At 57.8% G+C, this 57,671-nt stretch carries 43 protein-coding genes and 1 tRNA gene (2 of these 44 cut by a window edge); 16 read left to right on the forward strand and 28 right to left on the reverse strand.

Annotation, left to right across the window (positions count from 1 at the left end):
- The 17 genes from VGR81_02035 to VGR81_02115 all read right to left on the reverse strand — a co-directional run.
- Nucleotides 1-133, reverse strand: partial view of a hypothetical protein gene (locus VGR81_02035; protein ID HEV2287713.1) — the 5' portion only. It extends 353 nt beyond the left edge of the window; the window shows 133 of its 486 coding nt (coding positions 1-133); it begins with the start codon at nucleotides 131-133; the stop codon falls past the left edge of the window.
- Between the two features lie 26 nt (nucleotides 134-159).
- Nucleotides 160-1,290: an AmmeMemoRadiSam system radical SAM enzyme gene (amrS, locus tag VGR81_02040; GenBank protein HEV2287714.1), complete on the reverse strand. Its 1,131-nt coding sequence runs from the start codon at nucleotides 1,288-1,290 to the stop codon at nucleotides 160-162.
- Between the two features lie 619 nt (nucleotides 1,291-1,909).
- On the reverse strand, nucleotides 1,910-2,608 hold the full coding sequence (locus VGR81_02045; GenBank protein ID HEV2287715.1) for a DUF642 domain-containing protein: 699 nt from the start codon (nucleotides 2,606-2,608) through the stop codon (nucleotides 1,910-1,912).
- Between the two features lie 523 nt (nucleotides 2,609-3,131).
- Nucleotides 3,132-3,629 carry a PEP-CTERM sorting domain-containing protein gene (locus VGR81_02050; protein HEV2287716.1) on the reverse strand — a complete coding sequence of 166 codons (498 nt, stop codon included), beginning with the start codon at nucleotides 3,627-3,629 and terminating at the stop codon, nucleotides 3,132-3,134.
- Nucleotides 3,630-3,735: 106 nt separating this feature from the next.
- Nucleotides 3,736-4,374 carry a PEP-CTERM sorting domain-containing protein gene (locus tag VGR81_02055; GenBank protein ID HEV2287717.1) on the reverse strand — a complete coding sequence of 213 codons (639 nt, stop codon included), beginning with the start codon at nucleotides 4,372-4,374 and terminating at the stop codon, nucleotides 3,736-3,738.
- A 702-nt stretch (nucleotides 4,375-5,076) separates the two neighbouring features.
- Nucleotides 5,077-6,351, reverse strand: a complete 1,275-nt coding sequence (ahcY, locus tag VGR81_02060; protein ID HEV2287718.1) for an adenosylhomocysteinase — start codon at nucleotides 6,349-6,351, stop codon at nucleotides 5,077-5,079.
- 332 nt (nucleotides 6,352-6,683) lie between these two features.
- Nucleotides 6,684-7,862 (reverse strand): methionine adenosyltransferase, encoded by a 1,179-nt coding sequence (gene metK, locus VGR81_02065; protein HEV2287719.1) that lies wholly within the window; start codon nucleotides 7,860-7,862, stop codon nucleotides 6,684-6,686.
- Nucleotides 7,863-8,091: 229 nt separating this feature from the next.
- Nucleotides 8,092-9,174, reverse strand: a complete 1,083-nt coding sequence (gene prfB, locus VGR81_02070; protein HEV2287720.1) for a peptide chain release factor 2 — start codon at nucleotides 9,172-9,174, stop codon at nucleotides 8,092-8,094.
- A 130-nt stretch (nucleotides 9,175-9,304) separates the two neighbouring features.
- Nucleotides 9,305-10,831 carry an apolipoprotein N-acyltransferase gene (gene lnt / locus VGR81_02075; protein HEV2287721.1) on the reverse strand — a complete coding sequence of 509 codons (1,527 nt, stop codon included), beginning with the start codon at nucleotides 10,829-10,831 and terminating at the stop codon, nucleotides 9,305-9,307.
- On the reverse strand, nucleotides 10,832-11,491 hold the full coding sequence (locus VGR81_02080) for an SPOR domain-containing protein (GenBank protein HEV2287722.1): 660 nt from the start codon (nucleotides 11,489-11,491) through the stop codon (nucleotides 10,832-10,834). It lies immediately after the preceding gene.
- Nucleotides 11,492-11,512: 21 nt separating this feature from the next.
- A complete protein-coding gene (locus VGR81_02085; GenBank protein ID HEV2287723.1) occupies nucleotides 11,513-12,277 on the reverse strand; it encodes a slipin family protein in 765 nt (254 codons plus the stop codon).
- Between the two features lie 42 nt (nucleotides 12,278-12,319).
- A complete protein-coding gene (locus tag VGR81_02090; protein HEV2287724.1) occupies nucleotides 12,320-13,660 on the reverse strand; it encodes a nodulation protein NfeD in 1,341 nt (446 codons plus the stop codon).
- Nucleotides 13,661-13,842: 182 nt separating this feature from the next.
- Entirely contained in the window at nucleotides 13,843-14,655 is an 813-nt protein-coding gene (locus VGR81_02095; protein ID HEV2287725.1) for a tetratricopeptide repeat protein, read from the reverse strand.
- A gap of 22 nt (nucleotides 14,656-14,677) precedes the next feature.
- Nucleotides 14,678-17,254, reverse strand: a complete 2,577-nt coding sequence (locus tag VGR81_02100) for a PBP1A family penicillin-binding protein (protein HEV2287726.1) — start codon at nucleotides 17,252-17,254, stop codon at nucleotides 14,678-14,680.
- A gap of 120 nt (nucleotides 17,255-17,374) precedes the next feature.
- Complete coding sequence (locus tag VGR81_02105; protein HEV2287727.1) at nucleotides 17,375-17,749, reverse strand: hypothetical protein; 375 nt, start codon at nucleotides 17,747-17,749, stop codon at nucleotides 17,375-17,377.
- Between the two features lie 132 nt (nucleotides 17,750-17,881).
- Entirely contained in the window at nucleotides 17,882-19,324 is a 1,443-nt protein-coding gene (gene proS / locus VGR81_02110; GenBank protein HEV2287728.1) for a proline--tRNA ligase, read from the reverse strand.
- Between the two features lie 182 nt (nucleotides 19,325-19,506).
- Nucleotides 19,507-19,878 (reverse strand): DUF4870 domain-containing protein, encoded by a 372-nt coding sequence (locus VGR81_02115; protein ID HEV2287729.1) that lies wholly within the window; start codon nucleotides 19,876-19,878, stop codon nucleotides 19,507-19,509.
- A 205-nt stretch (nucleotides 19,879-20,083) separates the two neighbouring features.
- On the opposite strand from VGR81_02115, the gene VGR81_02120 reads away from it, so the two are divergent.
- The 10 genes from VGR81_02120 to rho all read left to right on the forward strand — a co-directional run bounded on the left by VGR81_02120 (nucleotide 20,084) and on the right by rho (nucleotide 34,773).
- On the forward strand, nucleotides 20,084-21,427 hold the full coding sequence (locus VGR81_02120; GenBank protein ID HEV2287730.1) for an MFS transporter: 1,344 nt from the start codon (nucleotides 20,084-20,086) through the stop codon (nucleotides 21,425-21,427).
- A 59-nt stretch (nucleotides 21,428-21,486) separates the two neighbouring features.
- Nucleotides 21,487-22,461 carry a class I SAM-dependent methyltransferase gene (locus VGR81_02125; protein ID HEV2287731.1) on the forward strand — a complete coding sequence of 325 codons (975 nt, stop codon included), beginning with the start codon at nucleotides 21,487-21,489 and terminating at the stop codon, nucleotides 22,459-22,461.
- Nucleotides 22,462-22,547: 86 nt separating this feature from the next.
- Nucleotides 22,548-22,631: transfer RNA gene (locus tag VGR81_02130), tRNA-Leu, on the forward strand.
- 269 nt (nucleotides 22,632-22,900) lie between these two features.
- The gene (locus VGR81_02135; protein HEV2287732.1) at nucleotides 22,901-24,460 is read left to right on the forward strand and encodes a hypothetical protein; all 1,560 of its coding nucleotides are present in this window, start codon (nucleotides 22,901-22,903) and stop codon (nucleotides 24,458-24,460) included.
- Between the two features lie 256 nt (nucleotides 24,461-24,716).
- Nucleotides 24,717-27,308: a beta-galactosidase GalA gene (galA, locus tag VGR81_02140; GenBank protein HEV2287733.1), complete on the forward strand. Its 2,592-nt coding sequence runs from the start codon at nucleotides 24,717-24,719 to the stop codon at nucleotides 27,306-27,308.
- A gap of 190 nt (nucleotides 27,309-27,498) precedes the next feature.
- Nucleotides 27,499-28,788 (forward strand): trigger factor, encoded by a 1,290-nt coding sequence (gene tig / locus VGR81_02145; GenBank protein ID HEV2287734.1) that lies wholly within the window; start codon nucleotides 27,499-27,501, stop codon nucleotides 28,786-28,788.
- Nucleotides 28,789-28,827: 39 nt separating this feature from the next.
- The gene (gene clpP / locus VGR81_02150) at nucleotides 28,828-29,448 is read left to right on the forward strand and encodes an ATP-dependent Clp endopeptidase proteolytic subunit ClpP (protein HEV2287735.1); all 621 of its coding nucleotides are present in this window, start codon (nucleotides 28,828-28,830) and stop codon (nucleotides 29,446-29,448) included.
- 117 nt (nucleotides 29,449-29,565) lie between these two features.
- Entirely contained in the window at nucleotides 29,566-30,816 is a 1,251-nt protein-coding gene (gene clpX, locus VGR81_02155; protein HEV2287736.1) for an ATP-dependent Clp protease ATP-binding subunit ClpX, read from the forward strand.
- Nucleotides 30,817-30,819: 3 nt separating this feature from the next.
- Nucleotides 30,820-33,252, forward strand: a complete 2,433-nt coding sequence (lon, locus tag VGR81_02160; GenBank protein ID HEV2287737.1) for an endopeptidase La — start codon at nucleotides 30,820-30,822, stop codon at nucleotides 33,250-33,252.
- Between the two features lie 267 nt (nucleotides 33,253-33,519).
- Nucleotides 33,520-34,773 carry a transcription termination factor Rho gene (gene rho, locus VGR81_02165; GenBank protein HEV2287738.1) on the forward strand — a complete coding sequence of 418 codons (1,254 nt, stop codon included), beginning with the start codon at nucleotides 33,520-33,522 and terminating at the stop codon, nucleotides 34,771-34,773.
- A 113-nt stretch (nucleotides 34,774-34,886) separates the two neighbouring features.
- Here rho and cmk read toward each other — a convergent pair whose 3' ends face one another.
- The 6 genes from cmk to VGR81_02195 all read right to left on the reverse strand — a co-directional run bounded on the left by cmk (nucleotide 34,887) and on the right by VGR81_02195 (nucleotide 42,890).
- Entirely contained in the window at nucleotides 34,887-35,564 is a 678-nt protein-coding gene (gene cmk, locus VGR81_02170) for a (d)CMP kinase (protein ID HEV2287739.1), read from the reverse strand.
- A complete protein-coding gene (mutL, locus tag VGR81_02175) occupies nucleotides 35,564-37,621 on the reverse strand; it encodes a DNA mismatch repair endonuclease MutL (protein HEV2287740.1) in 2,058 nt (685 codons plus the stop codon). Before mutL ends, cmk begins: the two co-directional genes overlap by 1 nt.
- 253 nt (nucleotides 37,622-37,874) lie before the next feature.
- Complete coding sequence (gene aspS / locus VGR81_02180; GenBank protein HEV2287741.1) at nucleotides 37,875-39,677, reverse strand: aspartate--tRNA ligase; 1,803 nt, start codon at nucleotides 39,675-39,677, stop codon at nucleotides 37,875-37,877.
- A gap of 63 nt (nucleotides 39,678-39,740) precedes the next feature.
- Nucleotides 39,741-41,144, reverse strand: coding sequence for a histidine--tRNA ligase (gene hisS / locus VGR81_02185; protein ID HEV2287742.1), 1,404 nt, complete (start codon nucleotides 41,142-41,144; stop codon nucleotides 39,741-39,743).
- On the reverse strand, nucleotides 41,141-41,659 hold the full coding sequence (locus VGR81_02190) for a gamma carbonic anhydrase family protein (GenBank protein HEV2287743.1): 519 nt from the start codon (nucleotides 41,657-41,659) through the stop codon (nucleotides 41,141-41,143). The genes hisS and VGR81_02190 overlap by 4 nt, the downstream gene beginning before the upstream one ends.
- Before the next feature lie 145 nt (nucleotides 41,660-41,804).
- Nucleotides 41,805-42,890, reverse strand: a complete 1,086-nt coding sequence (locus VGR81_02195) for an Mrp/NBP35 family ATP-binding protein (GenBank protein ID HEV2287744.1) — start codon at nucleotides 42,888-42,890, stop codon at nucleotides 41,805-41,807.
- Between the two features lie 256 nt (nucleotides 42,891-43,146).
- Here VGR81_02195 and secA point away from each other — a divergent pair, with 256 nt between their 5' ends.
- Nucleotides 43,147-46,065: a preprotein translocase subunit SecA gene (gene secA, locus VGR81_02200; GenBank protein ID HEV2287745.1), complete on the forward strand. Its 2,919-nt coding sequence runs from the start codon at nucleotides 43,147-43,149 to the stop codon at nucleotides 46,063-46,065.
- 21 nt (nucleotides 46,066-46,086) lie between these two features.
- Here secA and VGR81_02205 read toward each other — a convergent pair whose 3' ends face one another.
- The 3 genes from VGR81_02205 to VGR81_02215 all read right to left on the reverse strand — a co-directional run bounded on the left by VGR81_02205 (nucleotide 46,087) and on the right by VGR81_02215 (nucleotide 50,425).
- Nucleotides 46,087-47,916 (reverse strand): VWA domain-containing protein, encoded by a 1,830-nt coding sequence (locus VGR81_02205; protein HEV2287746.1) that lies wholly within the window; start codon nucleotides 47,914-47,916, stop codon nucleotides 46,087-46,089.
- A 432-nt stretch (nucleotides 47,917-48,348) separates the two neighbouring features.
- Nucleotides 48,349-49,365 carry an IS110 family transposase gene (locus tag VGR81_02210; protein HEV2287747.1) on the reverse strand — a complete coding sequence of 339 codons (1,017 nt, stop codon included), beginning with the start codon at nucleotides 49,363-49,365 and terminating at the stop codon, nucleotides 48,349-48,351.
- Nucleotides 49,366-50,143: 778 nt separating this feature from the next.
- Nucleotides 50,144-50,425 (reverse strand): hypothetical protein, encoded by a 282-nt coding sequence (locus tag VGR81_02215; GenBank protein HEV2287748.1) that lies wholly within the window; start codon nucleotides 50,423-50,425, stop codon nucleotides 50,144-50,146.
- An 86-nt stretch (nucleotides 50,426-50,511) separates the two neighbouring features.
- Between VGR81_02215 and VGR81_02220 the strand changes: the two genes are divergently transcribed.
- The 3 genes from VGR81_02220 (at nucleotide 50,512) to VGR81_02230 (ending at nucleotide 52,871) form a co-directional block, all read left to right on the forward strand.
- A complete protein-coding gene (locus tag VGR81_02220) occupies nucleotides 50,512-51,507 on the forward strand; it encodes a DUF4097 family beta strand repeat-containing protein (GenBank protein ID HEV2287749.1) in 996 nt (331 codons plus the stop codon).
- A 192-nt stretch (nucleotides 51,508-51,699) separates the two neighbouring features.
- On the forward strand, nucleotides 51,700-52,026 hold the full coding sequence (locus tag VGR81_02225) for a hypothetical protein (GenBank protein ID HEV2287750.1): 327 nt from the start codon (nucleotides 51,700-51,702) through the stop codon (nucleotides 52,024-52,026).
- 368 nt (nucleotides 52,027-52,394) lie between these two features.
- Nucleotides 52,395-52,871, forward strand: a complete 477-nt coding sequence (locus tag VGR81_02230) for a hypothetical protein (protein ID HEV2287751.1) — start codon at nucleotides 52,395-52,397, stop codon at nucleotides 52,869-52,871.
- A gap of 262 nt (nucleotides 52,872-53,133) precedes the next feature.
- Here VGR81_02230 and VGR81_02235 read toward each other — a convergent pair whose 3' ends face one another.
- Entirely contained in the window at nucleotides 53,134-54,537 is a 1,404-nt protein-coding gene (locus VGR81_02235) for a DUF4382 domain-containing protein (protein ID HEV2287752.1), read from the reverse strand.
- A gap of 247 nt (nucleotides 54,538-54,784) precedes the next feature.
- Between VGR81_02235 and VGR81_02240 the strand changes: the two genes are divergently transcribed.
- Nucleotides 54,785-55,864, forward strand: coding sequence for a BON domain-containing protein (locus VGR81_02240; protein HEV2287753.1), 1,080 nt, complete (start codon nucleotides 54,785-54,787; stop codon nucleotides 55,862-55,864).
- A gap of 60 nt (nucleotides 55,865-55,924) precedes the next feature.
- On the opposite strand, the gene VGR81_02245 is transcribed toward VGR81_02240, so the two are convergent.
- Nucleotides 55,925-56,866 (reverse strand): alpha/beta fold hydrolase, encoded by a 942-nt coding sequence (locus VGR81_02245; GenBank protein HEV2287754.1) that lies wholly within the window; start codon nucleotides 56,864-56,866, stop codon nucleotides 55,925-55,927.
- Between the two features lie 334 nt (nucleotides 56,867-57,200).
- Between VGR81_02245 and guaB the strand changes: the two genes are divergently transcribed.
- A protein-coding gene (gene guaB / locus VGR81_02250; GenBank protein ID HEV2287755.1) for an IMP dehydrogenase crosses the window boundary here: on the forward strand, nucleotides 57,201-57,671 show its 5' end (the start). 993 nt of this gene lie beyond the right edge of the window; only the first 471 of its 1,464 coding nucleotides appear in the window; the start codon lies at nucleotides 57,201-57,203; its stop codon lies beyond the right edge, outside the window.

Raw genomic sequence — 57,671 nt, forward strand, 5'->3', positions numbered from 1 at the left:
TGTCGCGCGTGCGCTCGACGGCCATGGTGGGTTGGGTCTGAGTGCGCTGCCGACTTTGAGCCAGCGCAAAGGCTGCACAGGCGAGCGCGGCCGCGGCGAGAACAGCGATCGAAAAAACGCGAATGCGATTCATGGTTTTCTCCTCAGAAGATATGCGATTCATAAATTCCAGGAATCCAATTCGTCCGTTGACAGAACCCGGCCACTGCGATGCGCAGGACCGGCTGTCGCGTTGTGCATGCTCGACCAGCGGCCGGGGATGACGCAGCCGCACTTGGGACAGGCGCCATTTTTCAAAAGGTTGCGGCGAACGTCGTGCCAGGACCGTTCGATGAGAAGCGCGCGGCACTGCGGGCAATAGGTGTTTGCAGCATCCGTGAAAATATTGCCTTCGTAGACGTAATGCAGGCCGACGTCGAGGGCGATGTGGCGCGCGCGATGCAAAGTTTCCGGAGGCGTGCGCGGCTTGTCGCGGAGCTTGAAATCGGGATGAAACGCCGTGAAATGCAGCGGAACATCCGGGCCAAGATGCTCGAGGACCCATTCCGAGAGCTTGCGCGTTTCGTTCTCGTCGTCGTTGAGCGTGGGAATCATCAGATTAGTCAGCTCGAACCAGACGCTGGTTTCGTTTTTGAGGCGAAGGAGAGTTTCGAGCACGGGCGCGAGATGCGTCAGCGTAATTTTGCCGTAGAAATTTTCGGTAAAGGCTTTCAGGTCGACGTTGGCGGCGTCGATGAGGCCGTGGCCGTAGACGTCGGCGAACGCTTCGCGCGTGATGTAGCCGTTGGTCACCATGACGGTTTTCAAGCCGCGCGCGTGGGCGACGTTGCAGATGTCGATGACATATTCGGCCCAAATAGTGGGCTCGTTGTAGGTGAAAGCAATCGAAGGACAGCCATGGTGGACGGCGAGTTCGACGATTTGGTCGGGTTCGAGATGCGTCGAGTGAACCTGATCGCTGCGGGATTTCGAGATGTCCCAGTTCTGGCAAAAAAAGCAGCCCATGTTGCAGCCGGCAGTGCCCATAGAGAAAATTTTCGTGCCGGGAAGAAAATGATTGAGCGGCTTTTTCTCGATGGGATCGATCTGAAGGGCGGCGGGAGAAGCATAGCCGAGGCTGTAGAGCTTTCCGCCTTGATTGACACGGATGAAACAGAAGCCAGCCTGGCCATCACCGATATGGCAATGGCGAGGACAAAGATAACAATGGAGCTTGCCGTTTGGGGCAACGTCCCACCAGCGGGCTTCGTGGAGCGATCCAGGCGGTTGAAGAATTTCAAGTGCTGGCACGATTTATGCTCGCCTTTCCGGCCATTATAACTCCGGCGTCCGAAATCGAACACTTCTCTGAAAAAAAACGCGAAAAACTCGATTAGAAAAGAACTCGACCCTTTGTTTTGTGCAAGTTGTCTCAATTTCTAATTTCCCATAGAAACTCGATTAGAATTTTCAGTCGGCCCATAAAAGCAAAAAGCCGCGTTTCCGCGGCTTGCCTCCTGCTAAGTCGTTCACAGCCAACACGCTGCGTCTGCAATTGCTTATATATCAGATAATTATAGGATTGTCAATGGAAATCGAGAAGTCATGATGACTGGTGATGAGTTGCGAGTCCACTGGTCAGGGAAAAGGGGCCTACCTGTGGCAGGCAAGCCCGGGCGGTAGCGTAAGGGCCGACCCACGAAGGGGCAGCGCCGAGACGAGGACACGCCGGGTTCTCGCGCTGCGCGCGACGGCCCGATGAATCCAATCGGGCCCTACAAAAGCGCAATGCGCCGACCTAGGAGATAGTCCCGGAGAAAAAGTGATAGGCGCGGGCGGGTCTCCCACCCCAAAAGCTCGAAATCAGCTTTTGGGGACCCCGTCAAGACCCGCCCCTACGAAGAACGCGGCTTGATCGCCTGAGCGCGACCTAGGAATGCCCGAAGCGGCGGATGAACGGGCCGAGGCCGAGCAAGCCAGTGCCGAGAAGGAGCAACGAGGATGGCTCGGGAGTTGCGGATGTAGACGTCCCGGTTACACTAACGTTATCCAATCCCAAGTCAAGCCCGCCAGGGAACTGCGCAGCCAAGTCCTCGAACTGCAAGGTCACATTGCTGTTGGTGGCCAGGAAGGTCATGCTTTCCCCTTGCCACGCCGTCCAATAACTACCGGAGGCCAGAGCTGTAAAATTCTGTGCCGAAGTCGACGAGCCGCTCAGAAAGGAAACCTGACCGACTGCACAGCAACCAACCTCCGAGGCAATATCAAAAGTGAGCATGTAAGAGTCGCCGACAACAAGTCCTGTCATGGTTTGCTGTATCGTGTAATCAGTGCCGGTACCGACTTCTCCAAGCACAAAAAACTGGTTACCAAAAGGGGTCGATGCGCCGAATGCGCCATTTGTGAGCCCCCAAGGGTAGGTACCATCGCTCGCCGGGATGAACCAGCCCGGTACGTCGTTGCCCACGAGACCCAATGTGTAGCTGCCGGGAGAGCCAAACGAACTCGCTTCGAAGCTGCCGTTAACGATAAATTGGTTTGCATGAGCTGGGGAGGCCAAAGCGCAGAAAAACAAAAACGCTACACCAGTTAGACGCGTTATGACGCGCAACAGAGAGTCTGTGGACATGACTTCCTCCGTATATTCCTAGATTCAAGAACTCAGGGCCGAAGGTCAAGCGTTTGATATGTTCGGAGGAGAGGCACGCAAGGGGCCAAACTGTTCTGTTCTGTTCTGTTCTGTTCTGAAAGGACTTAGCGCTAGCAGCAGAGCGGGCTTCTTAACGAGTTATGCAATTGCTTGCGGCCAAAATGCAGTAGATTGCGACGACGAACAATTAGCTTGCAATGCGATGACACACAGTGCGGGTAAACCGGCCGCTACAAAAGCACACAGACTGAGAGCCTGCCTGCGGCAGGCAGGCCTGTGCCACCCAAAGCGGCGGCGGGCCACGGCACTCCAAAAGGGCAGCAGCAGGTTCCTCGTCGTCCCGACAAACTGCGTCGGGGCTCGCTCGGAATGACAGACCAAGAGCCGAGGTGCCGTCGGACTAAGGCTGCTGGTCGCTTTCGCCGATACCCCGATAAATGCGATCGAGTCACACGGAGAAGCAGCCGCAGAGTCTCAAAAAACGAGACTCTGCGCTATACCCTCAGTAGCGCGCGAAGCGGCGGATGAATGGGCCGAGGCCGAGCAAGCCGGTGCCGAGCAGCAGCAAGGAAGAGGGCTCAGGCGTGGGAATGTTGGCCCCAGGGTCGGCGATGATCACATTGGCAGAGGCCGTCTGAAAGACGGGCGCGCTGCAGTTCGGGCAAGTGTATCCAATACTCAAACCAACTGTGTTGATGCCATAGTCCCCGTCGGTTTCGCCTACGTCCGAAGTAGAAAAATTCCAGTCGAAGCCGCAAGAGGCGCCCGAAGCAAGGCTAGACACAGCCAAGCAGGATCCTCCGAGCGAGTCGAAGGTGAGGGCCGTCGCGTCCGTAGGGTCTCCTGAGCCGGGCGACAAAGTCGCGTTACTCAAGAAGGCCTGACTATTGCCCGAAAAAGCAAAAATGGTGTTGTTGGTGTTGTTGGTTACGGTCCAATTGAGGGTAATCAAATTTCCTTCAGTGACGGTGAGCGGTCCTGGGTTGAGGGTTATGGTCACGCTACCTGCCGCGGCTGGACGAGGAGAGATAAAGAAAAAGAAAACTGCAACTCCGAACAGGTATGACGCCAGCCGAAGCAATCGTGTCCTGAGCATAGGTTTCTCCTTAGCTTGTGCGTGCCAAAAGACGAATGAGCGGCTCGAGACCCTTCGCGGCGAGCAGGCCGAGGAGGCCGGTACCGAGGAGGAGCAATGAGGAGGGCTCCGGTGTTGCGCTTGGGTCTGACGACCTGACGAAAGCCGAGGAGTTGACGGGCCTGAAATATCCGCCAGGAGTGTAGAAAGGGTCGGTATCGCCAAGACAATTTGGGCAATCGTACTCGAAGATTGCGATGACCTGGTCAATGGCGAAGTCCGAGTTTTCCTTTTCCCCGGTAGTTGAGCCCGCGGTAAAGGTGAACGAGAGAGTGCAGTTGGCACCGTTGCTCAGGCTCGACTCTGACGAACACGTTCCTGAGAAAATGCCGGTTGCGAAGTCAAGATCGTCAGACGAGTCGCCGGAAATTGAGACGCCCTGATAGCCGACGATGAACTGTGGCAGGCCGTCGCCGAAAATCGTTGAACCCGTGTTGTTGGTAACGGTGTAGTTGAGCGTAATGTTGTTGCCCTCAGTGACGGTGAGGGGGCCAGGGTTCAGTGTTATGGTGACATTGCCCGCGGAGGCGCGTCGCGGAGCCACGAAGGCACAGAGAACGACAAGGCTCAAAAATCCGACGACGAAGCGAATCGGCCCAAAGTTAGTCATGAAACTTCTCCGTTGGTGGATGCGCACAAAACACCTGTACGCGGACAGAACGCGAGCACGCTAGGAACCATATCCTATTCTGCTGTACGGAAACGGTTTAGCGAACGGATTAGGCCACGCAACTGCATCGTTCTGCGGTCATGATGCACTAGCTTGCATAGTCAGGGATGAAAAGACGGCACAATGCAAATATCAAGACAGGTACCCCACCCTTCGCGCCTTCTTCATGTTGGGCCGCATGCCGCATCCCGGGCGCGAAGGATGGGGCATTCGCCGCTTCCTCGCCTGCCTAGGCGGGCAAGTTCGGAATGACAATGAAAGTGCGCGGGGTAAAACTGCTGCGCGACTCGGGGAGTCGCGACGGGCGCAGCAAGCAGCGCCCCTACGAAGACGTTCCAGAAACTAGGTGACTTCCGGCGGGATGCGCGTATTGCTTGCGTCCCAAAGAATAAAGTAGAGAGCAGAGAGTCTCGCAGGACGCGATACGGCGCATCGTCCGCCCAGGCGGATAGACGCGGGCAGGGCCCTTCTTTTGTCAGGATAAACAAGCCCTGCCCTTACGAAAGTGAAAAGCAGATCCCTGCCTACGGCAGGCAAGACTCACCGGTCGGATAAGTCGGGACAAAAACCAACTGCAGATTCCTCGTCGTCGCACGCCGCTTCGCGGCGGGCAAAACACTCCTCGGAATGACAAAACAGGGCCTACGTGCCTTCGTTCCAGGAGGCGAGGTAGTGCTCCTGCTCAGGGGTGAGCTTGTCGATTTGCGTGCCGAGAGATTCGAGCTTGAGGCGCGCGATTTGCGTGTCGATTTCCTCGGGCACGGCGTAGACCTGCTTCTTCATTTTGCTGGCATTCTTGATGAGGTGCTCGACGGAGAGCGCTTGATTGGCGAAGCTCATGTCCATGACGACGGCGGGATGGCCTTCGGCGGCGGCAAGGTTGATGAGGCGGCCTTCGCCGAGAAGATAGAGCTTGCGGCCGTCGCGCATGACGTATTCCTCGACGAACGGGCGAACTTCACGGTGCGAAGTGGCCATTTTTTCAAGCGCGGGAATGTCGATTTCGACGTTGAAGTGGCCGGAATTGCACATGACCGCGCCATCGTTCATGCGTTCGAAGTGATCCGCGGCGAGAACGGATTTGTTTCCGGTGAGCGTGACGAAGACCTGGCCGATTTTCGCTGCTTCGTGCATGGGCATGACGCGGAAGCCGTCCATGATGGCTTCGATGCCCTTGGTTGGATTGATTTCCGTGACGATGACATTGGCGCCGAGGCCCTTGGCGCGCATGGCGACGCCGCGTCCGCACCAGCCGTAGCCGGCGACGACGACGTTCATACCGGCGAGAAGAAGATTCGTGGCGCGGAGAATGCCATCGAGAGTGGACTGGCCGGTACCGTAGCGATTATCGAAGAGATGCTTGGTGAGCGCGTCGTTGACGGCGATGATGGGATAGGCGAGCGTGCCGTCCTTGGCCATGGCGCGGAGGCGAATGACGCCGGTGGTGGTTTCCTCGGTGCCGCCGATGACGTTGGGAACGAGATTTTTGTGCTTGGTGAGAAGCTGGGTGACCAAATCGGCGCCGTCGTCGAGAGTGACTTGCGGGTGATGGTCAATGGCGGCGTTGATGTGCGCGTAGTAGGTGGGATTGTCTTCGCCTTTGATGGCAAACGTGGGGATGTTGTAGTCCTTGGCCAAGCAGGCGGCGACTTCGTCTTGCGTCGAGAGAGGATTCGAAGCGCAAAGCACGACGTCGGCGCCGCCATCACGAAGCGTGATGGCGAGATTGGCAGTTTCGCTCGTCACGTGGAGGCAGGCCGACATGCGGATGCCCTTGAGCGGCTTTTCCTTGATGAAGCGCTTGCGGATGAGCTGCAGGACGGGCATCTGCTGATTGGCCCACTCGATTTTGCGCTTGCCGCGGTCGGCGAGAGCGAAGTCCTTTACGTCGCCAGATAGCTTGGTTACAGTTTCCACGATTGCGTTCTCCTCGAAAATAGACTATGAGAAACGAACTGCAGATTCCCTGCCTGCGGCAGGCAGGCTCGTCCGATGCTAGTCGCATCCTTCTCGGAATGACAACGAAAAGAGCGACGGCCCGATAACCGCAATCGGGCCCTACAAAGGCAAAGCAAAAAAGACTTCCTGCCTAGCCGCCACGGCAGCTACCCCACCGTTCGCAAAAAGCGCGAAGGATGGGCCACTCGCGAAAAGCTGGGCAGGGCTGAAGCCCGTTCCTACAAAGGCGAATCAGAAGCAGATTCTTCGTCGGATGCTAGTCGCATCCTTCTCAGAATGACAAACGCGTACTAGCGCGAGGCGACGACGGCCGCGGGAAGGCCGGCTTCCTTGCGAATGGCGTCGGCGCGATCCGTCTTTTCCCACGTGAAGCCCGGCCCCGTGCGGCCAAAATGACCGTAGCTGGCGGTGGCGCGATAAATCGGCCGGCGAAGGTTCAGCGTCTCGATAATTCCCTTCGGATTGAGCGCGAACGTGCTGCGAATCAGCTCCGTGATTTGAGGATCGGGAATCGTGCCAGTGCCGAACGTGTCGGCCATGACGGAAACAGGCTCGGCGACGCCGATGGCATAAGCCAATTGAACTTCGACCTTACGCGCGACGCCCGCGGCGACGAGATTCTTGGCGATGTAACGCGCCATGTAGCAGGCAGAGCGATCCACCTTGGTCGGATCCTTGCCGGAGAGAGCGCCGCCGCCATGACGGCCGTAACCGCCGTAAGTATCCACGATGATTTTTCGGCCCGTAAGACCCGCGTCGCCCATGGGACCACCGATGACGAAGCGGCCAGTGGGATTGATGTGAAACTTGGTGTGCTTATCGATCATCGAAGCGGGAACGACGGGGCGAATGACTTCGTTGATGATGGCCTGATGCAAATCCTGATTGGAAACGGAGTCGCTGTGCTGCGTGGAGATGACCACACAATCGACGCGCGCAGGACGGCCGTTGATGTATTCAATGGTGACCTGGGATTTGCCGTCGGGACGAAGGAAGTCAGCGATTCCCTGCTTGCGAACGTGAGCGAGGCGATGAGTGAGCTGATGCGCGAGCTGAATGGGCATGGGCATCAGCTCTTCGGTCTCGTCGCAGGCGAAGCCGAACATCAGGCCCTGGTCGCCCGCGCCGCCGGTGTCAACACCCATGGCGATGTCGCCGGACTGCTTCTTGATCGCGGAGATGACGCCGCAAGTGTCGGCGTCGAAGCCATATTTTGCGCGTGTGTAGCCGACGTCGCGAATGACCTGGCGGGCGAGGTCGGAGAAATCAACGTAGGTCTTGGTGGTGATTTCGCCAGCGACGACGACGAGGCCGGTGGTGACGAGCGTTTCGCAAGCGACGCGGCCCATGGGGTCGTCCTGCATGACGGCGTCGAGGACGGCGTCGGAGATCTGGTCGGCAATTTTATCGGGATGACCTTCAGTAACGGATTCGGAAGTGAATAAAAACTTTTCTTCTGGACGTGTCAACACAGTCTCCTTCGTCGCATTGGAAGGCAAATTAATGGCCTATACGCACGAAATTGCGGGAACCACAATAAAAAAGGCTAACATCGCGGAAAGGGAGTGTCAACGCCTTGCAGCGAAAGGGCTTAATTCATGGCTTAACGGCGAAATTCAGGCGCTGAAAAGTACACACCGCTTAAGACGAATTCTAAGCAGAGCAAGAAAACCGAAAGAAATTGCACTTTGTTGAGACTTAGCTTTCGAGGTCTTCCGCTGCTGGCGGCGGGGCGCCGGTGCGGCGCCAGAGCAAGTAGCCGCGGATGAATTCGTCAATGTCGCCATCGAGAACACGGCTCACGTTGCCCTCTTCGATTTTTGTGCGGTGATCCTTGATGAGCTGATAGGGCTGAAGAACGTAGGAACGAATCTGGCTGCCGAAGCTGATTTCGGGTTTGGATTCGTCGAGCTTGCGTGTTTCCTCGCGGCGCTTTTCGATTTCGCGCTCGTAGAGCTGCGAACGAAGAATTTTCATGGCCAGCTCGCGATTTTTATGCTGGCTGCGCTCGTTCTGGCACTGGACGACGATGCCCGTCGGGAAATGCGTGATGCGGACGGCGGTCTCTACCTTATTGACGTTCTGGCCGCCGTGGCCCCCGGCGCGAAACGTGTCGATGCGAATTTCATCGGGCTTGACGACGATTTCGATGGTGTCGTCGATTTCAGGAATCGCGAAAACAGAAGCGAATGACGTGTGGCGGCGCGCGGCTTGATCAAACGGCGAAATGCGCACGAGGCGATGGACGCCGCTTTCGCCGGAGAGCAAACCGTAAGCGTTTTCGCCTTCCATACGCACCGTGGCAGATTTGATGCCGGCTTCTTCACCGGGAGTCGAATCGATGACGGAGGCGCGTATTCCCTTCCCTTCCGCCCAGCGAAGATACATGCGCAGGAGCATCTCGGCCCAATCCTGCGACTCCGTGCCGCCAGCACCGGGCTTGATGGTCAAGATGGCGTTGCGCGCGTCGTTGGGGCCGGAGAGCAGCGTTTGCGTTTCGAGTTCGGCGATGAATTTATCGGCGGCGGCGAGCTCGGCGCTGATGTCTTTCAAGACGGATTCGCGCTGCGAAGCGTCGGACTCCTCGTGCGCCATGTGGAAATAGGTTTCGATGTCGCTGACGATGCGATTGAGTTTGTCTTCCGAGGCGATGACCGTTTCGGCGCGCTTGCGCTGCTGGAGAATGGCCTGAGCCTTCTCCTGATCGTTCCAGAACGCGGGATCGTTGACTTTGACGTCGAGAGATTTCAGGAGTTCGCGGCTGGCGGGGACGTCAAAGATAGCTCCGCACGAGGTCGATACGCTTCCGGAGTTCTTCGAAGCGGGTTTGCAGGTCTTCGATGTGAAGGGCTATGGGCATGGTCTGATTTTACATGCGAAACGGGAAAATCGAAACTGGGTCATATTGCGGTCAGTTTAGGGAGTGATGACGCTTCAAACCCCATGCGAGCAACACGAGCGAAGCGAGCACGCAGAGCCAGGCGAACCAGTTGCCGAAGCGGACATACAACGTGCGATCGGACCGAAAGGCGTAGGGCGCGTCGAGTTCGCCGCGGATATAGGGCTTAAGACGCGCGACGATGCGGCCATAGGGATCGACATCGACCGTGAAGCCCGTGTTCGTGTCGCGCAACAGCCACCGGCGACTTTCCACAGCGCGAACGCGAGCCATCATCAGATGTTGCGCCGGCGCGGAGGAGCGGCCGAACCAGCCGTCATTGGAGATATTGATGAGCAATTGCGCGCCTCGGCCGGCGAAATTGCGAATCTCGCCGGGGAAAATTGCTTCGTAACAGATGAAAACGCTGAAACGGCCGCCGGGGAGCGCGCCGACGGAATATTCGCGGCCGGGCGTGAAATCGCCGATGCTGTCGATGAGGCTGTGCGCGAAGAAAAGATATTTGCGGAGCGGAACGTATTCGCCGAAAGGAACGAGATGAATTTTGTCGTAGGTGAAAAGGCGCTGACCCGCGGGACCAAGCAAGACGGCGCTATTGGACGCGAGCCATTGACGATTCGGGCCGAGTTTCCAATCGACAACGCCAACGAGAAAATCATTGTTCGAGTTACTGGCGATGCCGCTAGCGATGGCGGCAAATTTGCGATCCTGGAAACTGAATGGAGCGGGCACTTCGGGCCAGATGATAACGCCGGGCGTCTGCCGAGCCGCCTGTATGCTGATGGATTCGAGTTGTGCCATGTCCGCGGCGTGCAATTGCATCCAGTTGGGTGGATAGATTTCCTCCTGCGCGAAATTGGTTTGCACGAGATGAGCAATGTGATCCGCTTTCGCTTGCGGAACGAAATGCGGGCCAACTGCGGCAACGGCGATGAGAGCTATTGTTGTGCCGATGACGATGCGACGGCTTTTCGATGACGGCGAAGCGACAGTCCACGCGAGCAACGCGTTGAATGCGACGACGACGGCCGAGAGACCATAAATCCCCGTGAGGCTGCAAATCTGGACGAGCGCCAGATTTCCGGAAACGGCGTAGCCAATCAAATTCCACGGAAAACCGATGATGGGCAAATGCGCGCGCGCGAACTCAAGCGTGACCCAAAGGAAAGGAGCCATCGCACATGCCACGAAAACGCTCGATTTACCGAGGCGCGTGATGCACAGCGCGAAAATGATTGGAAAAACTGTGCCGGCAAGAGTCATGAGTCCCAGGATTCCGACGGCGGCGAGCCAACTGATGTTGCTGCCATACTGCTTCATTACCGTGGCGATCCAGGGCACAGCGAGGGGATAAAAAAGAGCGCCATTGATGAAGCCACAGAGCGCTGCGACACGCGGGCGCGCGCCGAGCGTGGCGAGAATCAGAAACGTTACAGCGACCCACGCGAGCAGCGACAGATTGTAATTTGGAAACGACAGAGGGAGCGCGATGCCGGAAGCTACGGCAAGTCCCAAGCGAACCGGCGAAGAGAAATTCATTCAGCGCCGGAAAATGGCTTTGAATCCCTCGCGCTGGAGCGATTGCTTAGCCTTGTCGCCAACAGCCTGATTGGGAAACGGGCCGACCTGGACGCGATAGAAATTGTCCGAGGTGGGAGCGAGGACGAACGCAGGAAATCCCTTTTGCTGTAGGGCATCGGCCAAAGCCAAAGCGTCCCCTTCGCTGCGCAGAGCACCGACCTGGAGAACGATGGCGTTGCGCGACATGCGCGGCGGACGAAAACGAGCCGGCGGCTGAACGACAGACGCAGGACGCGAAGCCGGAGCAACCGATGACGGCGATGCATTCACGCGGGCCGGCACGGAAGCGGATGCGGTTGCGTGGCTCGATGCAGCCGAAGAAGGCTTCAAAGGAATGTCGGCGCTTTTCTTATTCGAATAGAAATCCCATTCGGGCGAAGATGGCGGCTGCGCGGCGGGAGCTGTGGCGCTGCGAGATGCGGCGGCTTCAGAGGGCGCGACGGATTTATCGAGAGTAGCGGCCTCGACAGGCGTATTGCCGTACTGCGTCTTGCCCATGACGTAGCCGAGCGTGAAAAAGACGCAGCAGAGCAACACCACGCCCAAAAACAAACCGATCAGATGACGACCTTCCAGAACCCGGTCGCCGCCGCCTCGCTTGGAATGACCACTCGCCATATTCAACCGCGCTCCCCAAATTTATTTGTTCAGACCCGGCTTGAGCCACTGACCGATCAAGTCGATGGGTACAGGGAAAATCACCGTGGTGTTTTTCTCTGTGCCGATTTCCTGCAGCGTCTGCAAGTACCGAAGCTGCACAGAAACCGGCTGCCGCTGCAGCGCCTCGGCCGCTTCCGCGAGCTTCGCGGAAGCCTGCAATTCGCCATCAGCATTGATAATTTTGGCGCGGCGTTCGCGCTCCGCTTCGGCCTGCCGCGCGATGGCGCGCTGCATGTTGTCCGGAATATCGACTTGTTTGACCTCAACCTTCGTTACCTTAATACCCCAAGGCTCGGTATCCAGGTCAAGGATTGTTTGCAATTTCGAGTTTACCTTTTCGCGCTCGGAGAGAACGTCGTCCAACTCGAACTGGCCGACGACGCTGCGGAGGTTGGTCTGCGCGAGCTGCGAAGTGGCGTAGAGATAATTCTGGACCTGAGAGATGGCGAGGTTGGCGTCCACGACGCGGAAATAGCAGACAGCGTTCACTTTTGCCGAGACGTTGTCTTTGGTGATGACATCCTGCGGCGGGACATCGAGCGTTTCGACGCGCAGAGAAACGCGAATGAGCTTGTCGATGGGCGAAAAAATGAGGACGAGGCCGGGACCCTTCGGCGCAGGCATCATGCGGCCCAGGCGAAGGACGACGCCGCGTTCCCATTCCTTGATGACGTTGATGCAATTGAAAAGCCAGATCAGAAAAATAAAGATGGCGATACCGGCAGCGGTCATCACGAGATTCATCGTATCCTCCGAACTTCTCTCTATTCTCCGAGCAGCAACGAATTAATGTCCTGCACGCACAGGCTCGACAAGAAGCGTCAGGCCCTGGACTTTATTGACGCGCACTTGCGTTCCTTTCGCAATGGCCTCGCTCGAGGCGGCGCGCCACAGCTCGCCGTGGATCATAACCATGCCACTGACGCCAGCCGATTCGACAGGTTCCGTGATTTCTCCGACTGCTCCGACCAGTTGCTCGGCGCCCGAGGCCTGCTTCCAGCGCAAAGAGCGCAGGACGAGGCGCATCAGGAAAATGATGATGAGCGCGACGGGAATGGTGACGGCCAAGGCAATGGCCGGACGCACGCCGCCTCCCGTGATGGGAGAGTGGACCAGCATCAGCGCGCCGAGCAGCATGGAAATCGCGCCGCCGACGCCGAGAATCCCATGCGTGGGATATTTCGCTTCGAGGACGAAGAGGACGATAGCGAGAATGATGAGCAAGAGACCGGCGAAGTTCACGGGCAGCATGTGCATGGCAAAGAGCGCGAGGACGAGCGCGATTCCACCAATCACGCCGGGAGCAAACAGACCGGGGTGAGTGAACTCAACGTAGAGACCGAGAAAGCCGAGGATGAGGAGGATGAAAAATGTGTCGGGAGCAGCGACGAAATCGAGGAACTTTTCGCGGCTGCTCATTTCGTGAAGTTCGACGACAGGATTCGAGAGGTTGAGAGTTTGCTTTGTGCCGTCGAGGCGCGTGATCGTGCGGCCATTGAGATCGGCGAGAAGCTCCTGGACATTGGGGGCGACGAGATCAATCAATTTCCCGTTGAGAGCTTCTTCTTCGCTGAAGGCTTTTGCGTCAGTCACGGCAGTAGCAGCGAGCGTCACGTTGCGTCCGCGAAGCGCGGCGTAACTGCGCAGATATGCGGTCGCTTCGTTCATGATTTTGCGCTCGAGGGTATCGTTGACGTTGACCGGACTTCCGGCGATTTCCAAGAGCGGCGAAGCGGCGCCTGTGTCGGTGCCCGGCGACATCGCGGCGACATCTGCGGAGATGAGGATGAAAAATCCGGCGGAAGCAGCGCGCGAGCCGGAAGGCGAAACATACGTGACGACAGGCACGGAAGAATGGAGGATGGCGGCGATGATCTCGCGCATGGAGGTATCGAGGCCCCCGGGCGTGTTGATGGTGATGAGAATCAGGCTGGCGTGGGCGCGATTGGCGGCGTTGATGCCTCCGACGATATATTCGGAAAGAATGGGTTCGATTTCGCCATTGATCTGCAATTCGCAGACGTTTGCGGGCGACGCTGGCGAAGCGGCTCTTGCGGAGAACGAGGCAAATGAGCCGCAGGGCGCGGCCAGAAAGAGAAGCGCAGCAACGGCCGTCAGGACGGACAATCGAAAAGCACGCGGCGACGAAACGCAGCTCTCCTCGCAAGGAATGCGATTGCGAGAGGGTGGAATTGCGCGCGTCATCCCGCTGGCATTATAGCAGGGACGGGACAGGCCGAGGGATTAAGATACGGGCCGCGGCGGGACTCGCCAGATTGAAAACGACTGGCAATTCCGCTCGAAAACTCCTAGTGCTTCGGCAACAGCCCGGGCACGGGCTGGAAAACGGCCTGCACGCGCGGATCCTTGACGACCAAGGCGAATGACGGATCCGTCCTGGCAGAATCGAATTTCTTATATCCATCGTCGCGGGACATCGTGAGATAGTGCGCGGCGCGCTCGGCGTTTCCCAACTGCGCGTACATGCGCGCGAGGAGGAAATAGAAGGAACCCATATCCGTGGTACCGCGCGGTTGAACGATGGATCCGCTGCGGCCATGCGAATTCATGACGCCGGGATCAATCTGAATGGCGCGACGGAAAGAATCCATGGCCTGGGAATATTTCTTGGAATCGAAATACGCGCAGCCGAGATTGTAATAGACAGGGGCAACATCCGTGCGCAGGGAGAGGGATTTCTGGTACCAGTCGATGGCGTGGCTGTATTTGTGGCGATCGTATTCGACAGTGCCAATGTTGTTATAGGCGTCGGCATACTTCTTATCCGCCTTGATCGCCAGCTTGAAAGCGCGCTCGGCACTGCCATCGTTGTGGTTGCCTTCGTAGGCGATGCCGAGCTTATTGAGAAGCTCGGCGTTGTGCGGGTCCCCTTTGACGAGACTCTTGTAGGTGGAAATCGCCTGAGGATACATTTTCTGGGCCATGAAAATATCGCCGTGGAGTTCAGTGGCCTGCGACTGAGACTGGTCCGAGCGCATGGTAGAATCCTTGCCCGTCGAAACCTGCTGGAGAGAGGCAACAGCAGACCGCTGCGCGACGGCGACAAAAGGCAGGACACAAAAGCAACCGAGAACTAATACAGGCAGGGCCAGACGCTTCATATTCACCCCTCCTCCAGCAACCCTACTGATCCGGCTTCGGTTTGGCTGGCGGTTTTTTATTACTTCCAAAGATACCAAAAATCTTGTCCAGCAGACTCTTTTTATTTTGAGGAGGTGCAGCAGCCGCTGGCGAGCCCGGCGGAGGAGCGGGCACAGCGGGCGGCGCGGCTTTCGCAGCCGATGCGCCGGTTTTGCCTGGCTCTGTTGCCGATTGCGAGCCGGGGGGAGGCGGAGTGGATGATTTGCCAAAAAGATGAGAAAGCCACGAAACAGGAGGAGCGTTTGAAAGGCCTCCGGCACCATTATCCGGACAAAATGCTGTTGGCTCCGTCCCGGCGATATAGACCTCGTTGACCGTATCGGGGCAGTTCACCGTGGCCAGATCGCCGGATTGCGGGTCCACGGTGACATTTACAAGGCCCTGCGGCTCAGGAAACTCCTGCATGTCCTGATAGGCAGGCAAGGCCTCGGCACGCTTCATGAATTCGGCCCATACAGGAGCGGCAGAGTTCGCACCGGAAAGGCCGAGGTCGCGGTCGTCGTCGTATCCCACCCAAACGATGCAGAGGAGGTTTGTCGTGTAGCCGGCGAACCAGCCATCCTTCGAAGTTCCCGTCTTGCCTGCGGCGGGGGCGTCAAAACCAAGAGTGCGGACGCGATTGCCGGTGCCGTGGTTGATGACGTCTTCAAGAATATTCGTGACCAGATAGGCGACGCGAGGATCGAGGAGGGCCTTGGTTTGCGGGATGGATCTTTGAAGAATGGAGCCATCCGCGCTGACGACTTTATTCAGGAACCGCGGTTCGGCGCGTACGCCGTTATCGGCGAAAATCGTGTACCCCGCGGCGACCTCGAGAGGCGTCATGACATAAGAGCCCAGAGCCATGGCGGGAGTCGCCTGAATGCCAGGGTCAAGCCCGAGCTGCTGCGTGAAATCCTTCACGCGGTCATAGCCGACCATCTGCGCGAATTTCACGGTGGCGACATTGAGAGAATGCGTGAGCGCTTCGCGAGCGGTGACGGTACCGTAAAACTGGCCTTCGTCGTTATTCGGCGTGTAGTCATTGCCGTCGAAAGTGAAGGTTGTCGGTTCGTCAACGACGGTGGTCTCCGGCGTGACGACGGGCTGGAGACCGGCGACAGCATTATCAAAAGCAGCGGCATAGACGAAAGGCTTGAAGGAAGAGCCGGGCTGGCGGCGAGCGAGCGCGTGATTGAGCTGGCTCTCACCATAATCGCGGCCACCGACGAGCGCGAGGATGGCCCCACTCCGGGGATCCATGGCAATGAGCGCGACTTGCGGTTTGGTTGCAGGAAGGCCCTTGCGTTTTTCGAGAGCGTAGCGGCGGGCCAAGGCGTCATCCACGTCCTTCATGCCGACTTGAACAGCTTGCTCCGCGGCGGCCTGGAGATTGGGATCGAGCGTGGTGTAAATGCGGTAGCTCTGCGTGGTCAAGTCGGACTGCGAATACTGGTCGAGGAGAGAATCGCGGACCATGTCAACGAAAAAGGGAGCGGTGCGGCTGGAACCACCGCCGCCGACGAATTTGAGAGCCTCGGCGCGAGCGGCATTTTCCTGCGCGGGCGTGATGTAACCGTCCTCCAGCATCTGGCGCAGGACACGATCGCGCGCATCAGCAACGCGACCGGGATGACGCTCGGCGGAGGTGTAGCGATTCGGCGAGCGAATGATGCCGGCGAGGAAGGCGCACTGGGCCAGATCGAGATCGCGGACATCCACACCGAAATAGGCTTCGGCGCCCTCGCCGAATCCGCGAATGGCGAAGCTGCCGCGATTGCCGAGATAGATTTCGTTGGCGTAAAGCTCAAGAATTCGCTCCTTGGAGAAGCGATGATCGAGCTCCAAGGCGACCATGGTTTCGGCGAATTTGCGGCGCCAGGTGCGCTCGGTGGAAAAGAAGAAGCTGCGCGCGACTTGCATGTCAATCGTGCTGGCGCCCTGCGCGCGAGCGTCGTGACGCAGGTCGGCGATGGCGGCGCCAGCGATACGAATGGGGTCGAAGCCGCCATGCTCGAAGAAGCGCTTGTCCTCAGCCGCAAGAACGGCGTGGATGAGCGTCGACGGCAAGTCTTCATAACGCACGACGCGGCGCTTTTCACGAGAATCGTCAAAGAGATTGGTGAGAAGTTCGGGCTCGATCTGCGCGGAACTGACCGATGCGTTAAAGGAGAGCAGGCGAATCGCGGTGATCTTTCCAGCAGCAAAGGTCACGCGCAGAGGGTTTTCGCCGTTGAAATAAGAATCCTCAGACGGATAGACGGTTACGGAGGATTTTCCGACTTGAAAGCCGCCGGTGGCGCCGCCGCCCTTGGCCCCTGAATAGCCGTTGTTGACGAGATAGCCGGCGAAGTCCTGCGGCGTCATGCTCTGGCCGACAAAAATCTTCTGTGGCGCGGAGTAAATGTGGGACGCATGGCCGAAGACCTGGCCCGTGAGGCGTTCGTCAATGAGATGGCTATCGCGAACCCAATAGAACGTGAAAATCCCGGCGCCGATGAGCAAGACGCAGAGAGCCGCTCCCAGCAGCGCCAGGCCGAAACGCGAGGTCCAGAATCCGCGGGCCATCCGGATACGCAAACGTTCCTCCGAAGTCTGACTTCCGGGATCAACTGTCGGAGGCCGGGCGCGATGCGCGTTGGGCCAGGCGCAACGTTGGCCGAGAGCTCTCCCGGAACTGCTACATACTAAGTTGCTATTCTAAATGGAAGTGTTGTTTGCCTGGGGATGAAAATGCAACTGGAACTGATAAACCTTCAAATCTATGGGGACGGTGTAGTCCACGGAAATGGTGACCTGGCCAGAGACGTTGGTGACTTGAATGGCCTTCGGGGACGCCTGGATGCCCAGAGAATCCAACTTCTTCTGAACGTCCTCGATAACCTGGTCTTGCGTCTTGCGATTTACGGCCGCGAACGTGGCCTCTTCCTGAATGGAATCCTGCAACTCGTAGTTGTTCACCAGCGCCGGGACGATTTTCACGGCCGAGAAGATAAAGGCAATCAGGATGACCAAGGCCAGAAAGGCCTTAAACCTGGCTCCCCCTCTTTCGGTATTTCGCGGTTCGCGCAACATAGGCTAATCCCCTGCCCGGCAACAAACTAACAAAGCTCCCCAGAGAAATCCTAGCACCCCAAAAGGGAGGAGCGACATTCCCGTGGGGAGAAGTTTCGGAGGAGTTACCTGTCCGAAGGGGAAATTCTGCGATTAGTAGGCTTTGGCGAAAATGGCCTGTTCGGCGGCTGACTGGCCGCAATAGACACACTTCCCCGAGCCAGCGGTCTGTTCGAGAGGAATGCAACGCATGGTGGCCTTGGTCTCTTCTTTGATTTTGGCTTCGCAATCCGCGCTGCCGCACCAGTGGGAAAGCGCAAAACCCTTTTCGACCGCGGATTTGAACTCGTTGTAATCCTTTGGCTCAACCGTATTGGCCTTGCGGAAAGCGAGGGCGCGATCGAAGAGCGATTGCTGAATTTCATCGAGCATCTTCGCCACGGTGGGCGCGATTCCCTGCTGCGAGACAGAGGTTTTGCCTTCGCGGCCAGGGCGGTCGCGGCGAGCGAGAACGACGTTGCCCGCGGCGACGTCCTTGGGACCAAGCTCGATGCGGAGAGGCACGCCGCGCATCTCCCAGTCGTTGAACTTGAAGCCGGGGCTCATGCCGTCGCGCTCGTCCATCTTGACGCGAATGCCGACAGCGATGAGTTCCGCGCGAACTTTGCGAGCGGCTTCGAGAACAACGTTTTTCTCATCGTCCGATTTAAAGATGGGAACGATGACGACCTGATACGGAGCCAGGCGCGGAGGCAGAATCAACCCCTGGTCATCACCATGAACCATGACGATGGCGCCGACGAAACGCGTCGAAAGGCCCCAGGAAGTGGTCCAGCAGAATTGGTGCACGCCATTTTTGTCGAGATACTTGATCTCGAATGCCTTGGCGAAATTCTGGCCGAGATTGTGAGACGTGCCGGATTGCAGCGCTTTGCCGTCACCCATCATGGCTTCGATCGAATAGGTGATATCGGCGCCGGCGAATTTTTCGGAGTCCGATTTGCGGCCCGGAATTACGGGAATGGCGGCATCGCGAACGGCAAAATCGCTGTAAATGTCGAGCATCTGGCGCGTTTCGGCTTCGGCTTCTTCGAGTGTCGCATGAGCCGTGTGGCCCTCCTGCCAGAAAAATTCGAGAGTGCGGAGGAAAAGCTTCGTGCGTAGCTCCCAGCGGACGACGCTGTTCCACTGATTGATGAGCACGGGCAGGTCGCGATAGGACTGAATCCATTTCGCGTAGGCGTGGCCGATGATGGTTTCGGAGGTCGGGCGAATCACGAGAGGCTCTTCGAGCTCTTCTCCGCCGCCAACGGTGACCACAGCAAGCTCCGGCGAGAAGCCGGCAACATGGTGCTGCTCCTTGTCGATGAAACTGCGCGGAATCAGCAGCGGAAAGGCGGCGTTCATGTGGCCGCTGGCTTTGAAGCGGCGATCCAAGCCGGCAGTGATGTTCTCCCAAAGCGCCCAACCATAGGGACGAACAATCATGCAGCCGCGCACAGGCGCGTAATCGGCCATCTCCGCGCGAAGAACGACCTGGTTATACCATTCGGCGAAATCCTCAGCGCGAGTTGGGAGTTTGCGATCTGCCGCCATACTCAGCTCTCTGCCGCCTCTCTAAATTCTATTCCTTCCATTCTATTGCTTCGTCTCCGCGCATATTCGAATTCTTCCACGAACCGGCAATGACATTGCACAGAATGAGCGCAGGAGAGCAAATGAGCGTAACGGAGGCTTAATGAGTTGTCAACGGAAGCGGAGGCGCTCCGGGAAAAAGCTCACTTGCCGATGAATTCGTCGACGATTTCGGCGGCGATGGGAAGGCGGAAAAGTTCGCGCTGGTATGCCTTAATCATGCACACGATCCAGAGAATGAATGTGAGGAGACCAATCAGGCTGTGAACGCCTCCCCAGGCACCAAAGTCGTCCCATCGAAAAGATGGGCCCCAGAAAATGCGCGAGCCGAAGAAAATGCTCACGGCAGTGCTGAGGATGTTCAGGATGCCGAAAGTCACTAAAGATTGCGCTGCATGGAAGCGCACGAACGGCCGCTTGTCGATCAGGAGAAAAATCAGGCCGGTGACCCATCCCAAGGCGTAACAGAGCAAGCCCGCCACATTTTCGGAGAGGCCGGAGTCAGCGATTGGCATGGCGGCTCCTTGCGGCGCACCCGCGGGAGCAGCGACTGGCGCGTGTTGCGGCGCGCCACAATTCGAGCAGAATGCGGCGACATCGGCTACAACGGATCCACACTTTGAACAATGTGGCATGGGCTCTCCCTAGCAAGAATGAAGCTGGCAGGAGCGTAACAAAGCCCCCGGCAGGCGGCAAGTAAATTGGAAGAATGAAGCGCGATTGAGTAGAATCGCGCGGCAAAATGAATCAATTGCCGAGGCTTCTGATCTCGCGGAGAGTGCTTCCCTGCCGACTCCATTCGTGAATGCTGAGCCGCGACCCACGCGGCGAATTCTGGGGCTCGAGTGGCCAAGGCGAATCAGCCCGGCGGAGCGCAATTCTCTGCTTGCGGGCGGCTTCGGCTGGATGCTGGACTCCTTCGACGTGACGCTGTACGCGATGGTGCTCGCGTCCCTGATGCGGGACTTGGGAATCGGAAAAAGCACCGGCGGACTGCTGGGATCGCTGACGCTGCTGGCATCGGCGGCGGGAGGAGTGATTTTCGGATTTGTCGCTGACCGCATCGGGCGGTCGCGTTCGCTTTCGGTTTCCATCGTAATTTATTCCGTGGCGACGGCGGCTTGCGGCTTTGCGAGCAGCGTAGCCATCCTTGCGATTTTCCGCGTGATTCTTGGGCTCGGCATGGGCGGCGAATGGTCGGCCGGTGCGGCGCTTGTGGCGGAGACTTGGCCGGCGGAGCACCGCGGCAAGGCGCTGGGGCTGATGCAATCCACATGGGCCATCGGCGGAATGCTGGCCGCGGGCGTTGCATGGGCGATTTTGCCGCGATGGGGATGGCGCGACGTATTTTTCGTCGGTGTGGCTCCGGCATTGATGGCACTGTGGATTCAGCGGCGCGTCCCCGAACCGGAGATCTGGAAGATTCATCAGCAGGCCGCTGGGAAAACGGCGCGCGTGCCGCTGCGTGTTTTTTGGCGCGAGGACATTCGCTGGAACGGATTGCTGGCAACGGCGATGAATACGTTCAGCATGATTGGATATTGGGGACTCTTCACCTGGATCCCGGCGTATTTTTCGCTGCCTGTGTCGCAGGGAGGCCGCGGGCTGAGCGTTGCAGAAACGTATTCGTGGCTTTTGATCATTGGCGCCGGGCAATGGCTCGGATATGTGCTGTTTGGGTTCGCGGCGGACGCATTTGGCCGGCGACAAACATATTTCGCGTATCTCGCCGTGGCGGCAATTCTTGCGCCGGTGTACGGATTTGTTGATCGGCCGACGCTGCTGCTTGTGCTTGGGCCGCTTGTGGCGTTTTTTGGCACGGGATTTTTTTCGGGGTTCGGCGCGATTGCTTCGGAACTTTTCCCGACGGAGATTCGCGGGACGGCGATGGGACTCAGTTACAACGTTGGGCGAGGAATTTCGGCGATTGCGCCGTTCATGATCGGCAAACTGGCGAATCGGTTTGGACTCGGACATTCGTTTTTTTTCCTGGGAGCTTCCTTTTTCGTCGCGGCCCTTCTGACTTTGGCGCTGCCGGAAACACGAGGCAAACAGCTCGAATAAACGCTGCGAGAGACGCGGGATACGCGATGGTTCGCATAAGCTGCGGGCGGTCAAGCGCGATGGCAATCATCAAGGACGGCTTGCTTCGTAATCTGGGATGCCCGGCGGACCATGGGCCGCTGCGCATCGAAGGAGACGGCCTCGTTTGCGAACGCGGGCATCACTACGTTTTCGAGAATGGCGTGGCGGTGTTTACAAACACACCACGGCGCGAGCCTGTGCCGCTGAATATGGGCCCGTGCCCAACGTTTGCGAAAAATGAGAAGCAAGGCGCTGCGATCGATCCCTTTGTGAACGACTGGATCGTGAACACGAACGGCAATCTTTACCGGCGCGCCAGAGGAAGGCTCTCGCGCTACCCGATCGCCAAATGGCCGTTCGATGAAGGACGCGGCAGAACACTTGTTGAAATCGGCTGCAGCTGGGGACGATGGAGCATTGCCGCGGCGCGCGCGGGCTTTCAGGCGATTGGCGTGGATGTGCACATCGATGCGCTCGAAGCAGCCGGACGCGTGGCCCGGCAGTTGGGGAGCAGCGCCGACTTTATCTGCGGGGACGCGGAACGGCTGGCGTTGCAAGATCAGAGCGTCGATTGCGTTTTTTCCTATAGCGTGCTGCAACATCTCGACCGCGCGAAAGTGCTTTCGGTTTTTCGCGAGATCGCGCGCGTGCTGAAGCCGGGCGGTGTTTGCTGGATTCAACTGCCGAACCAATTCGGAGTGCTGAGTTTTTTTCAACGGCTCAAGCGCGGATTCCGTGAAGCGAGACCGGGAACTTTTGAAATGCGCTATTGGTCGCGGAAATCCATCCGGGAGGGTTTTCACGCAGCCGGATTGAAGCGTGTGACCATTCGCACGGATGGATTCTTCACGCAGAATCCGCAATTGCCGGACATGGACTTGCTTTCTCCGGCGGGAAAATTGATTGTTCTGGCTTCTTGTGCGGGACGCGCGATGGCGGATGCTCTGCCTATTTTTACGCGCGTTGCGGACAGCCTGTGGATCGAAGCGTGCGCGCCGGGCCGAGCGCCGTGAAGCGGGACGCGAAAGCCGCAACAGGAAAGGCCGCGACGCTTAACTCCGGCGGCGCGAAATGCTAACCTAAGGCATAGCATTTCCGCGCGGAAGTGGCGGAACTGGCAGACGCGCCAGCCTTAGGAGCTGGTGGCCGAAAGGCCGTAGGGGTTCAAATCCCTTCTTCCGCAGAATTTTTCCGGCCAGTCCTGAACGCAAGACTAGCTATTTGACGACGCTTGAGCTTTCTCCCAACGGAGATAGCTTTGAATTCGCTGACTAACTCGCGAGTTAACTAGGCACAGTAGTTTCTTCGCGGCACTTGCGGCCGGAATCCGCCGATTTTATTTTTGGCGTGAAACTCCTGCGCCGACCTGCACGTCTCAGAGCTTGATTCCGTACGACATTCTGCCGAAGCAGATATATGGCAAGACATTCTTGCGTTTGTGGAGGGGATACGATGGAAATGAACCGCCTGATTGTCGGAGCGATTGTCGTTTTGTTCGCTTCAACCACGGCCGTCGCACAGCAACCGCAGCGCCGCCGCGCCGGCTACCTCGGACAACAACAAATGGAGCAAATGCAACGGAGGGGAGAGCAGCAGGGTGATCAGCAGCCGGGACACCCGATGCCGCCGCCTCCCGTCGAAAAAAGCTCCGTAACGCATCACAGCGCGCGCGTGGGCGGTGAGGAGATCAACTACACGGCCACGGCAGCGACCTACGTTATTAAAGATGACGCAGGAAACCCCAAGGCTACTTTTTTCTTCGTCGCTTACACGAAGGACGGTGTATCTGATATTTCCAAGCGGCCAGTCGCATTCGTGTATAACGGCGGGCCGGGCTCGGCGTCGCTCTTCACGCACATGGGAATGGGACCGAAGAAGGTTGTGCTGACGGCTGACGGCCACGGCATGCCCGCGCCCTATTCGGTCAAAGACAATGACGATTCGTTTCTGGATGCGACCGATCTTGTTTTCATTGACGCGGTTTCGACGGGCTACAGCCGCCCTGTGCCGGGGCAGAATCCGGCGCAGTTCTACGGCGTGGTGCAGGACGCGGAGATTTTCTCCGATTTCATCTATCAATACATCACGCGCAATGAGCGGTGGGATTCGCCGAAATACCTGATCGGCGAAAGCTACGGCACGACGCGCTCGGCGGAACTGGCCGGCGTCCTCGAACACCGTCATTCGATGTACTTGAACGGAGTTGTCCTGCTTTCCACGATGGCTTTTGCATCGTGGGGCGCCGATGACCGTTCGGAGTTCTTTCTGCCGACCTACGTCACTTCAGCGTGGTATCACCATCTTCTTGCCGCAGATTTGCAAAGCCTGAGCGCCGACCAGATCGCGCAGAAGGCACGCGAATTCGCTCACGGCGAATACGCAGAGGCTCTGGAAAAAGGCGACGAGATTTCGCCGGCGGAATACAACAAAGTCGTGGCGGATATGGCGCGGCTAACTGCTCTTTCGCCGGAATACATCAAGGAATGCGATTTGCGCGTCAGCCCGTTCCGCTGGTTCGCGGAGTTGATGCGCAATAAGCGATTGATCGTTGGACGCCTCGATTCGCGCTTCACGGGCATGAATCGCGACGCGGCCTCGGAGTCTCCAGAATACGATCCGAGCGAAGCGTCGTACCTCGGCGCGTTCGTGGCCACGTTCCAGGATTACGTGCGCCGGGATCTTGGATGGGACGACAATCAATATTACGCGGTGAGCGGAAATGTCCGGCCATGGGACAGTCAGGCTTTGCCGCAAGTCGGCGAGGTGCTGCGCTCAGCGATGACGGAGGAAGGGTCATTGAAGTTGCTCGTCCTCTGCGGCTATTACGATCTGGCGACGCCTTTCAACGGCATCGAGGAGACCGTATCGCATATGCAGCTTGAGCCAGCGATTCGCAAAAACGTCAGCTTCGAATATTACGAATCGGGGCATATGGTCTATATCGACCAGAAAGCCCACGACAAGATGCATCGCGACGTGGATAGCTTCATCAACTCCAGCTACGCGCACTGAGCGGCGTCTGAAATTTGGAAATGTCGCGCAAGTGGCGCAACGGAACGGTTAGACAAACCGCGGAGGAATGGCTTCTCCGCGGTTTTCGTTTTTGGAGCAAGGTTCGCGAAAGGGCGGCTGAGTCTGCGTGAAACCCTACTACTTCATTGAATTTTTCGCGCAGCGGCCAAAATCGAGCTCAAATCCTGTAAGATGAGCGCCGCTTCCCGCCGCGATCGCGGGAACCCAACTCACGAGCGCATCCTGCAAACTGACAATGACGAGCTGGACGAGACGCGAACTATTGCAAATCGGCGCGATGGCCCCTGCCGCCGGGGGATTGATGGCTCAAGATCTAACGCGAAGCCCTCTGCAGAACACAGAACAATCAGCAGATCGAGAAGCGCCGGGTTCTGACAAGGTTCGCGAGCGGCTTCTGCTCGATTTCAACTGGCGCTTTCATTTTGGAAATGCGGACGATCCGGAGCAGGATTTCCATTTTGGAGATTGGAGCGCGTTTGCAAAAACCGGCGAATTCTTCCTGCCGTCGCGCACGGATTTTGACGACAGCGGCTGGCAAGCGATCCGGCTCCCGCATGACTTTGCCGCCGGCTTGCCTTTTGTAAACGATCCTGATCTGGCGGATTACGGCTTCAAACCGATCGGCAGAAAGTATCCGGCAACAAGCATCGGCTGGTATCGGCGCGTTTTCGAGATTCCGCAGAGCGATCACGGGCGACGGCTGGCAATTGCCTTCGACGGCGTGTTCCGAGATTGCATGGTGGGGCTGAATGGGAATTATCTTGGCCGGAACCTGAGCGGCTATGCCCCATTTCGCTACGACATCACGGACTTCGCGCGCTACGGCGACAAAAATGTGCTCGTGGTGCACGTCAACGCCACGGAGCACGAAGGATGGTTCTACGAAGGCGCGGGAATCTACCGCCATGTCTGGCTGGAGAAAATGAATGCGGTGCACGTCGCGAATGGCGGCACGCATGTGACGAGCGAAGTTCACGGCAGCGGGGCAACGATTGAGATTGCGACCGAAGTCGCGAATGACAGCGATGCCGCCGCGCAAATTCGTGCGACGCATGAGATTTTTGACGCTTCGGGCGACAAAGTAGCGACCATACAAGCTGCATCCGACACGTGCGCGCCGTGGGGAAGCAGCAAAATGGCGCAGGGCGCTGAAATAAATGCCGCGAAGCTTTGGTCGCTTGAAAATCCGCATCTGTATCGCGCGGTTACGACAATCGAAAGCGCCGGCACGATTGTGGACCGGTACGAAACGATTTTTGGTATTCGCACGGCGCATTTCGATCCCGATAAGGGATTTTTCCTCAATGGCGAGCGCGTGGAAATCAAGGGAATGTGCAACCATCAGGATCATGCGGGCGTCGGCTCGGCGCTGCCCGATGGGCTGCAATATTTTCGCGTCGCCAAGCTGAAAGAAATGGGCGCGAACGCGTACCGTACTTCGCACAATCCGCCGACACCGGAGCTGCTCGATGCGTGCGACCGTCTGGGCATGCTGGTGATGGATGAGACGCGAATGATGTCGTCGAGCACGGAAGGACTGAGCCAGCTCGAACGAATGATCCGGCGCGACCGCAACCATCCGTCAATTATTTTGTGGTCGCTCGGGAATGAAGAGCCGCTGCAAGGCACGCCCACGGGCGCGCGCATCTGCGCGACCATGAAACAAGCCGTGCGCGAGGTCGACGCCAGCCGCCCGGTCACACTGGCGATGAATAATCACTGGGGCCAGGGCGCGTCCACAGTCCTGGATGTGCAGGGTTGCAATTATGTCCACAACGGGGATATGGACAAATTTCATTCGCATTTTCCGCGACAGCCGATCGTTGGAAGCGAAGAAGCCAGCGCGCTGAGCACGCGCGGTATCTATTCGAACGATGCGGTGCGCGGTTACATGTCCTCTTACGATGTGAACACGCCCGGGCACTACGCTGCGACAGCGGAAGAGTGGTGGAATTATTACTCGACGCGCCCATTCGCCGCGGGAGCTTTTGTCTGGACGGGCTTCGATTATCGCGGGGAGCCTTCGCCATACAAATGGCCGTGCATCAATTCTCATTTTGGCGTCATGGATACGTGCGGCTTCCCGAAGGACACATATTTTTATTATCAGGCGTGGTGGAGCGGCAGGCCCGTGCTGCACTTATTCCCCCACTGGAATTGGCAGGGGCAGGAAGGCCAGCCGATTCAAGTTTGGGTGCACTCGAATTGCGATGAAGTTGAATTGTTTCTGAATGACGCGAGCCTGGGCCGAAAGCCGATGCCACGGCTGTCGCATCTCGCGTGGAAAGTGAACTACGTTCCCGGTGTTCTGATGGCTCGCGGCTGGAAAAACGGCAAGGTGGTTTCGGAAGACAAGCGCGAGACGACAGACGCAGCCGCGCAAATCAAACTGATTCCCGACCGCGCGGGCATTCGCGCTGATGCGGAAGATGTCGCCGTCGTTTCTGTCTCCGTTCTTGACGCGCAGAATCGCGTCATACCGATTGCTGACGACGAGATTACTTTCGAAACTTACGGCCCGGGAAAAATTATTGGCGTGGGCAATGGCGACCCCTCCAGCCACGAGGCCGACAAGCCCCCGGCTGAACTTTACGATTCCCATGGAGCTTTTATTTTCGGCTCGGCCACGGAACAGAGTGCGAAGGTTTCTGTCAACGCGGCGCAGATTCTCACGAGCCGCAGAGTATTTAACGGTTTTGCCCAAGTTATAGTTCAGGGGCAGAAGCAGCCGGGCGATATCGTGCTGACGGCAGCCTCGCCGGGGCTGCAATCTGCGTCGATTACGATTCATGCGAACACCGCGCGACTGCGCCCCGCCGTGGCGTGACGGCGAAATTGCGGAACTGGGCGGCCTTCCATTTTGATCGCCGGGTTGACGCGCGAATGCGCTTCGCCTATACTTTTTGACGTGGGTGATTGGTTGCTGTTTCCTTCCCTTGCTGCGAGAAATCCCGAAAAAGCACAAGAGAGCGAAAGGGGCCGCGACCTGCAGTTGTGATTCCCCCTGGGATACGTGAATGACTGAAGCGACCTGCCGGCGCGAACTCGAACTCGAGATTCCCGCGGAAAATGTTCAGAAAACCAGCGAAAAGATCGCGCGCGATCTGGCGCGCGTGGCGCGCATTCCCGGCTTTCGGCCCGGCAAAGCTCCGGTGACGCTGATTCGGCGGCGATTTGCGGAAGAAATCAAAGGCGAAGTGCTCGAATCGCTTGTGCCGGAGCACATCGAACGGGCGCTGAATGAAAAGAAACTGACGCCCGTCACACGGCCGCAAGTCGACAAAGTGGAATTCACGGATGCGGGTCCGCTGAAATTCCGCGCGGTGTTCGAAGTGCTGCCGGAATTCGAGCTGGGCGATTACAAAAACCTCGAGATCGAAGTTGAGGCCACCGAAGTTGGCGACGCGGAGGTGAATAAAACGCTCGAAGAGATGCGCGAGCGTGCCGCAACGTACGCTCCCGTGGAAGGCCGGACTGCGCAGGACAATGATTACGTCCAAGTGAAACTAATGGGTACGCCGGCGGGCGGCGGAGATCCCATTCGCGCGGAGAATGTGGTCTGCCACATTGGCGCGGAAGAAACACTTGATTCGTTCAACCAGAACTTGCGCGGAGCGTCCGTCGGTGAGACGAAGAGGTTTGAGACAAAATATCCCGACGACTATCCGGACGCGAAACTTGCAGGCAAGACTTACCATTACGCTCTGGATATTCGCGCCATCCGCGAGAAGAAATTGCCGGAGCTCAACGATGAATTCGTGAAAGAACTGGGAGAAGGCGCGGCAGGAGCAAAAACGCTCGAAGAGCTGCGCGGAAAGATACGCGAGAGGCTCAACGAAGCCCGGGACGACCAGGAAAAAGCGCAGGTGCGCGAGAAGATTTTGGATGAAATCGTCAAGCGGCATGACTTCCCGGTGCCGGAAGCTTTGATCGAGCATCAAATGGACGTGCGGCTGGAGCGCGTGGTGCGGTCGCTGGCGCAGCAGGGTGTGGATCCGCGAGCGGTCAACGTTGACTGGGTGGCGATGAGGCAGCGGCAGCATGACCGCGCGGAGCGCGACGTCAAGGCGGAGATTTTACTGGACCGCATCGCGGACGCGGAGAAGATTGAAGTGAGCGACGAAGAGCTCGATAAAGAGATTACATCCTTTGCGCAGCGTAGTGGCGAATCCGCAGCAGCAGTTCGCGCTCGCTTGACAAAGGAAGGGACGCTCGATAGGATGAAATCGAAGTTACGCAGTGATAAAGCAATCGATTGGCTTCACCACTCGGCTCGAATTCAAACCATCGCCAAACGTGAAAAATAATTTTTGGTTCGTACTCCCCAGCGCGACGGACAACCCCCGATGAGAGACAGGGAATTCCCTTCTTCGCAAGCAACCACACTCGTTCCCATGGTCGTCGAGCAGACGAACCGCGGCGAACGCGCCTATGACATTTACTCGCGACTGCTGAAAGACCACATCATTTTCATCGGCACGCCGATTGACGACCACGTAGCGAACCTGGTGACCGCGCAATTGCTTTTCCTGGCCGCTGAGGATCCCGAAAAAGACATTTCGATTTACATCAATTCGCCCGGCGGCGTGATCACGGCGGGGATGGCCATTTACGACACGATGCAATTTGTGCGGCCCGACGTTGTGACGTATTGCATAGGGCAGGCCGCATCGATTGCGGCGGTGCTGCTGATGGCCGGAGCACCCAAGAAGCGATATTCGCTGCCGAATGCGCGGATCCTGATTCATCAGCCGTGGCTGAGCGGCCTGTCGGGCCAGGCGACGGATATTGATATCCACGCAAAAGAGATTCTGCGGACGCGCGACTCCCTGAACAAACTCGTCGCCCATCATACGGGCCAGTCCGTGGAAAAGATCGAGCGAGACGTCGAACGCGATTTCATCATGTCCGCGGAACAGGCGAAGGAATACGGGATCGTCGACGAGATCATCTCCAAAGCTCGATAGCCGTTCCAAAAGGTTAGTAGCTAACCCGAAGAAAAATCGCACGACGGCGTCTCCGCGCCGTAGAATAGCGATTAAGATTTCTGGCATATGCAGATTTGAGTGGAGGCAGAAAACCCAGTGAAGCGATTCAGCTCAGACGAAGCCCTGCACTGTTCCTTCTGCCATAAAACGCAGGAGCAGGTGGAGAAGCTCATCAGCTCCCCTTCGGAATTTCCGCGATCCTATATTTGCAACGAATGTATCAGCGTCTGCCAGCAGATTCTTGAAGAAGAAAAGCGCGAGCAAGCCGGTCCGGTAAACAAACGTCTGCCACGCCCGCCGGAAATCAAGACATTTCTCGACGGATACGTCATCGGCCAGGAAAAAACGAAAAAGAAACTCGCTGTTGCCGTCTACAACCATTACAAGCGCATCTTCCTCAATCGCCAGCCAAGCGACGTCGAACTGACCAAGTCCAATATTCTTCTCATCGGTCCGACGGGCACGGGCAAGACGCTTCTCGCGCAGACATTGTCGCGCATGCTGGATGTTCCGTTTGCGATTGTGGATGCGACGACGCTGACGGAAGCGGGCTACGTCGGCGAAGACGTGGAAAACATTATTCTGAAACTCCTCCAAGCCGCCGACGGCGACGTGCAAAAGGCGCAGCAAGGCATCATATACATCGACGAGATCGACAAGATTTCCAAGAAGGACGAGAACCCTTCCATCACGCGCGATGTTTCCGGAGAAGGCGTACAGCAGGCGCTGCTGAAGATTTTGGAAGGCACTACGGCGAACGTCCCTCCGCAGGGCGGACGCAAGCACCCGCATCAGGAATTCACGGCCGTGGATACGACGAACATTCTTTTCATCTGCGGCGGCGCGTTTGTGGGGATGGAAAAAATCATCGAGCGCCGCATCGGACAAAAATCGCTTGGGTTCCATGCCGACGTGCAGCCCTCGACTCCTTCGCGGCGCAATATCGAGGTCCTCGAACAGGCGCAGCCGACCGATTTGATTCGGTATGGGCTGATTCCCGAATTTGTGGGGCGCCTGCCGGTCGTCGGCGTGCTGGGGGATTTGGACAAATCCGCGCTGATTCGCATTTTGCAGGAACCGAAGAACGCGCTGCTTCGTCAATATCAGAAGCTCTTTGAGTTTGAAAACGTCCGGCTGAAGTTCACGGACGATGCGCTGGAAACCGTTGCGGAACTGGCGCTGCAGCGCAAGGTGGGCGCGCGCGGCCTGCGAATGATATTAGAAGATCTCATGCTCGACCTGATGTACCACTTGCCCTCTCAGCGGAAACTGCGCGACTTCATTGTGACGGCGGAAATGGTGAAGAGCCGCGAGATCAATTGGAGTTTGCTGGAGAAAGCGGGTTAGGTCTTGGCGAAAGACATCGAAGGTTCCATGTTCAACCGGGAAAAACTCGAAGTAAAACGCGTGCCCATGATGCCCGTGCGGGAGCTGGTGATTTTCCCGCAGATGATGAACCCGTTCATCGTGGGACGCGAAGCCTCTGTGCGCGCTCTAGAAGAGGCGCTGGCGGGCGAAAAGAAGATTTTCCTGGCCACGCAGCACGATGCATCAGTGGATGATCCGCGGCCGGACGAAATCTATCAGGTCGGAACGCTCGCGAATATCGTACAGAGCGTCAAGCTCCCCGATGGCAATATCAAAGTGCTGGTCGAAGGGGCGGAACGCGCGAAAGTCGTGCAGATTACGAATGACGAAGGCTTTTTCCGCGCCTCGATTCGCATTATTCCGTCGAAAGCGGAGCCCAGCCCGCAACTGGAGCAGACGGCCAGCCGCGTGACCGGCCTTTTCGAGCAGTACGTGAAACTTTCGCAGTCGCTGAACTACGACACGATGATCGCCGCTGTTCGCGTAGACGATCCGGCCAAGCTCGCCGACGCCATCGCCGCCAATTTGCAGATCCCCATCGAAGAGAAGCAGGAACTGCTCGAGATTTTTGACCCGCTGGAGCGCCTGAATCGCATCGCGGAAATCCTCGACGCGGAGACCGAAAAACTGAACGTCGACCGCAGCATCAATACGCGCGTCAAGCGGCAGATGGAACGCGCGCAAAAAGAGTATTACCTCAATGAAAAACTCAAGGCCATTCAGAAGGAACTGGGGCGCGGCGAAGCGGGCGAACTCGAACAGCTCAAGAAAAAGATCGAAACCTCCGGCATGCCCAAGGAAGTGCAGGAAAAGGCCATGCAGGAGATGAAGCGTCTCGAAATGATGCCGCCGATGTCTGCAGAATCGACGGTTTCGCGAAACTACCTCGATTGGATGCTGGCCGTACCGTGGAAAAAACGCTCGAAGGAAATTCGCGACATCCAGCGCGCCGAGCAAATCCTGAACGAAGATCATTTCGGGCTGGAGAAAATCAAGGAACGCATCCTGGAATTCCTCGCGGTACGGCAACTGGTGAAGAATCCGAAAGGATCGATCCTGTGCTTTGTTGGCCCTCCGGGAGTCGGCAAGACTTCACTGGCAATGTCGATCGGCAAAGCGACGGGGCGAAAATTCGTGCGCGTGTCGCTTGGCGGCGTGCGCGACGAAGCAGAGATTCGCGGGCATCGCCGCACCTATATCGGCGCTCTTCCCGGACAGATTATCCAGATGATGCGCAAAGCGGGGACCGTCAATCCCGTGTTTGTTCTCGACGAAGTGGACAAGATGTCCATGGATTTTCGCGGCGATCCATCCGCAGCGCTGATGGAAGTGCTGGACCCGGAATTGAATCACGCATTCACGGACCATTACCTGGACGTCGAATATGATCTCTCGAAGGTGATGTTCGTGTGCACCGCAAACGTGCTGCACACGATTCCGCAGCCGCTGCAAGACCGCATGGAAGTCCTGCGCTTGCCGGGATACACGGAACAGGAAAAACTGCAGATCGCCAAGCGATTCCTGGTTCCCAAGCAGCGAGAGGCCAACGGCATTGCCGAGGAAAATCTCAGCTTTACCGACGAGGGCTTGCTGCACATCATCCGCCATTACACGCATGAAGCGGGCGTGCGCAACCTGGAGCGCGAAATCGCCAATATTTGCCGCAAAGTGGCGCGCAAACTCGTTGCTGAAGGAAAATCAGCGCGCGCGGACATCACGCCTGCGAACCTCTCCGATTATCTGGGCATTCTGAAATACCGCGACATCTGGGCGGAGAAGAAAAACGAAATCGGCCTGGCCGTTGGCCTGGCTTGGACGGAAGTCGGCGGGCAGGTGCTGAGCACGGAAGCGACACTGATGCAAGGCAAAGGACGGCTGACGCTTACGGGAAAGCTTGGAGACGTGATGCAAGAGTCGGCGCAGGCGGCGATGAGCTATGTCCGGTCGCGCGGCCATTTCTTCGGCCTGCCGAAAGATTTTTACCGCCATCTCGATATTCACGTGCATATCCCCGAAGGAGCGATCCCGAAGGACGGCCCGTCGGCAGGCATCACACTGTGCACTTCCATCGTCAGCGCGCTGACGCGCATTCCCGTGCGCTGCGACGTGGCCATGACCGGCGAAATCACACTGCGCGGCAAGGTGCTGCCCATCGGCGGCGTGAAAGAAAAACTGATGGCCGCTCACCGGCTGGGATTGCGGACGGTGATTCTGCCTCGCGACAATGAAAAAGATCTCGCGGATGTTCCCGCGGAAATTCAGGCGCAGCTCTCCGTGAAACTGGTGGAGACGATGGACGAAGTTTTGCGCCTGGCACTCGAACGGCCTCTGCCGACGATCGCTCCTGCGCCGGTTCCCGAGGTGGCGGCGGAATTCGACGCCGGTGCATCGCAAGACAGCGAGTTCGCGAATTAAGAAAGTGGCAAATTGCAGGACAGAGAGTCGCTTCGTACCTCTGCCGCGAAAATGAACGCAGTCCGTTGAAGCAGTTTTGGGCATTCAGTTTCCCGCGAAACTGGAACAAAAGTTCCGACCGGAGGGGGAAGTCACCGGCCAGTTGCAACAATCACCTGCCCGAGGAATATCCCGAATGCATCCGCATCGGAGGGACCTCAGGTCGAAAACTAGGAATGAGAAGTCGGAAATCCAATAAATCACATTGAAGGAAAGAATTTTATGAGCATCAGTCTTGCAGAACTGAAAGACCGCAACATCACAGACCTGGCGAAGATCGCCAAGGAGCTGAATATTCCCGGCGCCGGCGGCATGCGCAAGCAGGAGCTGATCTTTCAGATCCTCCGCGCGCAGACCGAAAAGAACGGGCTGATTTTTTCCGAGGGCGTCCTCGAATGCCTGCCCGACGGCTTCGGTTTCCTGCGCGCGCCGGAATACAACTACCTGCCGGGGCCGGACGACATCTACGTCTCGCCATCGCAAATCCGCAAGTTCGATCTGCGCACGGGCGATACGGTCTCCGGACAGGTGCGCCCGCCGAAGGACGGCGAGCGCTACTTCGCGCTGATTAAAGTCGAGGCCGTGAATTTCGAAGATCCGGAAGTGGCGCGCAACAAGATTTTCTTCGACAACCTGACGCCGCTTTATCCGCAGGAACGCATTCGCCTGGAAACGACAAAGGAAAACTTGACCGGACGCGTGCTGGATATGCTCTGCCCCATCGGCAAGGGGCAGCGCGGACTGATTGTCGCGCCGCCGCGCACCGGCAAAACCATGATGCTGCAGTCGCTTGCCAATTCGATCACCACGAACCATCCGGAGATTGCGCTGATTGTGCTGCTCATTGATGAGCGGCCGGAGGAAGTGACGGATATGCAGCGCACGGTGAAGGGCGAAGTCATCAGTTCGACGTTCGACGAGCCGCCGCAGCGCCATATTCAAGTCGCCGAAATGGTCCTGGAGAAGGCCAAGCGTTTGGTCGAGCACAAGCGCGATGTCGTGGTGCTTCTGGACTCGCTCACGCGCCTCGGACGCGCCTATAACGCCGTGACGCCTCCCTCCGGCAAAGTTCTTTCCGGCGGTATTGACGCCAACGCTTTGCAGCGCCCGCGCCGGTTTTTTGCCGCTGCGCGAAATATCGAAGAGGGTGGATCGCTAACCATCATCGCTACCGCGTTGATTGACACCGGCAGCCGCATGGACGACGTCATCTTTGAAGAATTCAAAGGCACAGGCAACATGGAAATCAATCTCGACCGACGGCTGGTGGACAAGCGCGTGTTCCCGACGATCGACATCAACCGCTCTGGTACGCGCAAGGATGAATTGCTGCTGCCTGCGGATGAGTTGAACCGCGTGTGGGTGCTGCGCAAAGTGCTGAGCCCGCTTTCGACCGTGGAAGCGATGGAACTGCTGCTGGGCCGGCTCGTCAAAAATAAGAGCAACGCGGAGTTTCTCGCTTCGATGTCCAGCCCAAATTGAAGTTGAACGATTGATCTGCAGTTATTCGAGCAGACGCAATCTCACTTCCTTGCGAATTTGCGCGAACGATTTTGCCTGAAGCTCGGCACCGGGCTGTCACGGACATTTCTCCGTCATTTATCGCGCGCCAACATGGCGATCAGGCGGGCGACTTCTTCCGGCTCCATTGCCGTGCTGTCCACGAACACGGCGCCTTCCGCGCAGACAAGCGGCGAATGCTCGCGTTCGGCGTCGCGACGGTCGCGCTCGCGAATTTCTTCGAGTGTGCGCGCCAGGTCAATTTTGTCGCCCTTTTGCTGATGCTCCAGCCAGCGGCGCCGAGCGCGAACCGCGTCGGAAGCCGTGAGGAAGATTTTCAAATCCGCATCGGGGAATACGACGCTGGCGATGTCACGCCCTTCCATCACCACGCCGCCATTCGCGCCTGCGCGTCGCTGCTCGGCGACGAGCACGTGCCGGACACCTTCAATCACAGCGACCTTCGATGCCGCTTGCGAAACTTCCGGCGTTCGGATGGCTGCGGTCACATCTTCCCCGTCGAGGAAGACGCGCTGCGCGCCATCATTTTCAAGTGAGCCCGCGCGCAAATCGATGCGCGTCTCGCGCGCCAGAGCGACCATCGCGTCTTTCACATCCATCGCCATCTTTGCGCGCAGCGCCTTCAAAGCCACGGCGCGATACATCGCGCCTGAATCGATGTACGCATAGTTAAGCAGCTGCGCGACGCGCCGCGCGGCCGTGCTCTTCCCCGAACCGACCGGGCCATCGATCGCGATCACCGATTTGCGCATCAGATTCGCTTGAACGCACGCTCGATTTCGCGCACGGAGTATCGCAGCACAACGGGCCGGCCGTGCGGGCAGCTCATGGGATACTCGGTTTTCGCGAGCTCTGCGAGGAGCCACTCCATCTTTGTTTGGTCGAGCGGCATGTTCACTTTGATTGCCGCCTGGCACGCCGTCGATGCCGCGATGCGCGCCTGCAACGATTCGAGCGAGATCGATTGCGCTTCGCGCGCGACGCCATCCAAAATCTCCGCCAGCAATTTTTCCGCATTGCCGCTGGCAATCCCCGCCGGAGCCGCCGAAATCGCCACGGCGCGCGGCCCCATTAGCTCGGCTTCAAATCCATTGGCGCGCAACTCGTCTGCGATTTGCTCGAAGATCACCATTTGATGCGGCGCGAGCTCCACCACAATGGGCATCAGCAACCGCTGGCCGCCAACGGCGCCCGCGCGTCGCGCAGCGAGATGCTTTTCGAAGAGCACGCGCTCATGTGCGACGTGCTGATCAACAATCCACAAACCCTCGCCGTTCACCGCAACGATGTAGCTCGCGCTGATTTGGCCGAGCGGCTTCAGATCGTTGATATTTTGCGGCCCCGGCAGAGCGGCACCCGATTGCGATTCGTATGCGACAGGCTGCTGGCAGGCATCGCCATCGGAAGGCGCGCCCGCCGGCAAAGGGATTGTGCCGATTGCATCGAAATCGAGTTTCTGCGGCAGCGGAGGAACCGGCGCGCCAGTCAATTCGAAATCTTCGGACGCGGCGCCCCCGGAAATAACTTCCGTCGGAATGATGGCGCGCGGCGGCCCGGGGAAAGCTCCAGTTTGCGATGCCGCAGCGGCACGAGCGCCTGGCGTAACGCTCGGCGAAAAATCCGGGGCGCTGCTCGCTGGCGCCGATGCTCCCGCCGCAGCCGCCATGGATGCCGCCTCGACCGCGCCGGTCGGAAACTTCGGCACCGGCCGCGCGTTCGCAAGCGCTAGACGAATTGAATCACGCACGAAATCGTGCACCACCTGCGAATGCCGAAAGCGCACTTCAACTTTCGCCGGATGCACGTTGACGTCGACTTCCTGGCAAGGCAAATCGATGAAAAGCAGCACGGCGGCGAATGCGCTTGAGGGAAGAATGTTGCGATATGCTTCGCCGATCGCGTGCAGCACCAGACGGTCACGAATCAACCGGCGATTCACAAAAATATAAATGCCGTTGCGATTCGTGCGCTGAACTTCCGGCCGCGACACGAAACCCGAAACGCGAATGCGCGAGGCTTCTTCGCCCGGCTCCATCTCCGGCTCGGTGATCGCCGCGCGAATTGGCGTCTCCGACGGCTGCATTTCGACAAGCTCGGCCGCAGCCTGGCGTCCGAAGACTTGATAGACACGCTCGGCCATCGTCGCGACGGGCGTAGCGTTGAGAATCTCTTGCGTCGGCGTCTTCAGCAGAAAATGTTTATCCGCATGCGCGAGAGCGTAGTGCGTGACGAGCGATGCGATGTGGCCGAGCTCCGTGGTTTCAGATTTCAGAAATTTTCGCCGCGCGGGGACGCAATAAAACAAATCGCTGACGCTGATGGCCGTTCCTGCCGGGGCGCCCGCAGGCTTCACACCGATGAGCTTGCCGCCCGCGAATTCGATGCGCGTTCCCTGCTCTTCTTCCGCGGCGCGCGTCTCGAGCGTCAGACGCGAAACCGCGGCAATCGATGGCAGAGCTTCGCCACGAAAACCAAGCGTCGCAATCGAGAGCAGATCGTCCGCGGTGCGCAGCTTCGATGTCGCGTGGCGCTCGAACGCCAGCAGCGCGTCGTCGTGCAGCATTCCCGAGCCATCGTCGGTGATGCGAATCAGGCGCTTCCCGCCGGACTCCACTTCGACGCGAACCGATTTCGCGCCGGCGTCGAGCGAATTTTCAAGCAGCTCCTTCACAACAGACGCGGGCCGCTCGACGACTTCGCCTGCGGCGATCTTGTTCGCGACATTTTCCGGAAGTATCCGTATCCGCGACATCATTTCCCGTGTGAACGCAAGCGTCTGCGACGCGTCCAGTTCGCGACACCAACACACACCGCAAGAAATCCGCAAAACACCGCAGCAATTCCACATACAGCTAATATCCAAATGGATGATTCGGCGAATCCCGTCATAACGCAGACGGCGAATCCGACTGCAACAATACTTACGCCGATTGCCTCAAACAGAATAACCCGGTCGTACGAGTACTTTTTGAACGCTACGTAAAGCATCGAGAGCAAAGCGGCACACAAAGTAACTGCCTTGGCGTAACGCAGGGGGTTTGGAAAGCTAAGGCCCACCATGTTCATGCTCCGCTCGCGGTCGGCTTTTCTTTTGGCTTCAGCATGATTCCCAACTGATCCAGTTGCTCCTCTTCCACTTCGCTTGGCGATTCGGCCATGAGATCCTGCGCGGCGGTGGTTTTCGGGAACGCGATGATTTCCCGCAACGATCTTTCGCCTGCGAGAAGCGCAGCGACGCGGTCGATTCCAAGCGCGATCCCGCCGTGCGGAGGCGTGCCATAAGTGAGTGCGTCGAGGAAAAATCCAAAGCGCCGCCGCGCGGTTTCGTCGGAAAGGCCGAGTGCCTTGAAGACGCGCGCCTGCACGTCCTGCCGGTGAATTCGGATGCTGCCTGAGCCAAGCTCGACGCCATTGAGCACAAGGTCATAACCCTTCGACCGAACTTCTCCGCGCTTCGCTTCGTCTTCGAGCTTGTCCAAGTCTTCCTCGATGATTCCCGTGAACGGATGCTGCGCGCTCACCCAGCGCTTGTCGGTTTCGCTCCACTCGAAAAGCGGAAAGCCCGTGACCCACAAGAATTCCCAGCGGTCTTTGCTGATTAAATTCAATTGCTCGCCGAGCCGCAGGCGCATTTGGCCGGCGACGGTTGCGGCGGCATCGCTTCCGGGCGTCTGCTCTTTCGCCGCAATGGCGAAAATCATGTCGTTGCGTTTCGCTCCAACGGATTTCGCCAACTCTACGAGCGCGTTCGCGCCGAGCGTTTTCTCGAGCGACGAACTCACGCCTTCGGGCGATACTTTGATCGTATAGACGCCTTTCGCGCCGATGGACTTCGCCTGCTCGGTCAAATCGTCAAGCTGCTTGCGCGACCACGCCGCCGCGCCCGGCGCAACGAGCGCGTAAACGTTCCCTTCGATGCCGAACGTGGCGCGCGCAGGCTCGAAAAATCTCGTGACGTTTTGCAATTCCATACCGAAGCGCAAATCGGGCTTGTCCGAGCCGTAGCGCTTGAGCGCGTCCTTGTATTGCATGTGGCGAAATGGCCGCCGCACAGTCACGCCAATCACGCTCATGGCGCGTTCCATCACGCGCTCGATGACCTCGAAAATGTCCTGCTGGCGCGGAAACGACATCTCCAAATCGAGTTGCGTGAATTCCGGCTGGCGGTCGGCGCGCAAGTCCTCGTCGCGGAAGCAGCGCACGATCTGAAAATAGCGGTCCATGCCGCTGATCATCAAAATCTGCTTGAAGATTTGCGGCGACTGAGGCAACGCATAGAACTGGCCGTGATGCACGCGGCTCGGCACCAGATAATCGCGCGCGCCTTCGGGAGTCGAACGCGTGAGCATCGGCGTCTCGATTTCATAGAAGCCAAGCTCGTCAAGCGCCTTGCGAATTTCAAACACAATGCGATGGCGCAGCGCGATATTTCTGTGCGGCTTGCGGCGGCGCAAGTCGATATAGCGATAGCGCAGGCGCGTTTCTTCGCTGGCGGTCGTTTCGTCTTCGATTTGAAATGGCGGCGTCTTGGCGTTGTTCAAAATGCAGACGCGCGTGGCCAGCACTTCCACGTCGCCCGTGGCAATCTCCGGATTCGGCTTCTCCCGCCGATTCACGCGGCCTTCGACAGCGACCACATATTCGGGGCGCACCTCGTCCGCCTTCGTATGCGCCTCGGGATATTTGTCGCGATTGCACACCACCTGGCAAATTCCCGCGCGGTCGCGCAGATCGAGGAAAATCAATTGGCCGAGGTCGCGGCGCCGGTGCACCCAGCCCATCAAAATCACGTTGCGGCCCGCGTCGGCCACGCGCAGATCGCCGCAATATCCCGTTCGTTTCAGGTCACCCAGTGAATCGAACAATTCTCATCTCCCGTGTTTCGTAGTTTGGTCTCCTGCGCGAACTCCACAAATGAAACATTCATTTCACTTCGGCCGGAAATAATCCACAAGCGCGTCCTCCGAGATTTTCTCCTGCTTGCCGTCGGAAAGCTGCTTGATGGTAACTGTATCCGACTTGATTTCGTCTTCGCCCAAAATCAGGACGAAGCGCGCGCCGAGTTTATCCGCGCGTTCGAGCGCCTTGCGGAATTTCATTTCTTCGGGCGGCAGTTCCACGGTGTGCTTTTCGCCGCGCAGCACATGCGCGAGCCGTACTGCCGTCGGATAGGCTTTGTCCCCCATCCACGCGATGAAAATATCCAAAGGCCGCGTGGCGTGAATTTTCTTGGCGTCAACAATCGCCTCGATAAAGCGATCTTCGCCGAGCGCGAAGCCGATGCCCTTGATTCCTTTCGGCCCACCGAGCATTTCCACCAGCCCGTCGTAGCGGCCGCCGCCGCAGAGCGCATTTTGCGCGCCGAGAATCGGGCTCGTGATTTCAAACGTCGTGCGCATGTAATAGTCGAGGCCGCGCACGAGGCGCGGCGCTTCCGTGAAATCTACCTCGCGCAGCGTGAGCTCGTGCTTCAGTTTTTCGTAATGCGCGCGGCAGTCGGCGCAAAGATGCTCGGAGATTTTCGGCAACTTTTCAATGATGGGCTGCTCTTCGGACAGCTTCGAATCCATCACGCGCAGCGGATTCGTCTCGACGCGCCTCTGGCTGTCCGCACCAAGCTTGCTAAAAATTTTCGGCTCGCGCAATTCCGCGCGCAGCAGCTCCACATATTTTGGCCGACAGCCCTTTCGTTCTGGTGTATCGGGGCATCCAATCGAATTAATCAGCAGCGTGTACTTCTCGATCTGGCAACGCTCGAGCAGATCCGTCAGCATCTGGATCAACTCCGCGTCAATCGCCGGCGCGTCCGACGTGCCCAGCACTTCCGCGCCAATCTGATAGAACTGCCGGTAACGCCCCTTCTGCGGCCTTTCCCGTCGAAACATCGGCCCCACGTAGTAAAGCTTCTGGTTGCCTGGCAGTGTCTGCATCCCATGCTCGATATACGCCCGGCACACCGACGCCGTCGCCTCCGGCCGCAAAGCGAATGAATATTGGAACTGTTCCAGAGCTCGCTCCGAAGGAGAAAGACTCTGAACGTTTTCCGCTGCGTTATTATGTTTGTTCATCCCAAGCGCGAAATCCATCGGCACAGGGAATATATACATTTCCTTATTGACCACATCCGTTTCCGCGCCAATCGAGCGTGCAAACAGTTCCGTCTCCTCGAAAATCGGCGTGCGAATCTCGGCGTAGTTATACGACTCCATCACGCTGCGCGCAGTTTTCTCGAACCAATTCCACAGCGCGGTGTCAGGAGGCAAAATATCGCGCGTGCCTTTGATGGCGCGGAATTTACGACGCTCTGTTTCGGTTCTTGACGCTTCGCTCACTTCTTTGCCTCAGCGCGATACGTTTCTTTATACTCGACGTACCGCTGCGCGTAATTATCGATGGACGCCTGATCCTCCGCGGTCAGCGCGCGCCGCAACTTCCCCGGATGGCCCATGTAGAGGCTCCCCGGCGGCACGACTGCGCCTTCGGTGACAAGCGTCCCGGCAGCGATCATCGAGCCTGCGCCGATTTTTGCGCCGTTTAAAATGATCGAGCCCATGCCGATCAGGCAGCGCGACTCAATCGTGCAGCCGTGCAACAAAACGCCGTGGCCGACCGTGACATTGTCGCCCAAAACGAGCGGATGCTGGTCGCGCATCACGTGCAGCACCGAGCCGTCCTGAATATTCGTGCGCGCGCCGATGCGGATGTAGTGCACGTCGCCGCGAATCACCACGCCGGGCCACACGCTGGAATGTTCGCCGATCTGCACGTCGCCGATAACTACGGCGGATTCATCAATATACGCAGAGGCGGCGATCTGCGGCGTGCGTCCGCGATAGCGGCGTATCAATTCGCTTCTCCAATGGGCATTTTGCGCCGGCGACCGATAAACAGCGAAAGTAACATACGCGCCGGAGGCTGACAAGGCGGCCGCGCGATCCGAAGCAAGCGCTCAGAAGACATTCCGTGACGGGCTTCGAAACCTCGTCGATCTCTCAGAGGATTTGCACGACGGGCGCGCTGGCGGCGCGACTGATTCCGTCGACGCGCGCGGCGACATTGCGCGCCACCGCGTAGACGCTTTTCGCTCCGGGCGAATCCGGTCCCTCGGCCGCGACGGGCTTGCCTGTGTCGCCGCCGATGCGAATCTGCGGATCGATTTCAATCTCGCCGAGAAATGGCACGCCGAACATTTTCGCCAAGCGCTCGCCTTCGCCATGGCCGAAGACGTCGATGCGCTCGCTGCAATGCGGGCAGGAAAAATAGCTCATGTTTTCGACGACGCCGAGAATTTCGACACTCACCTGGCGGAACATTTCGATGGCTTTGCGCACGTCGGCGAGCGCAACGATGGACGGCGTGGTGACGAGCACGGCGCCGGAAAGCACCACTGACTGTACGAGCGAAAGCTGCACGTCGCCCGTACCCGGCGGCAAATCGACAATCAGATAATCCAGCTCGCCCCACTGCACGCTGCGCAGGAATTGTTGCATCACGCCGTGCAGCATCGGGCCGCGCCAAATCAGCGGGCGGTCGCCGGGATTGAGCAGGCCCATGGAAATCATTTTCACGCCATAGGCTTCGACGGGAATGATGATGTTTTCCGCGGGAGCGTGCGGCTGTTCGGTCGTCCCGAGCATCACGGGAACGTTCGGGCCATATACGTCGGCGTCGAGCAGGCCGACCTTCGAACCCAGCCTTTGCAGCGCGATGGCGAGATTCACCGCGACGGTCGTCTTGCCTACGCCGCCTTTGCCGCTCGCCACGGCGATCAGATTTTTCACGCCGCGGATCGGCTCTTTTTCCGGCATGCGGCGCGCGCCCGGGCCAGCGGCATCGAATTTCAAATCAAACGAGCGCACGCCCTGCAGACGGCCAATCGCTGCGCGAATATTGCGTTCGAGCGCGTCGCGATACGCAGGTTCGGTGCGCAGCATGGAGACAACGAGCGAAATATCGCCTTCGCGCACAACGAGGCTGCGCACAAGGTTCAGCGAAAGTATGCCGCGATGATGTTCCGGGTCTTCGGCCGTTCGCAGCGCGTCGTAAACCACGCCTTCCGTCAACGGATTCCCAGCCATTCAGAGCCTCTTTCTGTGCCGAAATCTCACAACTTGCAAGCATCTCATCATAGGACGCCCGTGCGGCCAGAGCAACTCGCGAGTGCGCCGCACTTTGCGCCGAACGCGCCGAACAGGATAGAATGGAATATGTGAGTGCATGCGACGTTGAGGGCATCGTCGGAATGAAGAAGCACTCGCGAGCTTCGCTGCTCCCTGAACCTCCCAAAGAGGGCTTTGTGACGCTTGCCAGAGGGCAAGCATCCAACGGAAAAGCATGGATGCCGATCGGTTTGTAGAAAATATAATTGCGTTCTTCGTCGGGACGAAGCACGAGCGCGACATCGAGAAGATTCAGCCGCTCGTTGCCGCTATCAACGCGCTCGAACCCGAAATGGAGAAGCTCGCCGACGAGGATTTCCGCGCGAAGACTGCCGAGCTGAAACTGAAGGTTACTTCGAAGCTGGAAGGCGTCGAGGTTCGCGATGTGGAATATCGCGCCAAGGCGCAGGCAGCTCTGGCCGAAGTTCTTGTTCCCGCCTTTGCTCTGGCGCGCGAAGCCGGACGCCGCAAGCTCGGCATGCGGCACTTTGACGTGCAGCTGATCGGCGGCATGGTCCTCAACGAAGGCAAAATCGCGGAGATGAAAACCGGCGAAGGCAAGACGCTGGTCGCGACTCTGCCGGCATATCTGAACGCGCTGACCGGCCGCGGCGTGCATATCGTCACCGTGAACGATTATCTGGCCCGACGCGACGCGGAATGGATGAGCCCGATTTACAGGACACTCGGCCTCACAGTCGGCGTGATCGTCCACGATCTCGACGATGTCCAGCGCCGCGCTGCATACGCAGCGGACATCACCTACGGCACGAACAACGAATTCGGCTTCGATTACCTGCGCGACAACATGAAGTACGATTTGGCCGATTGCGTCCAGCGTGGCCACAATTTCGCCATCGTCGACGAAGTGGACTCCATCCTGATCGACGAAGCGCGCACACCGCTGATCATTTCCGGCCCCGCCGAAGAATCGACCGACAAGTATTACAAGATAGACAAAATCATTCCCAAACTCATCAAGGACATTGACTACACGCTCGACGAAAAGCACAAGACCGCGACGCTGACCGAAGAAGGGGTGGCCAAGTGCGAACGGCTGCTGGCTCTGCCGAATATGTACGATCCGCAGAACCTCGAGACCATTCATCACGTGTATCAAGGGCTGCGCGCGCACTCGCTTTTCACGCGCGACGTGGATTACGTGGTGAAGGAAGGCGAAGTCGTCATCGTCGATGAATTCACCGGGCGGCAGATGCCTGGCCGCCGCTGGTCCGACGGCTTGCACCAGGCCATCGAAGCGAAGGAAGGTGTGAAAATCGAGCGCGAAAATCAGACGCTCGCCACTGTCACGTTCCAGAATTATTTTCGCATGTACAAAAAGCTTTCCGGCATGACCGGAACCGCGGAGACGGAAGCAAAAGAGTTCGGCAAGATTTACGGTCTCGACGTCGTCGTTATCCCTACGAACCGCGAGCTGATTCGCATCGAAAATCCCGACGTCGTGTACCGCACGGAAGCGGAAAAACTCCACGCTATCGTGAATGGCATCATTCAGGAAGACGGCACATTCGCCGCCGGCGTGAAGCAATTGCACGAAAGCGGCCAGCCGGTGCTGATCGGCAGCATCTCCATCGAAAAATCCGAGAAGATTGCAGAAGAGCTGCGGCAAGCAGGCATTCCGCATCAAGTCCTGAACGCCAAGCAGCACGAGCGCGAAGGAAGAATCGTCTCGCAAGCCGGACGCAAAGGCGCAGTGACCGTTTCCACGAACATGGCCGGCCGCGGAACCGACATCCTGCTTGGCGGTAATCCCGACGCCATGACGCGCGAGTACTGCCTGAAAAACAAGCTCGCGATCCCCTACGCTCCCGCAGGGTCCGTGATTGGAAATGGAAATGGCAACGACGAGCATCCCACAGCGGAAACTGCTCTGAGCGAAACATCGCAAGAAGCCGCCGCGAGCGGAAACGGCGCGGGGAATGTACCCATGGTTCTTTTCCAGCAGGAAGGCAAAATTTTCCAGGTTCCAGTCGAACAATGGAAGCCGATTTATGACCAGTACGCCGGCCAGTGCAAAGCGGAGCACGACGACGTTGTCGCTCTGGGCGGTCTGCACATTCTCGGGACGGAGCGCCACGAGGCGCGGCGCATTGACAACCAGTTGCGTGGCCGCGCGGGACGACAGGGCGACCCCGGCTCATCGCGGTTTTTCCTTTCGCTGGAAGACGATCTGCTGCGTATTTTCGGCGGCGAGCGCGTCCAGAAGTTCATGTACATGCTCGGAATGAAAGAAGGCATTCCCATCGAGTCGCGTCTGATCTCGAAGCGCATCGAAAACGCACAAAAAGCCGTCGAAGCACAGAACTTCGAGGCGCGCAAACACCTGCTCGAATACGACGACGTGATGAACAAGCAGCGCGAGACGATTTACTCCATTCGCCGCGCGGTGCTGGAAGGCAAGGACCAAAAACAAGACATTCTTGCGCTGACCGAATCCTTGATGACAGATTTGGTAGACACCTATTGCCCGCGCGAGCAGCACCCCGATCAGTGGAATCTGACTCAGCTCTCCGGCGAGATTCTCAAGCAATTCGGCCTCGATATGAAGGCGCAGGGCGTTGATCCGATGGCCATGAATCACGACCAGCTCCTCGACGCGCTGGTCGAAAAAGCCAAATTGCGCTACGAGGAAAAAGAGAAACAATTCGGCCCGCAGATGATTCGCTGGCTCGAGCGCCATATCACGCTCGATATCGTTGACGCGCAATGGAAAGACCACTTGCTCACTCTCGACCACTTGAAGGAAGGCATCGGCCTGCGCGGCTATGGCCAGGTGGACCCGCTCGTCGAATTCAAAAAAGAAGGCTTCACGCTTTTCGAAGCCATGATGGACCGCATCGATACGGAAGTCGTGCGCTTCCTCTACTTGATGCAGCCCGCGCGGCCAGAAGAAGAGGCCAAACAAATCGAGCGCCGGCAGCGGCGCGCGCAGCAGGAATTGCAGCTTCAAACCGGCTCAGAAAAAGCCGAAGCGCCCAAGCAAGTCCGCACCGGCGCGAAAATTGGCCGCAATGATCCCTGTCCCTGCGGCTCCGGCAAGAAATACAAGAAGTGCTGCGGCCGCAATTCGTAGCGCCCACCCGCAAGCCGCCGCTTATTGGATTTGGACGTTCCGGCTCATGGCGCTCATCTCGCCGCGCAGCGCTTCCTCGACCACCACGGGCAGACGATACGCTCCCGGCGGCGCTTCCAACGACATCCCGCCATCGATCCCGCTCTTCGCAAATCGCTCGAAGGTCTCCGGCTTCAGCGCCAACTCCATCTGCGCTTCCTTGCCTGCGATCATTTTTCCCTGCGCGTCAAATAGTGCGGCCACGAAGGTGAGCATGTCGACGTGCCGATTATTCTGTAGTTCAAAGGGCAGCTTCTGAATATCGACGTGAGTCTGCACGTTCAGCTTACGAGCGCCATTAGCAGTTGAGGGCTTTTCGCTGACTGTTATAGGAAAATCACTGTGCTGCTGCGAGCTGCGCACCTCTGCGTCAATCTGCTCTTCGGCCGTCGGCTGGCTCGCCTGTTCCTGGGCTTCCTTGGACGGCGCGAAGTAGCCGGGACGAGCCTGGACAGTGAATTTTCCGGGCGCGCTGACGGTCACTTTCAGCTTATGAAATTTCGCGTTGAATTCTTCCTTCCCCGGGACAAAGCCGAGCAGGTACTCGGTTTCCGGGGCGGCGGCAAGAGCATAGTAGCCAGCGGCCAGGTCGTTGCGGTTGTGGAAAAAGCGACCTCCTGTGCCTACCGCAAAGTCGACCATCGCGGCTGTGAGGGTCATCATGGACTGGCCAAAGCTCTGTGCTCTGTACACTGCCTGGTACGCCCCGTCATTTCTGTCTTCGGTTTCCGTGTAAGTGAGCAGGCCTTTCGCATCGAGCGAGTTGATGACAATGTCTGCGTGCAGAGCGTCGTTCAGGATCGAGTCAACCTTATCCTCCAGCGTGCCAGCCAAAAAGCCCGAGGAAGCCAAGACGAGGATACGCTCCCCGGGCCGGTCCGCCAAGCAATCAACTGCAGCTTGCAGAGAATTCAACGTGTCCTGTGACATTTGGCGAACGGAGTCCCATATCTGCTGCGACTCCACTACAATGACCTGCCTCTGATTGGTCGCGCACGTGCCACCGTCACCGAAATTGCCCGTGTCGACGCAGTTGCACTTAATCGCCTCGCCGAGAACCGCCTGGTAGGTGGGAGAGCCTACTATGTTGCCTAGATCAGTAATCGGAGGATTCGGTTCGGTGGAAATGACATAAGCGTCGTAGGGCGTGATGCGCGGGCAGCCGCTGCTCTTGATGGCGCGCCCGTGAAACTTGAGTTCCTCAACGGCGCTGATGATTTCTGGAGCGTTCGGCGTGAAACTCACGGTTTGCAGTCCCGATGAGGTAAAAAGTGCAATTTTGTCGTCAGGGCCTATGCCGGTGCGAAGAAAATTTTCAGCGGCAAGCTGCACATGGCGCATTTCGCCGAACTCGGTGTTCAGATCGTCAAAGTACAGAGCGACATAGCGAGGGCGCGCCGGTGCGGACGGTTGCGCATTCGGCTGCGCGGATGCGGGCGGCGCTACGGCTCCGGAAGCGTCGAATACCTGGCGATGCTCGACGGAAAAGCTGGAAAGGAATTGCTGCTTCCCGTCGTCGTAAATCGCAAAATCGCGCTGAGTCAAGCCACTGACCACTTGCCCTTTGCTGTCTCGAACAACCACGCCGGCCTGGACTTCATTTGTTCGCACCCGCAGCTGTGGAAGAGGCGGGCTGTACGGCCAGCTTCGTATGCTCACTTCGCCAGGGGAGAGAGTTTGTGCCGACGAAATCAGGGCAAGGAAGCCCCATCCTACCGCCGTCACATGAAATCTCAAACCTCTACCCAGCGCGTGCATCGGGTCTCCCTCTGCGCAATAAATCACGAACGTTGTGCTGCCTGAAACACACATGTAGCCTTCCTTGCCTTGTCCTGTAAATGACCGCCGAATTTTCGATCCATTGAGCGCAACGCCCTCTAACGCATCAATCCTGGTGCCTACTTCGGGTACCAACTCTGGAGGGGCAACCAACTCCTGTTTTAATTTTCGACTCTGCAGGAGTAAGCAATATTGAGGCATATATGGACCCATCCCGTTTGCAAGAGCGTTTGAAGTCTGGCGCTTTGGATTGAGACGCGTGCATATATCCGGCCTCGGACTTCTGGAGCAGATCGCTCCCTGGGCCCAGATGGAACCTGCGCTTCTTCTCCTAATCAGATCAGCGGCCCGTTATGGCCCTGCCCCCGCCAGGTTTTGAAGAAGCTGGTCTCCACCAGTTGCGCCATCTTCAGCAGCTCAAGCATCTCTCAGGATTTTTTTTTCTTATCCGAGTTTCTTCTTGTCTTACGCCGCGCGTCGGTACGATTCTCCACGCGCGATCAGCGACCACACGATGCGGGCGTTCTTGTTCGCCAGCGCCACGCAAGCTTTCGACGTGCCTAACCTCCGCTGCTTGTCCGCGATCCAGCGGTTGCGCGTGTCGGTTTTACGACTCGCACGATACACCACCGAGCGTGCCCCGTGGATCAAAAGCGTTCGCAGATAGGGATCACCTCGCTTGCTGATTCCGAACAGGCGCGCCTTTCCTCCTGTGGAGTGCTGCCTGGGAACCAACCCCAGCCAAGCGGCAAACTGTCGCCCGTTCGTAAAGCTCTTTCCGTCGCTTATGGCCGCAACCAGGGCCGTCGCAATCAGTGGCCCGATTCCTTCCACAGCAGCAACCCGCTGGCAAGTCTCGCTGGCACGGTAGATGGCCTGCACCTGTTCGTCGAGGGCTTTGATCTTATCGTCGAGCTGAACGAGTTCTTCATAGAGCGAGGCAAATAACCGTCGGCTGAAATCTGTCAGTTCGTTCTCGGCATCCTCCAGGATCAGTGGCAGGCCACGGCGAAGTTGGCTAATAAACCGGGGTAGGACGATCCCGTACTCCGCCAGCAGACCGCGCACCTGACTGGCCAGTCGTGTGCGCGAACTCACCAGGCGGCTTCGCACGCGATGCAGTGATTGAATGTCTTGCTGTTCGATAGATTTTGCGGGCACGAAGCGCATCTGTGGACGGCTCACCGCTTCGCAGATGGCTTCCGCATCATTGGCATCGTTCTTGTTGGACTTCACATACGGCTTGACGAACTGCGGAGCGATGAGCCGCACGGTGTGACCCGTTCGGCTGAGGACCCGAAACCAATAATGAGACCCGCAGCACGCTTCCAGACCGACCAGGCACGGCGGCAAGTTTGCAAAGAACTCCGTCACCTGATTCCGGCGGAGGCGCTTCCGCAAAACCGCACGACCTTCTGCATCCGCACCGTGAACCTGAAAAACATTCTTGGCAACATCCAGACCTATCGTGGCTATCTTCATGGAAGTCCCTCCCAAGACTGCGCGAAGCTTATCGCTTCCCGCAAAAACAGGGATGGGTCCATTCCATTAGATCAAAGCAAGAACGCTCACCCACAGGAAAAGCGCAACTGATTTTCTGATCGCGAATGCTGACGCGCTTGTCATCTCAGCTGTCGCCGTGCTGCTCCCTAGCCTCCCCGCAACCTACCCCTCCATTATTCTGATGTCAAGTACTATGGATATATATAAGAACTCTAGCCCCGAAAATATAGACTTCGGTCGCCGGTTCTGTGTTCTCGTCACCACGCGACGACACCACCGCGCAGCCACATAATTCCCTCTCCTCCCGCCCCTCTTGCGCGCCCCTGTCGCGAGTGTATGAAAATCCTCGAAGTCGCATCCACGATCCGGTTAACTAGCCCGCGGCGGCCAATGCCCGGCTAATTCTCCACGCCCCCCCGGACTCCCATAGCGAGTCATCTCACGACCGCCTTGCTTTTTCCGCGCCGCTTTGATTTATTTCTTGACAACGGCATTACTACATGATAAGTATGTACCCGCAAGCCGCATTGGCGGCTTGCGGAGAACTCGGGAGTAAGGAGACAAGGCGGGCCGCGGCGACGCGGCCTTTCGCTTTTTATACGCTTTAGGAGATTCTAATCGCGGAAATATGGATAATTAGAACTCGATGCAACTGACAGAAAACAAACAACGGGAGGTCGTTCTAATCGCTGATTCTTTCGGTTTTTTGCGGAATTCAGCGATTAGAAATAACGGCCGAAAAAAGCCCATAGGCACCTCAAGTCTGAGGACCCCTCGAGTGGCCTGCTTCGAGGAGCGCTCCTTGAGGCGCCGCTTCTTTGTCGACAAAGTCGAGGGCCCGCGCGCGGGGCTTCGTGGCGAAGCGGCCGAACATCTGGGACGCGTCCTGCGCGCCGCGCGTCACTTGTTCGCCCTGAGCCTGCTCGCCGCGGCGAGCGAAGTCGAGGGGGCACGCATCACTAGCTTTCGTCGCCGCGTTGAGCGGGAGGATTTTCCGAAACGCGTTGGCAGCAGCCGCACTGAAATTTTTCTTGCTCACACTTCCGCGCCGCGCGCGTCTGAACATTTAGCAGCGTGGTTGCGTACTTTGAATAAGAACAAATCTTGCGAACGAGGTGGATTTTCATGCTGAAGAATTTGCGCATCGCGAGCGTCGGATTCGCACTCGCGTTATTGGCGGCTTTCGCCGCTGCCCCGGCACCGGCCGCCGTAGACGGCCATTTCGACAAGACGCTGACGGTCAACGGGCCAGTGGATCTCGACGTGGCCACCGGTTCCGGAAACATCACGATTCGCCCAGGCGCCTCCGGACAGGTCCAAATTCACGCCAGAATTCACGCCAACGAAGGTTGGAACTGGGACGGCAAGGATGCATCTTCGCGCGTGCAATACATCGAACAGCATCCCCCCATCGAACAGAACGGAAACTCGATTACGATCGGCCACGTGGAAGACCGCGATTTGATGCGGAATATTTCGATTAGCTATGACATCGTGACACCGGCGCAAACGCATGTTCATTCCGCAAGCGGCTCCGGCAATGAAACGATCCAGGGAGTCTCCGGCCCAGTTGAGTCGACCTCCGGCTCAGGCGACCTGAAAATTTCGAGCATCGGCAGTGACGTTTCCGCGCGCACGGGCTCAGGCGAAATCACTCTCACGGGCGTGCAAGGAAATCTGCGCGCCGGAACCGGAAGCGGCAATATTCGCGCCGACGGTGTTTCCGGCGGCATGACGGTTTCGACGGGCTCCGGCGAAGTTGTGCTGTCGCAGACGGGCTCCGGCGATGTCGAGGTTTCCACCGGCTCTGGCGGCGTGGAGATCAATGGCGTCAAAGGCGGCGTGCGCGTTGGCACAGGAAGCGGTGACATCAAGGCGCAAGGCACGCCGACGAGCGGCTGGAATCTGCACACTGGCTCGGGCGATTTGACCGTTGCGTTGCCGCAGCAGAGTTCATTTGAGCTTTATGCGCACACAAGCTCCGGCAGCATCAATTCCAGCTTCCCAATCACAGTGCAAGGAAATATCAGTCCGCGTGAATTGCACGGAAAAGTTGGATCGGGCGGCCCGGTTGTAGAACTACGCACGAGCTCGGGAACAATTCATATCGAGTCTCACTGAACCCCCTGTCGTTGACTGCGAATCGGCCGGTTGCCTCCTGCCGGCCGATTTGTTTTTTGGGATGACATGTTGCCACAGTATTTGATTCGCCGCATGCAACCCAAACTTTTCTACGCCATGGCCTCCAAGTGGGGATATTATCCCCGGCGTTAACGGTTTCTTCGCTCGAGCCCAGTCCCGGGAAGGAGACCTGTGGATCGCCATTGCCACATCGAAGGCTGCGGCCGCGAGGTTCCCAAAGCTCTCGCCAGAGAAACACTCTGCCTCGACCATTTTGCGGACATGGTAATTGCGCAGACAGATGCCGTCCGCGCAAAATGCCTCGGCGCAGAACCGATTGACGAAGCCATGCTTGAGTGGTTGCTCTCCGACGCACCCCATAAGGTTCAGGCTCTCGCCGGCGGCGAATCGGGAAGCGAGGCGCGAAATAACGAGAGAATTCTGGAGCTTCTGCTGTGCCTCTCGAATCTGCATAACTACATCCGGCATCACTCGCTTGAGGTGAAACGCTCGACCTGACTTCGGCATGAGCCGGGCGTTTACTTTCTCGTGCCGGGCGCCTTGATTTTGCCAGCCACGCGGCGCAATCTGGATTTTGAGCTCCGCGAGTTCCGCTAATGCCCGAGGAAACCAAGAAACCAAATCGATTCCAGGCGGCGCAACCTCAAATCCCGGGTGTGCCGCAACACAAGACTTCGGCCGCACCTAAAGCAGAAGGCTCCAGCAAGCTGCCGGCTCCATCCGATACGCCAGGTGGAAGCCGACAAACCAAGAGAGGTTCCAATCCCATACCAGCGTATTTGTGGGCCTGCGGGGGAGGCGCGATTCTCGTTGTTGTGATCGCCATGTTTTTTTTCGCGCGCGGATTCGCTCGAGCGGCGCACTCCGTGGCTCCCGACCAAACAGGAGGGACCCTAGCACAGCCTTTGCATGCCGCATCAGACGAGGCTGAGCCTGTCGCTCCCGGCCGCGTGGCCACCATCGAGGAGTTGGCGCAGCCATGGGCAGCGAAACCATTCCTCTATCGCATGGGAACCGGAGGCACAATTCCAGCGATGATAGTGCATTTGACGGGAAACAACTTCTGGGCATTCTCACTGCAAGAGCCCTACGGATCGTGTACGTTGCAATATGTCACGGACCTTGCGAAGCTGCGCAACGAATATGGAGTTCGGTCGTCGACGCCTTTGCTAACCGACCCGTGTTCGCACACAGTTTACGATCTGTCGCGCTACGCGAACGGGCCGAATGGCTTAGTGCGCGGAGCAATCCTGACAGGTACGGGAATGCGCCCGCCCTATGCGATCGAAGTGCAAGTGAGCGGCCACGAAATTCTTGCCACGCGCGCGGAACCCGAGCAATAGCTGAAGCAAATGGCAAGGCGTTCAGCCCTGCCATCAGCAAATCCCGTCCGCCATCCTTCTAAGTAGCAGGACGGCAATCCCTCTCTCGACTTTGCGCGCAGGCTTCGAGCATAATCACTCAGTGAAGAAAGAGATCGCTGCGGCGCCAGCGAAGTCTTAGCTGCGCGAAGCCACGCCGATAAAAAAACCGCTCCACCGAATGAGTCATCCGGTGGAGCGCGAACATCGAACGATCAATTCAACTGCCCGGTGACGGCCAACTTTAGAAGCTCGTCAAGAGCTCCACGGAACGCGCGACCATTTCCGCCTGATTCGTCTGCTGGTTCACAAGAATGAATCCAACAACGCGGAGGTCGAACGGCCCCTGGCCGCTGAGCGCCGAAAGGCCGCTCAGATTGACGTAGTTTGTAAACTGCGTGCTAACAATTGTCAGCGGGGCGGGCAATAGAACACCCGCGAGGTAATTGTCGTTTATCTGGAACGTTCCGGTATTCCCGCTGAGAATTTGCGTGCTTCCCATTACCCACGTGCCTTCCTGTCCCTGGCGTTCCAGGGTGACACGATGCACGGTGAGCGTCTGCGAATTGCCCGAGCCGGTGAGCGCGCCTCCGATTCCAAGGCGCTGTCCCGGACCCAGCGTCGTGTTGTTGAAAAGAAGCGCAGTAAGCGGGCTGTGGAAGTCGCCAATGAAGTATTTCTCGGAACCGTTCAGCGTGAGACTGTCGATCGCACCGATTGGCGCGACGCTGGAAATGTTTGGCAGCTCGGTTCGCACGTACATTTGCAACTGTGTGGCTGGACTCGGCGTGGGCGGAATTACGGCCGTTGCCAAACCTCCCAGAAAGAAGTGATCCTGAGAGAGGATCGTGACTTCGTCCGCATCAATATCATGGGAAACCGGATCGAGCTTTCCGGAAATTTCGACAATCGAATTCGTGGTGAGTGCTGAAAATGATGCGTTTCCGTCCCACATTGTGTTCGCGTTGGTCATCACCGTCCAGTCGCGACCGCGTTCGCCCTGAATGGCGAAGGACGAAGAACTGGTATCAATCGAAGTAACACCACCGCGGAAGCAGTCAATTTCGGCCTCAGAGTCGTCGGCAGTGAGCCCGCGAACATCAAAAGTGGGCGTGATTGCACCGGTGACCTGCCCGTTTTGAACTACGATGGTCTGGGCCAGATCGAGATCCATGAGAATGCCGACGAGATCGTTGGGATCGACAACAAGCGTTTTAGCCAGCGGAACCGTGACGGAAAAAGTTCCCGGCGTGGCGGTAATCGTATTCAAAACGGGCGGACTGACGCTGGTGTCGAGATAACCGATCACGGCGGAAGAGCCGCTGATGGTCACACTGTCGTAGTTCCCATTCGGGACGCTTTGCAAGTCCAAAAGATCATGCAAGCCGCTGAGCTTGGCAAAATCGATCTGCGTGGGATTCTGTAAAACAGGAATTGAGCCGCCAGAGTTGTTGACCGTGACACCAGTAACCAACACCTGAAACGAAACTACGCTGGGCAAAGTCGGCGGCGCGTCGGTTCCCTCGGAGAAGACAGTGCCCATTTGCGGTATGTTTGACTGGGAATTCGACATGTTTCCCGAGCATCCGCTGACTACCGCCAGTAAAAACGACGAGACAATCGCTACGATATTCCTTGAGATTCGCATTCCCTTCTCCTGTTCCACCCCAGAACGGACAAAGAAAAACGGCTTCGATCGAGAAGGAGTCCATCACTCCGACACTCCCCTCATGTAGATTCAACACTGTTGCTGATAAAAAGTTGCACGGCTCCCGAAAGAAATGCACCTCTGCAAGAGAACTTTGCATCCTAAGTTTGTTGGGCAAGCCAAGGCGACGGCCTGTAATACAGTGATACAATTTGCCTTATTGGATGCAAAACGGAGGAAGGTCACGATGCAAAGACTGACGAGCGTGCTTTTGATTTCCATGGCGATAGCCGCAATAGCCATTGGTTGTGCGAAGCAACCTGGCGACGCTCAGTTGACTACGAACATCAAGGCGCAGTTGTTCTCCGATCCGCAGACAAAGGACACAAATCTTGAAGTCGCCGTGAAGGATGGCGTTGCGACGCTTTCCGGCACTGTGCCAAATAATGGCGCGCGCTATGAAGCCTACAAAATCGCAGCGAGCACGCCGGGAGTTACGAAAGTAGAGGACCAGATGAACGTTCAAGCTCCGGCGGAGAGTGCGCAAGTGACCCCGGCTCCCGTCGCACCCGCGCCACCACGGCCCGCAGAGGAGAAAAAAGCGTCGAGGCGTGAGGCTCATCCACGGAAGGAGCACCGCACGAGAGCCGCGCACCACACAAGGAGCGCGCCATCCCAGCCTGCTTTAGCTCCAGCGAAGGAGCCAGATGCGAGCGCACTTCCCGTAGCGCGCGCGAACGCTCCTGCGGCCCAGACACCGGCACCCGCGCAAACTCCTCCTCCACCGCAACCGATAACCGCTCAGTTTGCCGCGGGAACGACAATTCAAATACAAACCATCGACTCGATCGACGCAGGAAAGAACAGCCCGGGCGATGAATTTCAGGCTTCGCTCGCCACACCCCTGACCTCCAACGGAAGAGTTGTAGTTCCGGCGGGAGCAAATGTCTATCTACGAATGGTGGCCGCGTCAGATGCAGGCAAATTTAAAGGCAGGAGCGTGGTCCAGCTCCAGCTTGTGCGGCTCGAGTTTCAAGGCAAGGAGTACCCGCTCGTTTCGGACACGTATACCGATGAGGGCGCCTCGCGCGGGAAAAACACAGCCGAGAAGGTCGGCGGCGGAGCTGCGTTAGGTGCGCTCATCGGAGCCATCGCCGGCGGCGGAAAAGGAGCGGCAATTGGCGGCGCGATTGGCGCTGGAGGAGGAGGCGCCGTTCAGGCCGCCAGCAAGGTGAAACAGGTGCATATTTCGCCGGAAACGAAGATCGATTTTGCGCTCCAGCAGCCGCTGAACATCTCTTATCTTCCCGGCGGAAAGAATCCTTAGGTGCGAGCCTGCAGCAAAGCGCGGCGATGCTCTCGCATTTTTATTGGGGTCGGCCAAACTCTATAGGGGCACGAGCTGCGAATGCTGGCGGCAGAATTCCACGATGCGCGCTTCGGCCCAAAATCTCTCTGCGCCGCGCCAACGCGAGATGAATCCGCAATGCCCGCCATGCGGAGGGCTTTCCAGCTCGATAAGCTGGTTATCGTGCCAGGCGCCTTCTTCGAAAGAGCGGAACGGAATCAGCGGATCGTCCTGGGCGGCGACCAAAAGGGTTGGCATGCGGACTTCGGGCAGAAATTGCAAAGCGCTAGACCGCGCGTAGTAATCGTCGGCATCGCGAAAGCCACAGAATTTCGCAGTGATTTCATTGTCAAACTGACGGACAGTGCGAACCTTGTCCAATCCATTCAATGGGTACATACAGGGAAAGAGTTCGGATTTCCAGCGCATGCGGCGTTTCAAACGGCGAACGAAATGGCGCTCATAGAGGCGATTTCGCGGCGCGCCGATGGCGTCGGCGCATACGCCAAGGTCGCATGACGGACAGACGCCGGCAACAGCTCGCAGTTGCGATGGCGCCGTGGTTCTAAATTCTCCGGCCATTTTCAGGACAAGATTCCCGCCCATGGAAAATCCAGCGACGAAAATTTCTGGCAGACGGTCCATTTCGATCAGTCTCTGCACAACGGCGCGGACGTCGCAACTGAGGCCGGAATTGTAAAGCGTGGGCGTTAGATCCTCGGTGCCGCCGCAATTCCGCTGATTGAGGCGCAAGACGTTGAAGCCCGCGCCGAAAGCCTTGTCGGCCGTTCCCAGCATGTAGCCGGAATCGCTGGAACCTTCGAGGCCATGCAAGAGGACGAGCGTCGGATGCTGCTCGGGATCGCGCTGCCAGTGGCAGTCGGCACGCACGCGCGTCCCGGGCTCGGTCTCGAAAAAACGCGGCGTTGCGAGTCCGAGAAAATGCATGCGCCGGGGCCAAAAAGCGGCCGCAATCGTCATGCAGTGAGGATTTCTCAGGAGGAACGGCGGCTCGAATTCGCGCATGCAAATCTACCTTACGTCACGGAAGATGCATGCGCAAGCGGGCCGAGGGGGCCGTGGGGCAGTTTGAATTTTGACTTCTTGTGTCACGAACGAGAAAACTCAAACTGACCCACCGGTGACCGGGGCTATGAACTTGACCTCAGGTGGTCCGGCGCTTACAATGGTCCATTCACGATGAAGTGTTTTTCTCAAAATCCAGTTGCATTCAAGCCCAGCGAACCTAGCTGGGCTTTGGCGTTTTTGGGGCTGAAAATTCACTCCGCAAAAATAAGAACCGAGGATTGATCGAATGAATTTTGATGGCCGTATCTCCGAAGGACTGACGTTTGATGACGTTCTGCTGAAGCCAGGAAAATCGTCGGTACTGCCGACAGCGACGGATACGCGAACGTGCCTCTCGCGGAAGCTCGCGCTGAATATTCCCATTGTCGCCGCGGCAATGGACACCGTGACCGAATCGCGCCTGGCGATTGCACTGGCGCGCCAGGGCGGATTCGGCTTCGTGCACCGAAATATGACGATTGACCGGCAAGCGGAAGAGATCGACCGCGTGAAACGCTCGGAAAGCGGAATGATCGTGGATCCGGTCACAATCGCACCAGAACTTTCGCTGCGCCATGCGCTGGACATCATGAACAAGTACAAGGTGTCCGGGCTGCCGGTGACGCGAGGCACGAAACTTGTGGGCATATTGACGAACCGTGACCTGCGGTTTGAGCGCAATTTGGACCAGCCGGTCGACCGGGTGATGACAAAAGAG

Source organism: Candidatus Acidiferrales bacterium (assembly GCA_035934015.1).
GTDB lineage: Bacteria > Acidobacteriota > Terriglobia > Acidiferrales > UBA7541 > DAHUXN01.

Excerpts from the sequence above, each read along its gene's own strand:
- secA (HEV2287745.1), top strand. The coding sequence starts at position 43,147 with ATGGATGCCGATCGGTTTGTAGAAAATATAATTGCGTTCTTCGTCGGG.
- proS (HEV2287728.1), bottom strand. The coding sequence starts at position 19,324 with ATGGCGGCAGATCGCAAACTCCCAACTCGCGCTGAGGATTTCGCCGAA.
- VGR81_02080 (HEV2287722.1), bottom strand. The coding sequence starts at position 11,491 with ATGGCGAGTGGTCATTCCAAGCGAGGCGGCGGCGACCGGGTTCTGGAA.
- VGR81_02045 (HEV2287715.1), bottom strand. The coding sequence starts at position 2,608 with ATGTCCACAGACTCTCTGTTGCGCGTCATAACGCGTCTAACTGGTGTA.
- lnt (HEV2287721.1), bottom strand. The coding sequence starts at position 10,831 with ATGAATTTCTCTTCGCCGGTTCGCTTGGGACTTGCCGTAGCTTCCGGC.
- VGR81_02085 (HEV2287723.1), bottom strand. The coding sequence starts at position 12,277 with ATGAATCTCGTGATGACCGCTGCCGGTATCGCCATCTTTATTTTTCTG.
- VGR81_02055 (HEV2287717.1), bottom strand. The coding sequence starts at position 4,374 with ATGACTAACTTTGGGCCGATTCGCTTCGTCGTCGGATTTTTGAGCCTT.
- VGR81_02210 (HEV2287747.1), bottom strand. The coding sequence starts at position 49,365 with ATGAAGATAGCCACGATAGGTCTGGATGTTGCCAAGAATGTTTTTCAG.
- VGR81_02135 (HEV2287732.1), top strand. The coding sequence starts at position 22,901 with ATGGAAATGAACCGCCTGATTGTCGGAGCGATTGTCGTTTTGTTCGCT.
- VGR81_02245 (HEV2287754.1), bottom strand. The coding sequence starts at position 56,866 with ATGACGATTGCGGCCGCTTTTTGGCCCCGGCGCATGCATTTTCTCGGA.
- VGR81_02240 (HEV2287753.1), top strand. The coding sequence starts at position 54,785 with ATGCAAAGACTGACGAGCGTGCTTTTGATTTCCATGGCGATAGCCGCA.
- VGR81_02095 (HEV2287725.1), bottom strand. The coding sequence starts at position 14,655 with ATGAAGCGTCTGGCCCTGCCTGTATTAGTTCTCGGTTGCTTTTGTGTC.
- VGR81_02205 (HEV2287746.1), bottom strand. The coding sequence starts at position 47,916 with ATGTGTGTTTCAGGCAGCACAACGTTCGTGATTTATTGCGCAGAGGGA.
- clpP (HEV2287735.1), top strand. The coding sequence starts at position 28,828 with ATGAGAGACAGGGAATTCCCTTCTTCGCAAGCAACCACACTCGTTCCC.
- VGR81_02125 (HEV2287731.1), top strand. The coding sequence starts at position 21,487 with ATGGCAATCATCAAGGACGGCTTGCTTCGTAATCTGGGATGCCCGGCG.
- cmk (HEV2287739.1), bottom strand. The coding sequence starts at position 35,564 with ATGCGCAAATCGGTGATCGCGATCGATGGCCCGGTCGGTTCGGGGAAG.
- VGR81_02235 (HEV2287752.1), bottom strand. The coding sequence starts at position 54,537 with ATGCGAATCTCAAGGAATATCGTAGCGATTGTCTCGTCGTTTTTACTG.
- VGR81_02115 (HEV2287729.1), bottom strand. The coding sequence starts at position 19,878 with ATGCCAATCGCTGACTCCGGCCTCTCCGAAAATGTGGCGGGCTTGCTC.
- VGR81_02220 (HEV2287749.1), top strand. The coding sequence starts at position 50,512 with ATGCTGAAGAATTTGCGCATCGCGAGCGTCGGATTCGCACTCGCGTTA.
- galA (HEV2287733.1), top strand. The coding sequence starts at position 24,717 with ATGACGAGCTGGACGAGACGCGAACTATTGCAAATCGGCGCGATGGCC.
- tig (HEV2287734.1), top strand. The coding sequence starts at position 27,499 with ATGACTGAAGCGACCTGCCGGCGCGAACTCGAACTCGAGATTCCCGCG.
- VGR81_02105 (HEV2287727.1), bottom strand. The coding sequence starts at position 17,749 with ATGTTGCGCGAACCGCGAAATACCGAAAGAGGGGGAGCCAGGTTTAAG.
- VGR81_02195 (HEV2287744.1), bottom strand. The coding sequence starts at position 42,890 with ATGGCTGGGAATCCGTTGACGGAAGGCGTGGTTTACGACGCGCTGCGA.